Raw genomic sequence first — 57,671 nt, 5'->3', positions numbered from 1 at the left:
GCCCGCCGAGGACACCGTCGACCGGGTCTTCAAGCGCTCCGAGGGCAATGCCTTCTTCGTCGAGGAGCTGGTCCGCAGCCTCGTCGACGGCTGCCTCTACGGCCTCAGCGACCCGCTGCGCGACCTGCTGCTGGTGCGCGTCGAGGCGCTCCCCGAGGACACCCAGCGGGTGGTGCGGGTCGCCGCCGAGGGCGGCTCCACCGTCGAGCACGAACTCCTCGCCGCGGTCTGCCGGATGCCCGAGGACGACCTCATCGCGGCGCTCCGCTCCGCCGTCGGCAGCAACACCCTCGTGCCCACCTCGGACGGCACCGGCTACGGCTTCCGGCACGCCCTGGTCCGCGAGGCCGTCGTCGACGACCTGCTGCCCGGCGAGCGCACCCGCCTCAACCGCCGCTACGCCGAGGCCCTGGAGGCCGCCCCCGCGCTCGTCCGCTCCGAGGTCTGCGCCACCCGGCTCGCCAGCTACTGGTACAAGGCCCATGACGCCGCCAAGGCGCTGCCCGCCGTCCTCGCCGCCTCCGTGCAGGCCCGCCGCCGGCACGCCTACGCCGAGCAACTGCGGCTGCTGGACCGCGCGTTGGAGCTGTGGGACGACGCGCCGGTCGAGGTCCGCCAGGGCGTGCGCCCGGTCGACGACGCCGAGGCGTACCCGGCCCGCGGCGACGGCTGCGGCGACGCGCTCCGCTTCATCGACCTGCTCGCCGAGATCGCGGTGGCCGCCCGGCTGTCCGGCGACGGCGAGCGGGCCTTCACGATCACCAAGCGCGCCCTGCGCTCGCTGCGCACCGAGAACGACCCCCTGCGCACCGCCTGGTTCCTGGTGCAGCGCTCCCGGCTCTGCCAGGGCACCGGCCGCGGCGACGGCTGGGAGGACCTGGGCAAGGCCCAGGAGCTGATGCGCGGGCTGCCGCCGTCGTCCGTGCACGCCACCGTCACGGCCGCCGTCGCCAGCTGGCAGATGCTCCACGAACCGGGCCCGGGCGCCTTCAGCACCGCCGAACGGGCCGTGGAACTGGCCCGGTCGGTCGGCGACGAGGAGGCCGAGCTCAACTCCCGCGTGACGCTGGCCGGGCTGCGGGTGGACGCCGGGGACGTCGAGGAGGGCCTGGCCGAGTTCCGCACCGTCCTCGACCGGGCCGTCGACCGCGGCTACTTCGCCGTCATCGGCCGCGGCCACGTCAACCTCCCGGGCACCCTCGAAGGCGTCGGCCGCTCCCGTGAGGCCGTGGCCGTCACCGACCAGGGCACCGAGCTCACCACCCGCTACGGCCTCACCAACACCACCAGTTGGGTGCTGAGCAACCGCGCCGAGGCGCTGGCCTCACTCGGCCGGTGGGAGGAGTCCGCCCAGGTCACCGCCGAGGCCCGGCGCCTCGCCCAGGACCCGCGCGCCATCGCCCTGGCCGCCAGCCGCCGCACCGCCCTGGCCCTGGACACCGGCGACCTCGCCGCCGCCGAGCGCGAACTGGCCGTCGCCCGGGAGCACTACGGCACCCACGACCCCCAGCCGCAGCACGCCCTGCCCATCGCCCAGCACGCGCTGCGGCTCGCCGCCCGCCAGGGCCGCTTCCTCGACGCCCGCGCCGTCCTCCTCCAGACCGTGCCGAGCACCGGCTTCGCCCCCGGCCTGCACCGCTACGCCTGGCCGCTGCTGTGGTCGGCCACCGCCGCCGAGTCCGACGCCCGCGGGCTGCCCGCCGCCGAGGCCGACCGGCCGACGGCCCTGGCCCGCATCCGGGAGGCCGTCAAGCGGCTGCCCCGGCTCTCGCCGGTGTGGGACGCCTTCGGCGCCGCGGTCGAGGCCGAACTCCGCCGCGCCGAGGGCCGCGAGTCCCCCGACGCCTGGGCGCGGGCGGTGGCCGCCTTCGAACGGCTGGAGCGGCCGCACGAGTTGGCCTGGTGCTGCTGCCGCTGGGCCGAGTCGCTGCTGCACGGCACCGAGCGGGCCACCGTCGGCCTCGACGGCCGCACCCCGCGCGAGGCCGCGGTGCTGGTGCTCGGCCAGGCGCACACCGCCGCCGTGGAGATGGGCGCCCGCCCGCTGATCGGCGAGCTCGAACTCCTCGCCCAGCGTGCCCGGATACCCCTCCCCGGCCGGTCGTCCGGCCCGGCCCGCCCGGCCGCCGGCTCACCGCCGCCCGCCGCCCCCGCCGAGTCCCTGGGCCTGACGCCCCGCGAGCGGGACGTGCTCCGGCTCGTCGCCGACGGCCGCAGCAACCGCCAGATCGCCGACGCGCTGTTCATCTCGCCGAAGACCGCCAGCGTCCATGTCTCCAACATCCTCGCCAAGCTGGGCGTCTCGGGCCGCGGGGAGGCGGGCGCGGTCGCCCACCGGCTACGGTTGTTCGCCGAGCCGGCTCCCACCAAGTAGGGCCTGCCGGCCGCCAGTTGCCCGTGCCCGGACCTCCCGGCGCGGGCCGGCCCGGGCTCCCGGCACCGGGTCCGAGCACCCCACCGGCACACGGGATCAGCTCACCACCAGACGGAGAATCCGGTCGTCTCCCGCCCGCGGCCTGCCCCGGCCGTCGGTGTTGCCGGTGACCAGCCACAACGCCCCGTCGCCGGCCGCGACCACGGTCCGCAGCCGCCCGTACGCCCCCTTGAGGAACGCCTGCGGCGCGGCCACCGGCCTCGTCCCGTTCAACGGGATCCGCCACAGCCGCTCCCCGCGCAGCGAGGCCATCCACAGCGAGCCCTTGGCGTACGCCAGCCCGCTCGGCGAGGCGTCCGCGGGCCGCCACACCTCCACCGGATCGACGTACCCCGGCGGCACCGGCCGGCCGTTGCGCTTGCCCTCGACCAGCGGCCACCCGTAGTTCCGCCCCGGCTCGATGAGATTGAGCTCGTCCCAGGCGTCCTGCCCCAACTCCGAGGCCCACAGCCGGTCGCCGGCATCCCAGGCGAGCCCCTCCACGTTCCGGTGCCCGTAGTCGTACACCACCGAGTCCGGCTCCGGATTGCCGTGCACCGGCTCGCCGTCGGGCGTCATCCGCAGGATCTTCCCGGCCGGGGACTTCTTGTCCTGGGCCAGCCCCTTGTCGCCGGTCTCGCCGGTGCTCGCGTACAGCATCCGGTCCGGGCCGAAGGCCAGCCGCCCGCCGTTGTGGAACTTCCCCTTGGGGATGCCCTTGAAGATGGTGTTGGGCGCGCCCAGTCGGTTGCCCGGATCGCGCCGCTCGTCGTAGACCATGCGCGCGATGCGGTTGTCGGACGCGGTGGTGAAGTACGCGTACACCTGGTGATCGGTCCCGAACGACGGGGCCACCGCGAGCCCCAGCAGTCCGCCCTCACCCCCCGGCGCCACGCCCGGCACCGACCCCACTTCCGTGACCTTGCCCCCCTGCGTGGCGACCCGGACGATCCGCCCGGTATCCCGCTCGCCCACCAGCAGGTCCCCACCCGGCAGCGCGGCGACCCCCCACGGCGTCTTCAATCCGGTGGCCACCGTCCCCGTGACCTCGACCGACCCCTTGGCCCCCGGCACCACAACCGACGCCGACGCACTCGGGGCGGCCGCCCCGGGCCGTTTGCCCGGCCCGCCCCCGGGCCCGGCCCCACCCCCGGCCGAACACCCCGCCACCACCAACAGCGAAACAGCGGCCAACACGGCAGTCCGGGAACGGCGTTGCACAGCGGAATCCTCTCGTCGGCAGGCGCGACAAGAACACCACACCCCCGCCCCGACCACGTGCACCCTCCCGCCCGCCTCAGCCCCCACCCACCGGATTTCCACCCACTCGCGGGAGGTGACGCACCCGAAAAGCCCCGCGCAGCGGCAACGCGCCGCAGGCGCAAAAAACCACGGCGGGAGAGCCGACAACGTGGGAAGCAAGCCCCGCGCGGCGGCTCAATACCAGGACTCCCGAGCCGGCGGCAACGACGCGATCTCCCGCAGATCCTCGGGCGTCAGCACCAGCTCCGCCGCCTCGGCGTTCTGCGTCGCCCAGCGCTCCTTCTTCGTGCCGGGCACCGGGACCACATGGCGCCCCTGGGCCAGCGCCCAGGCCAGCGCCACCTGCCCGGGGGTGGCCCCGTAGCGGGCGCCGACCCGGCGCAGCCCGGCGATCACCGGCTGGTTCGCGGCCATCATCTCGGCGGTGAACCGGGGATGCCGGGCCCGTATGTCCTCCGGTTCGAAGCCCTGCCCCGGGGTGAGGGTGCCGGTCAGGAAGCCGTTGCCCAGCGGCATCGCCGCCAGGAACCCCACCCCGCGCGACTCGCACCACGGCAGCAGCTCGGTCAGCGCCTGCGCCGACCACACCGACAGCTCCGCCTGCACACTGCTCACCGGGAACACCTGCTGGATACGCTCCAGTTGGCGCAGCGTGCCGTCGTGCAGCCCCGGGCGGCGGAGCGCCCCGCCGCCGACGCGCGCCCGTCCCGCCCGCAGCACGCGCGGCGCCCGCGCGGCCCGCGCGCCGACCGCACACAGCCCCAGCGCCCGCACCTTTCCGGCCGCCACCAGCTCCGCCATCGCCCCCCAGGTCTCCTCGACGGGCACCTCGGGGTCCGCCCGGTGGAGCTGGTAGAGGTCGATGTGGTCGGTCTGGAGCCGCCGCAGCGAGGCGTCGCAGGCCCGCTTGATGTAGCCGGGCCGCCCGTTGGCGACGATGTGCTGGTCCCCGGCCAGCAGCCCGCACTTGGTCGAGACGAAGGCGTCCGCGCGCCGCTCCTTGAGCACCCGCCCCACCAACAGCTCGTTGGTGAACGGGCCGTACATGTCCGCGGTGTCCAGCAGGCTGCACCCCCGGTCGAGCGCGGCGTGCAGCGTCCGCAGCGCCCCCTCGCCGCTGCGCTGCGACTCGCTGTACCCCCAGCTCATCGGCATGCAGCCGAGGCCGATCGCGCCCACCTCCAGGGCCGCCGCGCCGATTGTCCTGCGCTCCACCTGGTCGTGCCTCCGTCCCCTCGCCCCCGATCAAGGGCCAGACCAAACTAACGTCTGAACCAAACGCCTCTTCGCATAGCCTCGGCCCATGGCAACCGCAGACCCGCACACCGGCCCCGGCGACGTATGGCTCCCGATCCCGCCCGACGAGATCGACGGCCTGCCCGACGGCCTCGACTACGTCCACTGGGACGCCGGCCCCGAGTACCCGGCCGACCCCGCGCGGTGCGTCTTCTACGCCGTCCCGTACATGAAGCCGGTCGACGTCTGCCTGCGTCCGCTGTCGCGGATGAGCCGGGTGCGGGTGGTGCAGGCCCTCACGGCCGGAGTCGAGCTCCTGCTCCCCGGGCTGGACCGGATGCCGCCCGGTGCCCAGTTGTGCAACGCCCGCGGACTGCACGACGCCAGCACCGCCGAGCTGGCGCTCACCCTGACCCTGGCCGCGCTGCGCGGTGTTCCCGGCTTCGTCCGGGCCCAGGACGCGGGCGTATGGCGGCCGGAGTTCCGGCCGGCGCTCGCCGACAAGTCGGTCCTCATTGTGGGCTATGGTTCGATCGGCCGTGCCATCGAGGACCGGCTCACACCTTTTGAATGCGCGCGGGTCATGCGCATCGCGCGCACCGCCCGTGACGCTGTGCGCGGTCCGGTGCATCCGCTGGCCGAGCTGACCGCCCTCCTGCCCGCCGCGGACGTCGTCATCCTCGCCACTCCGCTCACCGACGAGACGCGTGGCCTGGTCGGACGCGATTTCCTGGCCCGGATGAAGGACGGCGCACTCCTGGTGAACGTCGCCCGGGGCGCGGTCGTCGACACCGCGGCGCTGCTCGCCGAACTGGAATCGGGACGGCTTCGCGCCGCCCTCGACGTCACGGATCCGGAACCCCTGCCTACCGATCACCCGCTGTGGCAGGCTCCCGGCGTACTCGTCACTCCACACGTCGGGGGTCCCAGCTCTGCCTTCCTGCCCCGTGCGAAGCGGCTGCTGCAAGCCCAGTTGGCACATTTCGCGGCCGGTGAGCCCGTTCGGCACGTCGTCGCCACCGCACCGGAATCCGAAGCGGATCGCTCTACGAGGCCGTAGCGCTGCTCTCCGTGTCTACAAATCCCTTCATTGTCACGCTCCGTAGAGGTGCTATGTCCCTGAGTGACGGATCTGGTGTATCGTCCGAGCGGGGAAGCGCCGGGATCGTCACGGCGCGACACGAAAGATCCGGAACCGAGGGGGGCGACGGGCGATGCACTGCCGATGGACGATCCGCGAGACACGCGATCCACGACCGCCCGCACATATGCCGCAGGGACCCCGCACGCACCGTTCCCGACGCGGCCCGGCCCGGGTGAACGGGAGAGTCCGGTGACCGCCCCGGGGGCGATGCTCTCCAGGCCCCCCGCGCAGACCGGCGGCACCCTGAGCACGGTCCCCCAGGTCGTGCTGGCCGTCCTCTGCGGCGGCTATGCCGTCGGCTCCGTGATGGGCTGGGGATCACCGCGACTCGCCGGTGTCATGGGGGACTTCGGGCTCAGCCTGGCCGCCCTGGTCGCCGCCGTCTCCTGCGGGCTGTACGCCCGCAAGTTCGCCACCCCCTTCCGCCCGGCGTGGGTCCTGTTCGCCATCTCCTCCGGGATGGCCGGGCTCGGCAACGCCGTCTGGGGCTGGTACGAGGTCGTCGAGGGCGCCGCCGTTCCCAGCCCCTCGCCGGCCGACTTCTGCTTCCTGCTGTTCGCGCCGCCGGCCATCGTCGGCCTGCTGGTGCTCGCCAAACGGCCGGTGACCAGGGCCGGTTGGGTCTGCCTCGGGCTCGACGCCTGGCTGATCGCCGGCTCGCTGCTCACCCTCTCCTGGAGCCTCGCGCTCGCGCACACCGCGCACTTCCGCGGCCGCTCGGTCGCCGAGGGCGCCCTCTCGCTCGCCTATCCGCTGCTGGACATCGTCCTGGTCAGCATGGTCCTGGCGCTGCACTTCCGGCGCTCGTCCGTGCACCGCTCCGCGATCAACACCGCCATCGCCGCACTGGCGTTGACGGTGCTGTGCGACGCGCTGTTCAGCTCCCCGCTGCTGCACGACCACTACCACTCCGGGCAGATCCTGGACGCCGGCTGGTTCGCCGGCTCGCTGCTCTTCGCCTACGCCCCGTGGGTGGGCCGCCGCACCGGCGCGGAGGCCACCGGGCCCGTGGCGCGGGCGGCGAGCCACCCGCAGCCGCCGCCCGGCAGCCGTCCGATCGCCGGCTCGCTGGCCGCCCTGACGCCCTATCTGGCCGCCGCCGTCTGCACGTTGGGCATCCTCACCAACGTCCTCGACGGCCGCCGCATCGACCGCGTGGTGCTCTTCACCGGCTGTGCGGTCGTGCTGGCCCTGGTCGTCCGGCAGGGCATCATGCTGCTGGACAACATCACCCTCACCCAGGAACTGGCCCAGAAGGAGAACCACTTCCGCTCCCTGGTCCAGGGCTCCAGCGACGTCATCATGATTGCCGCGCCCACCGGCGTGCTGCGGTACGTCAGCCCGGCCGCCGCCGGGGTCTACGGCCGCGACGCCGAGGAACTGGTCGGCTCCGAACTGGCCTCGCTGATCCACCCCGAGGACCTGGGCCGCGTGGTCCACGCGGTCCGCCGGTTCCTCGCCGCCTCGCCCGAGGTCGAGCCGACCACCCGGATCGAGTGCCGCTTCCGGGCCGGCGGGCAGCGCGCCGGCGGCGACGGCTGGCTGAACGTGGAGTCCACGGTCAACCGCCACCACGGCGGCCTGATCTTCAACTCCCGCGACGTCACCGAGCGCGTCCGGCTCCAGGCCCAGCTCCAGCACAACGCCTCGCACGACGCGCTCACCGACCTGCCCAACCGCGCCCTGTTCACCGAGCGCGTCACCAAGGCCGTCACCGGCCGCCGGGCCACCGACCACGACACCGCCGTGCTCTACATCGACCTCGACGGCTTCAAGCAGGTCAACGACACCATCGGCCACCAGGCCGGCGACGAGCTGCTGATCCAGGCGGCCCGGCGGCTGGCCGAGTCGGTGCGGGCCGGCGACATAGCGGCCCGGCTCGGCGGCGACGAGTTCGCCGCACTCATCACCGGCGACGGCACCCGCGATCCGGCGGCCCGGGAGTTCCGCATCCTGGAGATCGCCGACCGGCTGCGCCTCCGGCTGTCCGAGCCGTACCGCATCGACGGCCGGGACGTCCGGGTCGCGGCCAGCATCGGCGTCGCCTTCGCCGAACCGGGCATCAGCCCCTCCGGCCTGCTGCGCAACGCCGACCTGGCGATGTATCGCGCCAAGCAGGCCGGCAAGGGCCGGGTCGAGCTCTACGCCCCGCAGATGCAGGACGAGGTCGCACACCGCGCCGAGCTCGCCAGCAAGCTCCGCACCGCCCTCCAGGACGGCGAGTTCGCGCTGCAGCACCAGCCGGTGGTCGAGCTGGCCGGCGGCCGGATCACCGCGGTCGCCGCGCACGCCCGCTGGCGCTCCGCCGAGGGCATCCTCTTCACCCCCGCCGAGTTCCTCCGGGTCGGCGACCGCGGCCGGCTCACCGACGAGGGCGGCGAGCGCGCCGCCGAACTGGGCCGCTGGCAGCTGGAGGAGGCGGTGGCGCAGGCCGCCGCCCGGCACCGCGCCGGCCACCCGGTCCCGGTAGCGGTCCGGCTCTCCGCCCGCCGGCTGCTGGACCGCACCCTGACCCCCAAGGCCATCGAGGCGCTGCTCGCCCGGCACGGCCTGCCCTCGGGCGCTCTCGTACTGGAGCTGTCCGAGAGCGACCCCCGGATCCCGCTCGACGACCTGGAGCGCCGGCTGGTCGCGCTGCGCCGTCTCGGCGTACGGACCGCACTGGACGGCTTCGGCAGCGGGTACGCCGCGATCAGCGCCCTGCGCCGGCTCCCCATCGACGTCCTGCGGCTGGACCGCGGGCTGATCGACGGGGTGGTGGAGTCCGCCCGGCTGCACAAGATCACCGCCGGGCTGCTGCGGATCACCTCCGACCTCGGCATGCACTCCGTCGCGGAGGGCGTCGACCTGCCCGAACAGGTGCTGGCGCTGCGCTCCATGGGCTGCACCCACGGCATGGGCCTGGCCTTCTCCGGGCCGCTGGACGAGTCCCGGCTGCGCCGGGCGCTGACCCGCGGCAGCTATCCGGTGCCGGACCTGACTGGCCAGGGCCGCGCGGTGGTGCTCAGCGGCAGCCGCCCGGTCCGGAGCGGTGCGGTGGCGGGGCCGGATGCGCTGGCGCATCCGCCATTGCGCCCAAATAGTGAGACCTCCGTCCCACCCACTTGACACTCGGTGCGCCAGAGGGGGAGGGTCAGTGCCATGCGCACCCGAATTCTCGTACTCGGAAAGCGCGTCGGCTGACGCTGGGACCGGACGAACCCAGCTGACCACACCGACGCGCTCCCCTCGCTTGCCTCACGGCACGAGGGGTTTTTTGTTGCACAGCAACCTCACAAATCCCGTCAAAACCCTCAGCTTCGAGAAGAGACGCAGATGACCGAGCAGGCCACCGGGGCCCACCATCCGCAGCCGCGGGCCCGTCACTCCGGCGGATCGCAGCAGCCCGCGATCGTCGAGCACGTGACGGGCGCGCAGGCCCTCATCCGTGCGCTGGAGGAGGTCGGGGCCGACACCGTGTTCGGCATTCCCGGTGGTGCGATCCTGCCGGCGTACGACCCGATGATGGACTCCTCGAAGGTCCGGCACGTGCTGGTGCGGCACGAGCAGGGCGCGGGACACGCCGCCACCGGATACGCCCAGGCCACCGGCAAGGTCGGGGTCTGCATGGCGACCTCGGGGCCGGGCGCCACCAACCTGGTCACCCCGATCGCCGACGCGCACATGGACTCCGTCCCGCTGGTCGCGATCACCGGTCAGGTCTCGTCCAAGGCGATCGGCACGGACGCCTTCCAGGAGGCGGACATCTGCGGCATCACCATGCCGATCACCAAGCACAACTGGCTGGTGACCGACCCGGCCGACATCGCCAAGACGATCGCCGAGGCGTTCCACGTCGCCTCCACCGGCCGCCCCGGCCCGGTCCTGGTCGACATCGCCAAGGACGCCCTCCAGGCGCAGACCACCTTCGTCTGGCCGCCGCAGACCGACCTGCCCGGCTACCGCCCCGTCACCAAGCCGCACGCCAAGCAGATCCGCGAGGCCGCCCGGCTGATCGCCGAGTCCAACCGCCCGGTCCTCTACGTCGGCGGCGGTGTCCTCAAGGCCGGCGCCACCGCCGAGTTGAAGGTGCTCGCCGAGCTGACCGGCGCCCCGGTCACCACCACCCTGATGGCGCTGGGCGCCTTCCCCGACACCCACCCCCAGCACCTGGGCATGCCCGGGATGCACGGCTCGGTCACCGCTGTCGCCGCGCTCCAGAAGGCGGACCTGCTGATCACCCTCGGCGCCCGCTTCGACGACCGGGTCACCGGCAAGCTGGACTCCTTCGCCCCGCACGCCAAGGTCGTGCACGCCGACATCGACCCGGCCGAGATCGGCAAGAACCGCGCCGCGGACGTGCCGATCGTCGGGGACGCCCGCGAGGTCATCGCCGACCTGATCGTCGCGGTCCAGGCCGAGCACGAGGCCGGCCACAAGGGCGACTACGAGGCCTGGTGGAAGGCGCTCAACCGCTGGCGCGAGACCTACCCGCTGGGCTACCACCTGCCGGACGACGGCAGCCTCTCCCCGCAGCAGGTCATCGAGCGGATCGGCAAACTCGCCCCGGCCGGCACGGTCTTCGCCGCCGGCGTCGGCCAACACCAGATGTGGGCCGCCCACTTCATCGACTACGACCAGCCCAAGACCTGGCTGAACTCCGGTGGCGCCGGCACGATGGGCTACGCCGTGCCCGCGGCGATGGGCGCCAAGGCCGGTGTGCCGGACCGCACGGTCTGGGCGATCGACGGCGACGGCTGCTTCCAGATGACCAATCAGGAACTGGTCACCTGCGCGCTCAACAACATCCCGATCAAGGTCGCGATCATCAACAACGGCGCGCTGGGCATGGTCCGCCAGTGGCAGACCCTCTTCTACAACCAGCGCTACTCCAACACCGTGCTGCACAGCGGCCCCGAGGACATCAACCCCGAGGCCCGCGGCACCCGCGTCCCGGACTTCGTCAAGCTGGCCGAGGCGATGGGCTGTGTCGCGCTGCGCTGCGAGGACCCGGACGAGCTGGACAAGGTCATCGAAGAGGCCAACGCCATCAACGACCGCCCGGTCGTCGTCGACTTCATCGTCCACGAGGACGCCCAGGTGTGGCCGATGGTCGCCGCCGGCACCTCCAACGACGAGGTCATGGCCGCCCGGGGCGTGCGTCCCGACTTCGGCGACAACGAAGACGACTGACGCCAGGACGTCACGGAAGAAGAGAGAAGACCTCATGTCCAAGCACACGCTCTCCGTCCTGGTGGAGAACACCCCCGGCATCCTCGCCCGGATCGCCGCACTGTTCTCCCGCCGCGGCTTCAACATCGACTCGCTGGCGGTCGGTGTCACCGAGCACCCCGACATCTCCCGCATCACCATCGTGGTCAGCGTCGAGTCGCTGCCGCTGGAGCAGGTCACCAAGCAGCTCAACAAGCTCGTCAACGTGCTGAAGATCGTCGAGCTGGAGCCGGGTTCGGCCATCCAGCGCGAGCTGGTCCTGGTGAAGGTGCGCGCCGACAACGAGACCCGCTCGCAGATCGTCGAGATCGTCCAGCTCTTCCGCGCCAAGACCGTGGACGTCTCGCCGGAGGCCGTCACGATCGAGGCCACCGGGTCCAGCGACAAGCTGGAGGCGATGCTCCGGATGCTGGAGCCGTTCGGCATCAAGGAGCTGGTGCAGTCCGGCACCATCGCCATAGGGCGGGGCGCCCGGTCCATCACCGACCGCTCGCTGCGCGCGCTGGACCGCACGGCCTGAACCACCCGCCCGCCGCGCCCGACCCGGACCGCATGGCGAGACCCACCGACCTTTCCCACCCCGCCCGACGTACTGTGTGGGCACCCGCGAGAACCAAGGAGATACCCGAAGTGGCCGAGCTGTTCTACGACAATGACGCCGACCTGTCCCTCATTCAGAACCGCAAGGTCGCGGTCATCGGCTACGGAAGCCAGGGCCACGCCCACGCGCTCTCGCTGCGCGACTCCGGCGTCGACGTGCGCGTCGGTCTGCACGAGGGCTCCAAGTCGAAGGCGAAGGCCGAGGAGCAGGGCCTGCGCGTGGTGACCCCCGCGGAGGCGGCCGCCGAGGCCGACGTCATCATGATCCTGGTGCCGGACCCGATCCAGGCCAAGGTCTACGAGGAGTCCATCAAGGACCACCTCAAGGACGGCGACGCGCTGTTCTTCGGCCACGGTCTGAACATCCGCTACGGCTTCATCAAGGCCCCGGCCGGCGTGGACGTCTGCATGGTCGCCCCCAAGGGCCCGGGCCACCTGGTCCGCCGGCAGTACGAGGAGGGCCGCGGCGTGCCGTGCATCGCCGCCGTCGAGCAGGACGCCACCGGCACGGCGTTCGACCTGGCGCTCTCCTACGCCAAGGCCATCGGCGGCACCCGCGCCGGCGTCATCAAGACGACCTTCACCGAGGAGACCGAGACCGACCTGTTCGGTGAGCAGGCCGTGCTCTGCGGCGGCACCGCCGCCCTGGTCAAGGCCGGCTTCGAGACCCTGGTCGAGGCGGGGTACCAGCCCGAGATCGCCTACTTCGAGTGCCTCCACGAGCTGAAGCTGATCGTGGACCTCATGTACGAGGGCGGCCTGGAGAAGATGCGCTGGTCGATCTCCGAGACCGCCGAGTGGGGCGACTACGTCACCGGCCCGCGGATCATCACCGACGCCACCAAGGCCGAGATGAAGAAGGTCCTCACCGAGATCCAGGACGGCACCTTCGCCAACAACTGGATGGCGGAGTACAACGCCGGCCTGCCGAAGTACAACGAGTACAAGAAGGCCGACGAGGACCACGTGCTGGAGACCACCGGCAAGAAGCTGCGCAAGCTGATGAGCTGGGTGGACGACGAGGCGTGAGCCCCGGGACGAGGGGGGCGCGGCACTGCTCGCGGCCCCCTCGTCCGTCTGTCCCCCTCCCGCCTTGTCCACCGCGTAGAACCACGCATGGGTGATCCTTACGCTTCGGCACTGACGGTGCCGTCCCCCACCACTACACTGCTCGTCACAAGCGCGTCAGGCTCACAGCGTCGTGTGTCTTCCACGCGGCTTTCCCCCCTTCACCGCCTTCGGCCGTCGGGACGGCCGTCTGCGAAGGACCAGTGAGGACTGAAGACCACGTGAGCACTGCCAACCCGGGTAAACCCGTTGTACTGATCGCCGAGGAACTCTCCCCGGCCACCGTCGACGCCCTCGGACCGGACTTCGAGATCCGGCACTGCAACGGCGCCGACCGCGCCGAACTGCTGCCCGCCATCACCGACGTCGACGCCATCCTCGTGCGCAGTGCGACCAAGGTCGACGCCGAGGCGATCGCCGCCGCGAAGAAGCTGAAGGTCGTCGCCCGGGCCGGTGTGGGTCTGGACAACGTCGACGTCTCCGCCGCCACCAAGGCCGGCGTGATGGTCGTCAACGCCCCGACCTCCAACATCGTCACCGCCGCCGAGCTGGCCTGCGGTCTGCTGCTGGCCACCGCCCGCAACATCCCGCAGGCCAACACCGCGCTGAAGAACGGCGAGTGGAAGCGCAGCAAGTACACCGGCGTCGAGCTCAGTGAGAAGACCCTCGGCGTGGTCGGCCTGGGCCGGATCGGCGTCCTGGTCGCGCAGCGGATGTCCGCCTTCGGCATGAAGGTCGCGGCCTACGACCCCTACGTCCAGCCGGCCCGCGCCGCGCAGATGGGCGTCAAGCTGCTGTCCTTGGACGAGCTGCTGGAGGTCTCGGACTTCATCACCGTCCACCTCCCCAAGACCCCCGAGACCCTCGGCCTGATCGGCGACGAGGCGCTGCGCAAGGTCAAGCCGAGCGTCCGGATCGTCAACGCCGCGCGCGGCGGGATCGTCGACGAGGCGGCACTGGCCGACGCGCTCAAGGAGGGCCGGGTCGCCGGCGCGGGCCTGGACGTGTACACCGTCGAGCCCTGCACCGACTCGCCGCTCTTCGCCTTCGACCAGGTCGTGTGCACCCCGCACCTGGGCGCCTCGACGGGCGAGGCGCAGGAGAAGGCCGGTATCGCGGTTGCCAAGTCGGTGCGGCTGGCGCTCGCCGGCGAGCTGGTGCCGGACGCGGTCAACGTCCAGGGCGGTGTCATCGCCGAGGACGTCAAGCCGGGCCTGCCGCTCGCCGAGCGGCTGGGCCGGATCTTCACCGCGCTGGCCGGCGAGGTCGCCCTGCGGCTCGACGTCGAGGTGTACGGCGAGATCACCCAGCACGACGTCAAGGTGCTCGAACTCTCCGCGCTCAAGGGCGTGTTCGAGGACGTCGTGGACGAAACGGTGTCCTACGTCAACGCCCCGCTGTTCGCGCAGGAGCGCGGCGTCGAGGTGCGGCTGACCACCAGCAGCGAGTCGCCCGAGCACCGCAACGTGGTCACCGTGCGCGGCACCCTCGCGGGCGGCGAGGAGGTGTCGATCTCCGGCACGCTCGCCGGCCACAAGAACGTCCAGAAGGTCGTCGCGGTGGGTGACCACTCCATCGACCTCGCGCTCGCCGACCACATGGCGTTCCTGCGCTACACCGACCGCCCCGGCGTCGTCGGCACCGTCGGCCGGATCCTGGGCGAGGCGGGCATCAACATCGGCGGGATGCAGGTCTCCCGGGCCGATGTCGGCGGCGAGGCGCTGGTGGTGCTGACCGTCGACGACACCATTCCGGCGAATGTGCTGGCCGAGATCGCCGAGGAGATCGGCGCGACCTCGGTGCGCGCGGTGAACCTCACCCACTGAGCCACCGGTCGTTCTCCCAGGTCAACGGGCCCGGCTCCGCGCTTCGGCGGGGGCCGGGCCCGCGGCCGTCCGGGCATCGTACGGACGGACCGGCCGATGCGCCCGCGGTGGCTGACCCCTCAACCATTCACCCGAATGGGCTAACGGGTCCATGGGGCGGGCACCCCCTCACCAGCATCGACGGGGCCCGGGAGCCGGTGTCCGCCAGCTCTCCCGAGTCGCTGCAGCGGCGTTCGCGGCGCGCAATGGGAACTGCGCGTGCCTCCTGAGCCGGCGCGCGCGGAAGGAGGCAGGACGCCATGAACACACCCCTGGGTGGCACTCCGCAGAGTCTGACCGGACTGCACGTGGTGGACGCGGAGGGCGCGAAGGTGGGCGTCGTCCAGCAGGTGTACCGCGACGATGCCACCAACGAGCCGGAGTGGATCACCGTGCGGACCGGGCTGTTCGGGATGAAGGAGACCTTCGTGCCGCTGGCCGGGGCCCGCCGGGTCGGCGACGAACTGCACGTCCCGCACGCCAAGGAGACGATCAAGGACGCGCCGAGGATCGACGCCGAAGGGCACCTCGACCCGTCCGAGGAGGAGCGGCTCTACCGCCACTACGGGCTGATCAGGCCGGGGACGGCCGCGGCCCCGGGCCCGGCGCGGGTCACCGAGACCCGCGGGTCGGGCGCCGCCTCGTCCCGGCCGACCGTGACCGGTGGGGCCGGCGGCGCGGCCGGCATCCGGGGCCGGGCGGAGGCGGACGCGCCCGTCCAGCACCGCACCCGCGCCGGCGCCGACGCCGAACGCAACAAGCTGACCGACGCCCGGACCCAGGACACCGGCCGGCCGATGGCGGTGTCGCGCGGCCGCGGGGAGCAGGACATCGCCCGCGGCGCGGAGGGCACCACCGAGATCGTGCTGTCCGAGGAGCGGTTGGAGATCGGCACCGAGGAGCGCGAGGCCGGCCGGGCCCACCTGCGTAAACATGTGGTGACCGAGGATGTGCACCAGACCGTTCCGGTCAGCCACGAGGAGGTCCGGGTGATCCGGGAGAAGATCACCGAGGACGATCGCCGGGCGGGCCGCGGTGCGCCGAAGCTCGGCGAGGGCCAGGTCGAGGTCGTGCTCCACGAGGAGCAGCCGGTGGTCAGCAAGCGGACCGTGGCGGTCGAGCGGGTGCGGCTGGAGACCGAGCGGGTCACCGAGCAGCGCGAGGTCACGGCCGAAGTCCGCAAGGAGACGCTGGAGTTCGACGACGGCCGGCAGAGCGGCCGGGGCGAGCGCGGCGGACCGGGGACCGGCCGGATTCGCTGACCGGGAGGGTTCGCGCGGCGCCGCGGTGGCGCCCTCCGGCCCGCCCGACCGGTCCCGGCGCCCGTCCCGTACGGGCGTACGGCCGGGGGTAGGGTGCCCGCATGGGACACCGCGAAGATCTGCTGGAGGGCGCCAAGCGGTGCCTGGTGGAGAAGGGCTACGCGCGCACCACCGCCCGCGACATCGTGGCCGCCTCCGGTGCCAACCTCGCCTCCATCGGCTACCACTACGGCTCCAAGGACGCCCTGATGCGCCAGGCGCTCATCGCGTCCATCGAGGAGTGGGGAGCCGGGACCGCCGCACCGCCGGCGGCCGACCGCGAAGGGGCCGCCGCGGACGCCGGTCCGCTGGACCGCTTCGCCGCCACCTGGGACGCGGTGCTCCACCGCATCGCCACCGAGCGGGAGTTCATCGCCGCGCAGGTCGAGGTGCTGGGGCTGCTGCCGCGCGACGCCGGGCTGCGGGAGGCGCTCGGCGAGGTGCTGCCCGAGGGCGGCGAGGGCCTGGTCGCGGTCTTCGAGGGGGTGCCGGACACCGAGGTGGATCCGGCGGCCGCCCGCATCGTCGGCTCCTTCTACCAGGCCCTGCTCACGGGGCTGATGGTCCAGTCGCTGGTCCGGCCGGACGCGATGCCGTCCGGCGCCGACCTGGCGGAGGCGCTCCGCCGGGTGACGACGGGCGAGGTGCTCGGGCCCGCCGGCCCGGAGCCGGTGCCGGCGGCGGAGCGGACCGGGCGGGACGGGTAGGGCCGGGAGGAGCGGGCCGGAGGTGTGAACCGGCCCAACTCCCGTAGCGGACGGCCCACTTGCTTCGGGCCGCTCACTTCCCCGGGCGGGTCAGCAGCAGCTCGGTGTTGTGGTCGGCGGAGGTGCCGAGCCGGACGTCGGGGGTGCCGTTGGGGTCGTTGTAGGACAGCTCGCGGTACAGGGCGGCAAGCCCGGCGTCGGAGGTGTCGGTGACCGAGGAGACGTACGGGGCGGCGGACTCGATCAGGGTGGTGAACAGGGACAGCGTCCCGTCGCCGTTGTCGGCCAGCTCGATGATCCGGGCGTGCTGCGGATAGTCCACGTGCGAGGCGGTGTTGATCTCCCAGAAGGCGCGCTCGGGGACGGCGTGGCCGTGCGGGGTGATGCGGTTCTCGTGGGTGTGGCCGTTCACCCAGGCGACCACGTTGGGGAAGCGCTGGGCCAGCTCCACCACGGCCTTGCCGTCGTGCCGGGCCTCGAACGGGCGGTAGGGGTCGGGCAGCAGATTGCCCATGCTGGTGCTGGTGTGGTGGCTGAAGAGGACGATCGGGCAGTCGCCCGCGCCGCCGCGCACCGTGCGGCCGTCGGTGTCGTACCAGCGGCTGCTGTGGTCTTTGAGGACCGACTCCAGCCAGTGCAGCTGCTCGGTGCCCAGGGAACCGTCCGCCCAGCCGGCGCGGTTGGTGGTGTCCAGGCTGACGCCCAGGACGCCCTCGGCGAGCGGGAAGGTGTAGTAGAGCCGGCCGCTGGACGCCGCGTCGGAGGTGAAGCCGTGGCCCACCGGGCCGGCGCCGGTGTACGCCGGGTCCAGATGGGCCTTGGCGAACTCGGCCGGGGTGAACGGGCGGCGCCGCTCGTCCGGGGTGACCTTGCGGATCGCGCCGCCGCCGGCCAGCAGCGAGCCGAGCAGCGTCGCGGCGTGGCCCGGGTCGTTGCGGAGGGCGTCGGCGAGCCGGGCCGCGGTGGCGTCGTCGCAGCCCTCCAGCTTGCGGTCGCCGGTGTAGAGCGCGTTCAGCAGGCCGAGGTCGGGCAGGGTGCCCTGGATGCTGTCGTCGTGGTTGCCGACCGTGGTGTACCAGGGGACGGACAGGCCGGGCGCGCTGAACGGGCGGGCCGCGCCGGACAGGAAGCCCGGTATCTCGGGCAGCCCCTTGGCCTTGTAGGCGTCCTGGAGCGGGGACTCGGGGTTCCAGTACGCCGCGTTGCCGGAGTTCTGCACGCCCTCGTAGCGCCGGGGGTCGCCGCTGCTGGGGGTGATCCGGCCGCCGCTCATCACCGTCAGGTACCAGTCGAGCTCGATGTGCTCGTGGTTGTCGGTGTTGTCGCCGGTGGCCATCACCAGGCCGAACGGCAGGCCGGTGTACGGGCCTTGGCGCACCGCGTTGACCCGCTCGATGAGCGAGGAGGCGCCGCGCACCGTCAGCGCCTCCTGCGGGCGGTGCGCACTGCCGTTGAACCGCGCCAGGTACTCGAACCGCACCGGCGACTCGACGTCCGCCAGATGCATGTCGGTGAACTGCACGAACGAGGCGAGCCCGGTGCGGCGGTCGTCCCGCCCCGCGCTCCCGGAGGCCAGCTCGCCGCGCACCACCAGCGGCCAACCGGGCCCGGCCACCAGCCTCTTGTACGCCCCGGCGCCGGTCGGCCGGGCGGCCTGCTCCAGTGTGGTGCCCCTGGTCCGCACGGCCCGCGCCGCGGTGACCGCCAGCGCCTGGTCGTAGGAGGCCGCCGACCACAGTGCGGCGCCCGCCATCGCGGCGGACATCCTCGATACGAACTGGCGGCGGTTCATCCCGTGCATCAAATCCCCCTGGGACGGCTGCGCGTGGCGGCGGGTGACGGGGCCCGCGGTCCGGTCCGGCAGCCGGGCTCCCCTGGTCGGCCGACACGCTACTTGCCGGTAGCGGCCGGCAACAGGGCCTGTGGACAAAGGGTTTGCGACCGTCAGGTGGCCAACCGGTGGTATCCCGGGGCACTCCAGGCATCCGGCGGCTCAGCGGTGGGCCGCCCCGGCCTCCGTCACAGCCGGGACGCCTTCAGCGCCATGTGGAGCAGCAGCCGGTCCGCGCCCTCGTCCAGGTCGAGGCCGGTCAGCTTCTCGACCCGGCCCAGGCGGTAGTAGAGGGTCTGGCGGTGGATGCCCAGGTGCTGGGCGGTGCGGCCGGCCTGGCCGGCGCAGTCGAGGAACGCCTCGGCGGTACGGGCGAGTTCGGCGTGCGCGGGGGCGAGCAGCGGGCCGACGGACGGGTCCGGCGCGGCGGCCGGGAGGGCGGTCAGCAGGCGGTAGGCGCCGAGGTCGATCCACTCGGCGACGGGGCTCAGCCGGGGCTCGGCGCGGGCCGCGCGGGCCGCGTCCAGGGCCTGCCGCCAGGAGCCGGGGAGTCCGGTCAGCTCCCGGGTGGGGACGCCGATCCCGGCGGCGACCGGGGCGGGGCGGATGCCCGCCCGGCCGGACGGGGCGGGGGCGCCGCCCGCCCGCGGGGAGCGCAGCAGGTGGTCGGCGGCGGTGTGGGCCGGGGCGAGCGAACCGGTCTGGCGCAGCCGGACCAGTGCGGCCAGTGCGGGTTCGGCGGCGCCGGGCCCCGGCCGGTCCGGGGTGTCGGCGTCCGCGGCGGGCAGCGGGCAGGCCGCGAGCAGTCCGGGCAGGCTCGGCAGCCGGGCCGGATCGGCGGTGTCCCAGGGAAGGATGGCGACCAGGGTGAGCGGGGTGCCGGGGGTGAAGCGGAGGGTGTCCCTCAGGGCGTCCCGCAGCGCGGCCGCCGCGGCGGCCCTGGCCCCCGTCGGCGAGGCGAGCAACTCCCGCAGCACCTCAGTCAGTTCGGAGCCGGCCCGGGACTCCTCGGCCAGCAGGGCGCCGATCCGCGCGGCGCTCTCCATCGCCTGGGCGATCCGGGGGTCCGGCGGGCTGTCGGGGCCGCCCAGTTCCAGATCGGTCAGATGGCCGTCGTCCAGGAGCCAGACGTAGCCGTGCACCACCCCGCGGTGCCGTACGGGCAGACAGATCCGGCCTTTGAACACCCCGGCCGCCGGGTCCGGGGGAATCCGCAGCGGGGACGTGGCGCGGGCGATGCCGAACGCCTCGAACCAGGCGCGCACCGCCGCCGAGGACCGCCGCTGGAGGATCGAGCGGGTCCGCACCGGGTCCATGACCTCGTCGTCCTCGCCCTCGTGCGCCCCGAACGCGATCAGCCCGAAGTCCCGGTCCTCCAGGGTCGCCGGCGCGCCGAGCGCCGCCGAGATCTCGTCCACCAGATGCTGGTAGTCGCTGCGCACCGCCGCCCGACCCCTCTCCTGTCGCTGCCGTCACCTCCCTCCCATTCTCATACATCTGTCTGAGATGCCGGCCACGAAGGCGTGACAGCTGTCGATGGCCGGAAAGTGGCGAGATCCTTAAATTTCAGGTGGCTCATCTTGCCGCCGCGTGCCGCCCGCTCGGCGCCCGCCCCGGCATTTGTCATCCTGGATCATGGAGGTGCCCCATGCTGGGTCCCGTGCTTCTCGCCGCCGCGCGCAGCGACGGCATCCGCCGCGTCGTCGCGGCCGCTCCGGTCACCCGACCCGTGGTCGACCGGTTCGTCGCCGGTGAGCATCTGGACGAGTCGATGGCGTCGGTGCGCCAGCTCGCCGCACGCGGCATGGAGGTCACCCTCGACTTCCTCGGCGAGGACATCACCGACCCGGCCGAGGCGCTCCGCAACCGCGACGCCTACCTCCAGCTGGCCGCCGCGCTCAAGGAGTTGGGCCTCGGCGCCAAGGCCGAGATGTCGGTGAAGCTCTCCGCCTTCGGGCAGGCGCTGTCCGGCGGGCACGACCTCGCGCTGCGCAACGTCACCCCGGTGGTGGAGGCCGCCGCCGAGGCCGGCACCACCGTGACGCTGGACATGGAGGACCACACCACGGTCGACTCCACCCTGGCGATCCTCGGCGCGCTGCGCGAGCGCTTCCCGCAGACCGGCGCGGTGCTCCAGTCCTACCTCTTCCGCACCGAGGACGACTGCCGGGCGCTGGCCGGGGAAGGGTCCCGGGTGCGGCTGGTCAAGGGCGCGTACAAGGAGCCCGCGACGGTCGCGTTCCAGGACAAGCGGGAGGTCGACCGGGCCTATGTGCGCTGCCTGAAGATCCTGATGGCCGGCGAGGGCTACCCGATGGTCGGCTCGCACGACCCGCGGATGGTCGCCATCGCCCAGGAGCTGGCGCACCGCACCGGCCGCAAGCCCGGCGACTACGAGTTCCAGATGCTGTTCGGCATCCGCGAGGCGGAGCAGCGGCGCCTGGTGGAGGAGGGGCACCGGATGCGCGTCTACGTCCCCTACGGGACGGACTGGTACGGCTACTTCATGCGACGGCTCGCCGAGCGCCCGGCCAACCTGACCTTCTTCCTCCGGTCCCTGGCCACCCGGGGCTGACCCGACCGACCGGCTCTTTTGGGACGGCGTTTACCATCCCTTTTAGAAGCCGATGGGTGGATTCTGGAGGGGGAGGGGGATGCTCCCGGCGGCGCCCCGCGCCGCCGCCCCACCAGGGCCACCCGCCGTGGCAGCGACCTCGGCACGACCGACGTACACCGACGTACGACAACGAAACGATCGCGAACGACGATCGCAAGCGTAAGGAGACACGGCCACCATGGACGCTGTGACCCAGGTCCCCGTGCCGGTGAACGAGCCGGTGCACAGCTACGCCCCCGGCAGCCCGGAGCGATTCCGCCTGGAGGCCAAGCTCAAGGAGCTGGCCGGCAACCCCATCGAGCTGCCGATGACCATCGGCGGCACGCGACGGATGGGCGGTGGCGAGCGCTTCGACGTCGTGCAGCCGCACCACCACTCCGCCCGCCTGGGCACGTACGCCAACGCCACCGTCCAGGACGCCCAGGACGCGGTGGACGCGGCCCTGGCCGCCGCCCCCGCCTGGCGCGCGATGCCCTTCGACGACCGCGCCGCGATCATCCTCAAGGCCGCCGACCTGCTGGCCGGCCCCTGGCGCGAGACGATGGCCGCCGCCACCATGCTCGGCCAGTCCAAGACCGCCCAGCAGGCCGAGATCGACACCCCCTGCGAGCTGGTCGACTTCTGGCGCTTCAACGTCCACTTCGCGCGCCAGATCCTGGCCGAGCAGCCCCCGGTGAACGCCCCCGGCGTCTGGAACCGCTCGGACCACCGCCCCCTTGAGGGCTTCGTCTACGCGATCACGCCCTTCAACTTCACCGCGATCGCCGGCAACCTCCCCACCGCCCCCGCCCTGATGGGCAACGTGGTGGTCTGGAAGCCGTCCCCGACGCAGACCTTCGCCGCGGTGCTGCTGATGCGCCTGCTGGAGGAGGCCGGCCTGCCGCCCGGCGTCATCAACCTCGTCACCGGCGACGGCAAGGACGTCTCCGAGGTGGCCCTGAACCACCCCGAGCTGGCCGGTATCCACTTCACCGGTTCCACCAAGACCTTCCAGTACCTCTGGAAGACGGTCGGCACCAACATCGAGAAGTACCGGACCTACCCGCGGCTGGTCGGCGAGACCGGCGGCAAGGACTTCATCGTCGCCCACCCCTCGGCCGACCGCGCCGTCCTGAAGACCGCCATGACCCGCGGCGCCTTCGAGTTCCAGGGCCAGAAGTGCTCCGCGGCCTCCCGCGCCTACGTCCCGGCCTCGCTGTGGAACGCGGGCCTGAAGGAGGAGTTCGCCGCCGAGGTCGACGCCCTGACCATGGGCGACGTCACCGAGCTGGCGAACTTCATGGGCGCCGTCATCGACGAGCGCTCCTTCGCCAAGAACAAGGCGGCGATCGACCGCGCCAAGGCCGACCCGACCGTCGAGGTCGTGGCCGGCGGCACCTACGACGACAGCGTGGGCTACTTCGTCCGCCCGACGGTCCTGGTCTCCACCGACCCGGAGAACGAGATCTTCAAGGACGAGTACTTCGGCCCGATCCTCGGCGTCTACGTCTACGACGACGCCGTCGAGGGCGGCTACGAGGCCATGCTGGACCAGATGGAGTCCGCCTCGGCCTACGGCCTGACCGGCGCCGTCATCGCCCAGGACCGCGCCGCGGCCGTCGCCACCTGCGAGAAGCTGCGGTTCGCCGCGGGCAACTTCTACATCAACGACAAGCCCACCGGCGCCGTGGTCGGCCAGCAGCCGTTCGGCGGCGGCCGGGCCTCGGGCACCAACGACAAGGCCGGCGCCAAGCAGAACCTCATGCGCTGGACCTCCACCCGCTCCATCAAGGAGACCCTGGTCCCGCCGACCGACTACCGCTACCCGCACATGGGCTGACGCCCGCCCGCGAACGGCCGACGGCCCGGCACCCCGCAACGGGTGCCGGGCCGTCGGCCGTTTCGTGATCGCCGTCTCAAATAGTAGGAAGCCCAAGTAATTGTGCAGACAGCACGGCCGAGCTGTCCTAGCGTTGTAGGAGCCGAACGCTTCGCTGCATCCAGCGAACGCGGATGCGGCCCGGTGCGCCGAGCGCAGGTGACCCCTGCGGTGCCGCGGCCCCCGCCCCTTCGGCCCTCCCCGCACCACCCACCCTTCTTCTTCGACGCACCCCTGTCCGCTCGGGGCTTCGGCATTGGAGACGCGCATCATGGCCGAGACCATCCTCCGCAGGACCCGTCACTCCTCCCGTCAGACCGGCGACGCCGACCGCCGCAACGCCGCGGCCGCCCTCCAGCGCGCGCTCGACCGCCGCGACAACGGCGGCGCCACCGGTCACTGAGCACCCCGACCCCGCACCAGCGCCGAGGCGCCCGGGACGTGATCCCGGGCGCCTCGGCGCGGTGCGGGCAGGCGGTCAGCCCCGGCGACGGGACCGGGTGACCGCGAAGTGGTCGATCCGCTCACCGGACTCGGCGAGGGCGGTGACCGCCATCCGGGGCCGGGCGCCCGGGGTGACCTCGACGGCGATGAACGAGTACCCGGTGTACCGGACCCGGGACCACTCGACGCTCTCCTCGACCTTCGCCTGCCCCTTGGCCCAGTGGTAAGTGTCCACGTGGTCAAGGTCCTTGACGTGCCCCTCGTAGCTGTCGGGCACCGGGAAGTCGTACAGGGACCTGCCGGCGCCGCCGGCCGTCACATAGACGATGCCCTCGTGCGCGGCGTCGACGGTCTCCCCGATCGGGACCTTCTTGGCGACCTTGCCGCCCTTGAGGGCGTCGGTGCGCTCGTAGACGTGGTTGTGGCCGTTGACCACCAGGTCCACCTGGTGCTTCTCGAAGAGCGGCAGCCAGGCGTCCCGGACACCGCCCTCCGAGGCGTGCGAGGTGGTGGTGGAGAAGGCGCAGTGATGGAAGAAGACCACCAGGAAGTCGATGCCGGCGGTGGCGCGGAGTTCGCCGAGCCGGCGGTCCAGCCAGCGGGTCTGCCGGCCCTGGGTGTAGCCGGCGTTGGCCGGGATCTCGTAGGAGACGTCGTTGGCGTCCAGGGCGACCACGGCCACGTTGCCGTAGGTGAACGAGTAGACGCCGGGGGCGTGTTCGGGGTCCGGGCCGTTGGCCGGCAGCGACCAGCGGGCCGACTGGCCGCCGTAGCCGTTGGGGGAGTACCACGCCTCCATGTCGTGGTTGCCGGTGGTCACCATCCACGGCACCGACTTGGCCACCGTCTCGGTCTGGGCGAGGAACTGGTCCCAGGTGCGGGCGTCGTAGGTGTCGTGCTCGGAGCCCTGGCCGTCCGGGTCGGCGTAGCAGATGTCGCCCGCGTGCAGATGGAAGGACGGGTTCTGGCCCAGGATCAACTGGTCGTTGGCGAGCGCGTGGTAGCTGACGCCCTGGTCGCCGAAGGCGGTGAAGACGAACCGCTCGGCGCGTGCCGGCGCGGTGCGGAAGGTGCCGACGGTGGAGAAGTGGCGCGGGTCGGCCGGGTCGAAGCCGTCATGGCCGACGCCGTAGTAGTAGGTGGTGCCCGGGCGCAGGCCGTCCAGCGCCGCGTGCAGATAGAACTGCTCGACCGCCGGGAGCTTGCCGGACAGCGCCGGGGTGTGCAGGTGGCGCACCTCCGCCGGGACCTTGCGGCCCAGGTCCCAGGGCTTCAGGCCGACCCGCAGATACGGCCGCCGGACCGCGAACGGCACCTGCCAGCCGACCCGCATCTGGGTGCGCGGATCGGCGCCGAAGGCGAGGTGGCGGCCGAACGGGGCGACCAGGTGGCCGTCGACGGCGGCGGTGGCGGGCGCGGAGAGCAGCGTCGGACCGGCGGCCTGTGCGGCCGGAGCGGCCAACAGGCCGCCGCCGGCGACCATTCCGGCGGTGACCGCGGAGCTGCGCAGCAGCCCTCGGCGGGTCAGCTTGGTGCGGAGGTACTCGTGCTGCTCGGGCATGGTCATCCGGGCCGCGAGCTGCTCCGGTATACCGACGCGGGGGGTGTGCGAGGGCAGGGGGCGCTCCCCCCGGGGGTGTGCAGTCATATGGCCGAATCTCACAGGTCCGGCCGACGACCGCGGAGCGCGCGGATGAACGGAGGATGTCCGCCGGCCGTGCAGTTCGGCGGCTCTGTCCGCATGCCGGACATCACATGTCAATCACTGGGACGAAGAGTAGGGTCCAGGCATGTCTCGCACCATTCGCCTCGCAGTGATCCCCGGCGACGGAATCGGCCAGGAAGTCGTGGCCCAGGGTCTGAAGGTCCTGACCGCGGTCCTCCCGCAGGACGTCACGCTGGAAACCAAGGAGTACGACCTCGGGGCCAGGCGCTGGCACCGGACCGGCGAGACCCTTCCGGACGCCGAGCTGGCGTCCCTCAAGGAGCACGACGCGATCCTGCTCGGCGCGATCGGCGACCCCACGGTGCCGTCCGGCGTCCTGGAGCGCGGGCTGCTGCTCACACTCCGGTTCGCCTTCGACCACTTCGTCAACCTGCGCCCCTCGAAGCTGTTCCCGAACACCGCGACCCCGCTCGCCGGCCGCCCCGACATCGACTTCGTCGTCGTCCGCGAGGGCACCGAGGGCCCGTACACCGGCAACGGCGGCAGCCTGCGCACCGGCACCCCGGCCGAGGTCGCCACCGAGGTCAGCGTCAACACCGCCTACGGCGTGGAGCGGGTGGTCCGGGACGCCTACGAGCGGGCGGCCTCCCGCCCCCGCAAGAAGCTGACGCTGGTCCACAAGAACAACGTCCTGGTCTACGCCGGCCACATGTGGAAGAACATCTTCGACCGGGTCGGCCAGGAATACCCCGAGGTCACCACCGACTACCTGCACGTCGACGCGGCGACGATCTTCCTCGTCACCCAGCCCGAGCGGTTCGACGTGATCGTCACCGACAACCTCTTCGGCGACATCCTCACCGACCTCGCCGCGGCCGTCACCGGCGGCATCGGCCTGGCCGCCTCCGGGAACATCAACCCCACCGGGGAGTTCCCCTCGATGTTCGAGCCGGTGCACGGCTCCGCGCCGGACATCGCCGGCACCGGCAAGGCCGACCCGACCGCCACGATCCTCTCCGTCGCCCTGCTGCTGCGCCACCTCGGCTACGAGAAGCAGGCCGCCCGCATCGAGGTGGAGGTCGCCGGCGACCTGGAGGCCAGGGACGGCGCGGAGCGCACCACCGACCAGATCGGTGACGCGATCACCGCACGCGTAGCGGGCTGACGCCTGACGCGGCAGTTCCCACAGCGCCGGGCCGGCCCACGGTCCGGCGCTGTCCGCATCCGCCCCCGCTGTGCTACAGACGGGGCGGATGCCCTCATCCCACGCGGGCCGCGCACACCGGTTCCAGTGGCGTACGCCCGCGCGCGATAATCGGACGCGGGGCCGCCGTCCGGCCGGAAACTCGGATGTCCCGGGACGCCGGTACGACCGAGCCGACGACGGTGCGCGGCCGCTCCCCACCGCACCGGTGCCGTGAGTGGGGAAACGCCCCCGGCCGGAGGGCCGGGCCGGTGATCCTCCCCAGCGGACGCTGGGTGGGAGTACCCCCAGGTATCGGACCACGCAGCGAAGGACACGCATACATGACGACGCCCACGATCGAGCTCAAGCCCTCCTCGCACCCGCTGCCCGCCGCGGAGCGGGAGCAGATCCTGGCCGCCCCCGGCTTCGGCCGGTACTTCACCGACCACATGGTGACGATCAAGTGGACCGAGGGACGCGGCTGGCACGACGGGCAGCTCGTGCCCTACGGTCCGCTCTCCCTCGACCCGGCGACCAACGTCCTGCACTACGCGCAGGAGGTCTTCGAGGGCCTCAAGGCGTACCGCCAGGCCGACGGCAGCGTCGCCACCTTCCGCCCGGACGCCAACGCCCGGCGCTTCCAGACGTCCGCCCGCCGGCTGGCGATGCCGGAGCTGCCCGTCGAGACCTTCATCGAGGCGTGCGACGCGCTGGTCCGGCAGGACCAGGACTGGGTGCCGGCACACGGCGGCGAGGAGTCGCTCTACCTGCGCCCGTTCATGATCGCCACGGAGGCGGCGCTCGGCGTCCGGCCCGCCAACGAGTACCTCTTCGTCGTCATCGCCTCGCCCGCCGGCGCGTACTTCCCCGGTGGCGTCAAGCCGGTCTCCATCTGGCTCTCCGAGGACCGGGTGCGGGCCGTCCCCGGCGGCATGGGCGACGCCAAGACCGGCGGCAACTACGCCGCGTCGCTGCTCGCCCAGGCCGAGGCCGCGGCCCGCGGCTGCGACCAGGTCGCCTACCTCGACGCGGTGGAGCACACCTGGGTCGAGGAACTCGGCGGGATGAACCTCTACTTCGTCTACGGCAACAAGATCGTCACGCCCACGCTGACCGGCTCGCTGCTGGCCGGCGTCACCCGTGACTCCCTGCTCTCCGTCGCCCGCGACCTGGGCTACGAGGCGGAGGAGGGCCGGATCTCCGTCGACCAGTGGCAGAACGACTCCGCCAGCGGCGCGCTCACCGAGGTCTTCGCCTGCGGCACCGCCGCGGTGATCACCCCGGTCGGCACGGTCAAGCGCGAGGGCGCCGAGTGGACCCAGTCCGGCGGCGAGCCGGGCACCGTCACCATGAAGCTGCGCGAGGCGCTGCTGGACATCCAGCGCGGCGTGGTCGCCGACACCCACGGCTGGATGCACCGCCTCGGCTGACGACGCGTCCCCAGCCACCTCGAAGGCCGCCCCGGCTCCCCGCCGGGGCGGCCTTCGTCGTGCGCGGGGGAGAGGGGAGGGGGCGCAGGGCTTCGCCGCGGGGGCGGAGCGGAGAAGGGTTTTGAGTGGCGCTCTAGCGGGATTGCCCGTTCCCTGTGACGGCTGCCGCCGGACCGTCGTCGTATTTCCTGGACTCGGGGTTCCGGGTGAGAGAACCGCGGGTTAGAGTGACGCTCAAAACCGAACGGGAGGACGTGGCAGGATGCGGCTCACCCCCACGGAACGCGACCGGCTGCTGCTGTTCGGCGCGGCGGAACTGGCGCGGGCACGCCGGGCCCGCGGACGGAAGCTGAACGTGCCCGAGGCGACCGCGTTGATCGCGGACACAGTCTGCGAGGCGGCGCGTGACGGGCGCCGCCTCGCGCAGGCCATCGAGGCGGCCCGGAACGTGCTGGGGCACCAGGACGTGCTGCCGGGAGTGGCCGACATCGTCACCGAGGTGCACGTGGAGGCGGTCTTCGACGACGGCTCCCGGCTCGCGGTGGTCACCGACCCGTTCGGCGCCGCGCCCGCCCCGGACGCCGGAGAGGGGACGGCGCTCACGCCCGGCGCCGTACTGCCCGGCCCGGCCGACCCCGAGCCCGAACCGGCACGGGTGCTCACGGTGCGCAACACCGCGACCGTGCCGGTCAGCGTCACCTCGCACTTCCACTTCTTCGAGGCCAACCCCCGGCTGGAGTTCGACCGCGGCGCCGCGTACGGCATGCGGCTGTGCGTCCCGGCCGGCTCGTCGGTGCGGTTCGATCCGGGCGGGTCCTGCGAGGTCGGCCTGGTGCCGATCGGCGGCGACCGGATCGCGATCGGCTTCGCCGGCCTGGTCGACGGCCCGCTGGACGCCCCCGGCGCCCGGGCCGAAGCGCTGCGGCGGGCCGCCGCCTGCGGCTACCTGGGAGCTTAAGGAGCAGGCATGAGCCGGCACATCGACCCCCGTGAATACGCCTCGGTCCACGGTCCGCGGGCCGGCGACCGAGTCGTCCTCGGCGACTCCGGGCTGGTCGTCCGGGTCGAGGAGGACGCCCAGAAGCCCGGCGACGAGTTCCTCGCCGGCTTCGGCAAGACCGCCCGGGACGGACTGCACCTCAAGGCCGCCTCGCTGCGCGAGACCTGCGACGTGGTGATCAGCAACGTCCTGGTCATCGACGCGGTGCTGGGCATCCGCAAGGTCTCCGTCGGCATCCGCGAGGGCCGCATCCACGCCATCGGGCGGGCCGGCAACCCCGACACCCTAGACGGCGTCGACGTCGTCGTCGGCACCGGCACCTCCATCGTCTCCGGCGAGGGCCTGATCGCCACCGCCGGCGCCATCGACACCCACGTCCACCTGCTCTCCCCGCGGGTGATGGAAGCCTCGCTGGCCTCCGGCGTGACCACGATCATCGGCCAGGAGTTCGGCCCGGTCTGGGGCGTCGGCGTCAACTCCCCCTGGGCGCTGCGGCACGCCTTCGGCGCGTTCGACGCCTGGCCGGTCAACATCGGCTTCCTGGGCCGCGGTTCGTCCTCCGACCAGGCCCCGCTGGTCGAGGCGCTGGCCGAGGGCGGCGCACTGGGCTTCAAGGTCCACGAGGACATGGGCGCGCACACCCGCGCCCTGGACACCGCACTGCGGGTCGCCGAGGAGCACGACGTCCAAGTGGCCCTGCACTCGGACGGGTTGAACGAATGCCTGTCGGTGGAGGACACCCTCGCCGTCCTGGAGGGCCGGACCATCCACGCCTTCCACATCGAGGGCTGCGGCGGCGGGCACGTCCCCAACGTCCTGAAGATGGCCGGCGTCCCCCACGTCATCGGCTCCTCCACCAACCCCACCCTCCCCTTCGGGCGGGACGCGGTCGCCGAGCACTACGGCATGATCGTCTCGGTCCACGACCTCAAGACCGACCTGCCCGGCGACGCCGCCATGGCCCGGGACCGCATCCGGGCCGGCACGATGGGCGCCGAGGACGTACTGCACGACCTCGGGGCGATCGGCATCACCTCCTCCGACGCCCAGGGCATGGGCCGGGCCGGCGAGACCGTCCGCCGCACCTTCGCGATGGCCGGGAAGATGAAGGCCGAACTCGGCCCGCTGGAGGGCGACGGCGCCCACGACGACAACGCCCGCGTCCTGCGCTACATCGCCAAGCTCACCCTCAACCCCGCCATCGCGCACGGCCTCTCGCACGAGATCGGGTCGATCGAGGTCGGCAAGCTGGCCGACCTCGTGCTGTGGAAACCGCAGTTCTTCGGCGCCAAACCGCAACTGGTGCTCAAGTCCGGCTTCCCCGCCTACGGCGTCACCGGCGACCCCAACGCCGCCACCGACACCTGCGAACCCCTGGTCCTGGGCCCGCAGTTCGGGGCGCACGGCGCGACCCCGGCCGAGATCTCGGTGGCCTTCGTCGCCGGCGCCGCGGCCGAGCAGGGCGGCGACACCCTGCCCACCCGGCGGCGCCGGGTCGCCGTCCGCGGCACCCGCGGCATCGGCCCCCGCGACCTGATCCACAACGCCCGGATCGGCGACGTCCAGGTCGACCCGCGCACCGGACTGGTCACCCTCGACGGCGAACCGATGCGCTCCGAACCGGCCGAGGAGGTCGCGCTGTCCCGGCTCTACTTCCTCTGAACCCCCGGTGCCGCACCTCCCCCGGAACACCGGTGACGCCCCGACCGCCCCGCGCCCCCGCGCCCCAAGGACAGGACCCCGTATGCCCACCCCCGCCGCCGACGGCTTCCGCATGCCCCCCGAATGGGCCCCGCACGAGCGCACCTGGATGGCCTGGCCCGGCCCCAACGCCACCTTCGGCGCGGAGGGCGGCCAGGCGCTCACCGCGGCCCGCGCCGCCTGGGCCGCGGTCGCCCGCGCCGTCCGGCAGTACGAGCCGGTCACCGTGGTCGCCGGACCCGGCCAGCTGACGGGCGCCCGCGCCCTCCTCGGCGCCGGCATCGACCTGGTCGAACGCCCCCTCGACGACGCCTGGATGCGCGACATCGGCCCCACCTTCCTCACCGACGGCACCGGACGACTGGCCGCCGTGGACTGGCGGTTCAACGGCTGGGGCGCCCAGGAGTGGGCCACCTGGGACCACGACGCGAAGATCGCCGAACAGGTCGCCGACCTCGCCGGCGCCGGCCGCTACGCCACCCCCCTGGTCAACGAGGGCGGCGGCATCCACGTCGACGGCGAGGGCACCGTCCTGCTCACCGAGACCGTCCAGCTCGACCCGGGCCGCAACCCCGGCCGCACCAAGGAAGAGGTCGAGGCCGAGATCCACGCCCACCTCGGCACCACCAAGGCGATCTGGCTGCCCCGCGGCCTGTCCGCCGACTACGGCCGGTTCGGCACCCGCGGCCATGTCGACATCGTCGCCGCCTTCGCCCGCCCCGGTGTGGTGATGCTCCACACCCAGCCCGACCCCGCCCACCCCGACCACACGGTCTGCCGCGAGCTCGGTGCGCTGCTGCGCGCGTCCACCGACGCCCGCGGCCGGCGACTCGAGGTCGTGGAGGTCCCGGCGCCCACCGTCATCGAGGCGGACGGCGAACCGGTCGACTACTCCTACCTCAACCACCTCCAGTGCAACGGCGGCATCGTGCTGTGCGCCTTCGACGACCCGCGCGACGCGGAGGCCGCCGCGCTCTTTCGCCGGCTCTTCCCCGGACGCACCGTCACCCTCGTCGACGCCCGTACGATCTTCGCGGCGGGTGGCGGCATCCACTGCATCACCCAGCAGCAGCCGGCGGCCTGACCCGCCGCCGCCCGATCCGTCCCGACCCCGGAGGTCCCCGTGCCCGGTCCCGAACGCCGTCCCCGGCGGCTCGCCCCGCCGCGCGAGCAGGTGCTGGCCGCGGCGATGGCCGCCATCGCCGCCGAGGGGCTGGACCGGCTGACCATGGCGGGACTGGGCCGCGAGGTGGGGATGAGCAGCGGCCACCTCCTCTACTACTTCGGCACCAAGGACGCGTTGCTGCTCCAGACCCTCCAGTGGAGCGAGGAGCAGCTGGGCGCCGAGCGCCGGGCCGCCCTCGCCCGCCGGGTCCCGGCCCGCGAGCGGCTGGACGCCCTGATCGACCTCTACCTCCCCGAAGGCCACCGCGACCCGCGCTGGACACTCTGGCTGGAGGTCTGGGTCCGCTCCCAGAACGCCGACGACGAGAACCGCCGGCGCCAACTCGACCTGGAGCTGGCCTGGCACCGCGACCTGGTCGCCCTGCTGGTCGAGGGCGCCGCCAAGGGCGAGTTCCGGGCCGTCGACGCCGAGCGCCTCGCCACCCGCACCCGGGCCCTGCTCGACGGCTTCGCCACCCACCTCGTCGTCGGCCTCCCCGGCACCGACCGCGACCGGGTCCGCGACGAGGTCCGGCACTTCCTGGACGAGGCGCTCACCCCGCCCGCGGACTGAACCGCCACCGGACCGTTCCGTTCCGCCGGCACCGCGACCGCAACGCACGCAAGTACGCGCGATCGTTGCCACCACGCCCCTTGCCGACGGGCCCGCTCTGGGCGACCGTGATCCGCTATGGGACGAGAGCAATGGAAGAAGATCTGGGTCGGCTCGGCCGGCAACATGGTCGAGTGGTTCGACTGGTTCGTCTACGCCAGCTTCGCGGTGTACTTCGCCGACGCGTTCTTCCCCAAGGGGAATGACACCGCCAACCTCATGAACACCATGGGGATCTTCGCCGTCGGCTTCTTCATGCGCCCGGTCGGCGGCTGGCTGCTCGGCCGGGTCGGCGACCGCCGGGGCCGCAAGGCCGCGCTCACCCTGACCGTGACGCTGATGTCCGCCTCGGCCGTCCTGATCGCCGTCGCCCCCACCTACGCCGCCGCCGGCTACGGCGGCATCGCCGTCCTGCTGGTGGCCCGGATGCTCCAGGGGCTCTCGGTCGGCGGCGAGTACGCGGCCAGCGCCACCTACCTCACCGAGGCGTCCGCGCCCGGCCGCCGCGGCTTCGCCTCCAGCTTCCAGTACGTCTCGATGACCGCCGGCCAACTGCTGGGCCTGGCCCTCCAGATCGTCCTCCAGCGCAGCATGTCCGAACAGGCGCTGCACAGTTGGGCCTGGCGGATCCCGTTCATCGTCGGCGCACTCGGCGCGGGCATCGTCTTCTACCTGCGCCGCAGCATGCTGGAGACCGAGGTCTACGCCGAGGACGACGACGCCCAGAACGACCCCGACCGCGGCACCATGAAGGCGCTGTGGGCCCACAAGCGCGAGGCGTTCCTGGTCATCGCGCTCACCATGGGCGGCACCGTGGCGTACTACACGTACACCACCTACCTCACCAAGTACCTCTCCGGCACCGCCGGGCTGTCCAAGCCGACCGCCTCCCTGGTGAGCTTCTGCGCGCTGTTCCTCTTCATGTGCCTCCAGCCGCTGGCCGGCGCGCTGTCGGACCGGATCGGCCGCCGCCCGCTGCTGATCACCTTCGCCCTCGGCTCGACCTTCCTGACCGTGCCGATCATGACGCTGCTCAAGCACGCCGGGTCCTTCTGGCCGGCGCTGGGCCTGTCGCTGCTGGCCCTGGTCGTGGTCACCGGCTACACCTCGATCAACGCCTGTGTGAAGGCCGAGCTGTTCCCCACCGGCATCCGCGCCCTGGGCGTCGCCCTGCCGTACGCCATCGCCAACGCCCTCTTCGGCGGGACGGCCGAGTACGTCGCCCTGTGGTTCAAGAACGGCGGCATCGAGTCCGGCTTCTTCTGGTACGTCTCCGGCTGCGCGGCGGTCTCGCTGGTCGTCTACCTGACGATGCGGGAGACCCGGACCATCGACCTGAACCGCATGGGGAAGGCGCACAGCGACGGCGGCACGGACCCGGACCGGGTGCTCGCATCCTGAGACGGCGACGTGGCGGGGGCGGTCGTGTGCCAGACTGCCCCCGTGCTCTCGTTCGCCATGATTATTGGCAGCAGGCGCGCCGGTCCGCAGTGACCGCCCGTACGACCCGAGTACGGCGCGGCCACCGTCGTCCCAGACCCGCGCGCAGACCTCTCGCACCCGCGAGGGGTTTTTTCGTTTCCGGGGCCCACCCGTTCACCGGAGGCGGAGCGCGAGGGATCATGGAGGGACGGTGGAACCGGGCATTCCGGTAGACCGAGACCCGACAGGAGCTTGACCAGCATGACGGACGTACCTGAAGCCGCCGTCCCGGACGACTTCCACGTTTTCGACACCACGCTGCGCGACGGCGCACAGCGCGAAGGCATCAACCTCACCGTCGCCGACAAGCTGACCATCGCCCGGCACCTGGACGACTACGGCGTCGGCTTCATCGAGGGCGGCTGGCCCGGCGCCAACCCCCGGGACACCGAGTTCTTCCAGCGCGCCCGCGCCGAGATCGACTTCCGGCACGCCCAACTGGTCGCCTTCGGCGCCACCCGCAAGGCCGGCGTCCGGGTCGAGGACGATCCGCAGGTCGCCGCGCTGCTGGACTCGCAGGCCCCGGTCATCACGCTGGTCGCCAAGTCCCACGTCCGCCATGTCGAACTGGCGCTGCGCACCACGCCCGAGGAGAACCTCGCGATGGTCCGCGACACCGTCGGGTACCTGCGCTCCCACGGCCGCCGGGTCTTCCTCGACTGCGAGCACTTCTTCGACGGCTACGCGCTGGACCCGGCCTACGCCAAGGACGTCGTGCGCACCGCGTACGAGGCCGGCGCCGACGTCGTGGTGCTCTGCGACACCAACGGCGGGATGCTCCCGGCGCAGGTGACCGCGGTGGTCCGCACCGTCCGCACGGACACCGGCGCCCGGCTCGGCATCCACGCCCAGGACGACACCGGCTGCGCGGTCGCCAACACCCTGGCCGCGGTCGACGCCGGCGCCACCCACGTCCAGTGCACCGCCAACGGCTACGGCGAACGGGTCGGCAACGCCAACCTCTTCCCGGTCGCCGCCGCCCTGGAGCTGAAGTACGGGCGCCCGGTCCTGCCGCCGGGCAAGCTCGCCGAGACCACCCGGATCTCGCACGCCATCGCCGAGGTCGTCAACCTCACCCCCTCCACCCACCAGCCCTACGTCGGGGTCTCGGCGTTCGCCCACAAGGCCGGGCTGCACGCCTCCGCGATCAAGGTGGACCCGGACCTCTACCAGCACATCGACCCCGCCCTGGTCGGCAACACCATGCGGATGCTGGTCTCCGACATGGCCGGCCGGGCCTCGATCGAGCTCAAGGGCAAGGAGCTCGGCATCGACCTGAGCGGCGACCGGGAGCTGGTCGGCCGGGTCGTCGAGCGGGTCAAGGAACGCGAACTGGCCGGCTACACCTACGAGGCCGCGGACGCGTCGTTCGAGCTGCTGCTCCGCGACGAGCTGCGCCGGGCCGACGCCGGCGGCAAGCCGCTGCGCTACTTCACCGTGGAGTCCTGGCGCGCCATCGTCGAGGACCGCCCCGACGGCACCCACGCCAACGAGGCCACCGTGAAGCTCTGGGCCAAGGGCGAGCGGATCGTCTCCACCGCCGAGGGCAACGGCCCGGTCAACGCCCTGGACCGGGCGCTGCGGGTGGCCCTGGAACGGATCTACCCGCAGCTGGCCACGATGGAGCTGGTGGACTACAAGGTCCGCATCCTGGAGGGCGCGCTGGGCACCGCCTCGATCACCCGGGTCCTGGTCTCCACCAGCGACGGCCGCGGGGAGTGGTCCACGGTCGGCGTCGCCGAGAACGTCATCGCGGCGTCCTGGCAGGCGCTCGACGACGCGTACGCCTACGGGCTGCTGCGGGCCGGGGTCGAGCCGCAGGGATGAGGGGGCGGGGCGCAGGGCTGAGGGGGCGGGGCGCGTGCGCGCGCCACGGGTCCCGATCGTGCGGGGCCGGTTGAGAGGACCGGCCACCCGGTACTCGGCCGAGGCGTCCGGCCGGGGTTGTCCACAGGCATCGGCGGGGGCCGGTGCGGAGCGTTACCTTCGCCGCATGTGTGGTGGAGGTGGGGGAGGGGCCTCGCCACGGGGGTGGGGGGAGCGGGCGGGGCCCCTCCGTCTCCTCCCCGGGTTGTGGGGAGAGGGAGGGGCCCCTGCCAGGAGCGCGGCGGCGGTCAGCCCGCCTTGACCGCCGAAATGTCAAAGACCAGCTTCACCTTGTCGCTGACCATCACCCCGCCGGTCTCCAGCGCCGCGTTCCAGGTCAGGCCCCACTCGGAGCGCAGGATCTCGGCGCTGCCCTCGAAGCCGACCCGCTCGGCGCCGTAGACGTCGGTGGCCGCGCCGTGGAACTCCAGGTCGATGGTGAGCGGCTTGGTGACGTCCTTGATGGTCAGGTCGCCGGTGATCCGGTAGCCGTCGCCGCCGGTCGCCTGGGCGGCGGTCGAACGGAACGTCATCAGCGGGAAGTTCTCCGCGTCGAAGAAGTCCGCACCGCGCAGGTGGGCGTCGCGGTCGGCGATGCCGGTGTCGATGCTGGTGATCTTGATGTCGAGGCGGGCGGTGGAGCGGGCCGGGTCGGATCCGTCCAGGTGGAGGGTGCCCTCGTGCTCGCCGAAGCTGCCGCGGACGTTGGTGACCATGGCGTGCCGGACGGTGAAGCCGATGCTGCTGTGGGCCGGGTCGATGGCGTAGTCGCCGGTCAGGGCGGCCAGCGCGGGGTCGACGTCCAGGACGGCGGCGGTCGCGGCCGGGGCGGGGGCAGCGGCGGTGCGCTTGCGGAACAGGGACATGGCTCCTCCTCGGGAACGGGTTGCGGGCAGGGGGTGCGCGCCGCGTGGCGTTGAACCGGCCTTGTTTAACGTTCAACGAGATTCACCGTAGCGGCATCTCGTTCAATATTCAACCTTTGTGGTCCGTGACTCCTCCGGACGAGTGCCGTCACCCGCTTCCGACGCGGTCATTGCCGCGCCGTGCGACCCCGTGCTAGACCATCGGAAACTCCCAAGTGCGCAGCTCCACGCCCCAGTTGACGCCATGGAGAGGAGCGACCATGTCGCCCGCCGCCCCGCCCGCCTGGTCGCGCCGAGGACTGCTGACCGCTGCCACCGCAGGCGCGCTCGCCCTCGCCCTCGGCCCGGCCGCCGCCCCCGCGACCGCCGCCACGGACCCCGCCGACCCGTACGCCACCCTCCGCCGCCGCTGGTGCGACCTCGCCCTCGGCACCGGCTTCGACCCCACCGCCGCCCCCTACGCCGACGCCCTGCGCGAGACCGGCGACCTTGCCGCCGGCTTCCGGCGCACCATGCACCCGGCCGCCGGCTCCCTCTGGCCGGACTGCCCCTACGACCCGCCCTCCGGCCTCACCCGCAGCTACGACCGGCTCACCACCATGACCCTGGCCTGCGCCCAGCCCGGCACCGGCCACACCGGCGACCCCGACCTCGCCACCGCCGTCCGCACCGGCCTGGACCACCTCGACCGCACCGTCTACCACCCCGCCACCACCCCCTACGGCAACTGGTGGGAATGGCAGATCGGCAGCCCCAGACTCCTCCTCGACACCCTCGCCGTCCTCGACGAGCGCCTCCCCGGCGGCGCCGGCGACGACCTCCGCGCCCGCTGCCTCGCCGCCGTCGACCACTTCGTCCCCGACAGCGCGCTGGGCTCCTACACCGGCACCAGCACCGGCGCCAACCGCGTCGACCTCTGCCGCGTCGTCGCCCTCCGCGGCGTCCTCGGCCGCGCCCCCGCCAAGATCGCCCTCGCCCGCGACGCCCTCTCCCCGGTCTTCCCCTACGTCACCCGCGGCGACGGCCTCTACGCCGACGGCTCCTTCATCCAGCACACCTGGGTCGCCTACTCCGGCACCTACGGCGCGGTCCTCCTCGACGGCCTCGGCCGGCTCTTCACCCTGCTGCGCGGCTCCAGTTGGGAGGTCACCGACCCCAACCGGCAGATCATCCTCGACAGCGTCGAGCACGCCTACGCCCCGCTGCTCCACGACGGCCTGATGATGGACAGCGTCAACGGCCGCGCCGTCAGCCGCGGTTACCTGCGCAACGACGAACGGCACCTCCTGCACAGCGACCACCGCCACGGCCACGCCCTGATCGCCGCCATCGCCCTCCTCGCCGAGGGCGCCGGCACCGCCGAACGCGACCGCTGGCACGCCCTGGTCAAGGGCCAGATCGCCCGCGACCGCACCCTGCCGCTGCTCACCGACCGCCAGTTCCCGGTCGCCGACCTCGCCCGCCTCGCCGCCGTCGACGCCGGCCCCGCCCCCGCCGCCCCCGAGCCCGTCGGCCACCGGCTCTTCCCCGCCATGGACCGCGCCGTGCACCGCCGCCCCGGCTGGACCGCCGGCCTGGCCATGGCCTCCGACCGCATCACCTTCTACGAGAACGGCAACGGCGAGAACAAGCACGGCTGGCACACCGGCGCCGGAATGCTCTACTGGTGGCCCGCAGGCCGGGCCGGCGACCAGTACACCGACGCCTTCTGGCCCACCGTCGACCCCTACCGGCTCCCCGGCACCACCGTCTCCACCAAGCGCCTGGCCGACAACGAGGGCGGCGGCTGGGGCGAGCCCAAACCCGCCGCCCGCTGGGTCGGCGGCACCACCGACGGCACCTACGCCGCCTCGGCCAGGACCTCCGGGGCCTGGCCTCCACCCTCCGCGCCAGGAAGTCCTGGTTCGCCCTCGCCGACTGCGTGGTCTGCCTCGGCGCCGGCATCACCGCACAGGACGGCGTCCCGGCCGAGACCGTCGTCGACAACCGCAACCTCGGGGAGCGCGGCACCGCCGCCCTCACCGTCGACGGCGTGCCCCGGCCCACCGCCCCCGGCCGCACCACCGTCTTCCCCCGCGCCCACTGGGCCCACCTCGCCGGCCACGGCGGCTGGGTCTTTCCCGGCGGCGCCCCCCTGCACGCCCTGCGCGAGGACCGCACCGGCCACTGGTCCGACATCAACAGCACCTCCACCCCCGACCCCTACACCCGCCGCTACCTCACCCTCTGGCACGACCACGGCACCGACCCCGCCGGCGCCGCCTACGCCTACCTCCTCATGCCCGGCGCCGGCCGACGCGCCCTCGCCGCCCGCGCCGCCGACCGCCACTGGCTGACCGTCCTCGCCAACGACGCCGACCGGCAGGCCGTCGCCGTCGCCCCGCTCGGCGTCACCGCCGCCAACTTCTGGCGCGCCGGCACCGCCGGGCCGCTCACCGCCGACGGCCCGGCCAGCGTCCTGGTCCGCACCCGGCGCACCCCCGGCCGGGACGGGCGCACCGCCACCCTGTGCGCCGCGGCCCCCGAGCGCACCGGAGCCCCCCTGGAGCTCACCTGGTCCCGGCCGGTCCGCGCGGTGCTCGACCACGACGCCACGGTCGAGGTCCTGGCCGCCGGCGCCACCCTGCGCCTGCGCCTGACCCCCGGCACCGCCTGCGCCACCCACACCTGCACGGTCCTGCTGCGCTGAGTGCCGGGCACCGCTGCCAACCACCGACCGGCACAACACGACCCCGCTGTCATTTGTCGGCACCGCACAGACGCTGGACATCGCGTCCACCCCGCCACAGCCCAGTAGCCGGGCCGCGTGCAGCGGGGTTCTGTACCGCCTGCCCACGAAATCGCGCCCGACGTTGTACGAAACCGACATCGGTGTGGGGGGCCTCGCCCACGTACCGTCGATACATGACCACTGTCGAAGATGTGCCCGCCGGCGCCACCGACGCCCGCGGGCGCGTCGCCGAACTGCACGCGATCCGTGAGCAGGTCCGGCGAGGCCCCAGCGAGCGAGCCACCGAAGCGCAGCGTGCCAAGGGCAAGCTGACGGCCCGCGAGCGGATCGACCTGCTGCTGGACGAGGGCTCCTTCAACGAGGTCGAGCCGCTCCGCCGGCACCGCGCCACCGGCTTCGGCCTGGAGGCCAAGAAGCCGTACACGGACGGTGTGATCACCGGTTGGGGCACGGTCCACGGCCGGACCGTCTTCGTCTACGCGCACGACTTCCGGATCTTCGGCGGCGCCCTGGGCGAGGCCCACGCCACCAAGATCCACAAGATCATGGACATGGCCATCCAGGCCGGTGCGCCCCTGGTGTCGCTCAACGACGGCGCCGGCGCCCGCATCCAGGAGGGCGTCTCCGCGCTCGCCGGCTACGGCGGCATCTTCCAGCGGAACACCAAGGCGTCCGGCGTCATCCCGCAGATAAGCGTCATGCTGGGCCCGTGCGCCGGCGGCGCCGCCTACTCGCCGGCCCTCACGGACTTCGTCTTCATGGTCCGTGACACCTCGCAGATGTTCATCACCGGCCCCGACGTGGTCCGCGCCGTCACCGGCGAGGAGATCACCCAGAACGGCCTGGGCGGCGCCGACGTGCACGCCGAGACCTCCGGCGTCGCGCACTTCGCCTACGACGACGAGGTCACCTGCCTCGAAGAGGTCCGCTACCTGCTGTCGCTCCTCCCGGCCAACAACCGGGAGAACCCGCCGGCGGTCACCTGCGAGGACCCCGTCGACCGCAGCTGCGACACCCTGCTGGACCTGGTCCCGGCGGACGGCAACCGGCCGTACGACATGCGCAAGGTCATCGAGGAGATCGTCGACGACGGCGAGTACCTGGAGGTCCACGAGCGCTGGGCCACCAACATCCTCTGCGCGCTGACCCGCTTCGACGGCCGGGTGGTCGGCATCATCGCCAACCAGCCGCAGTCGCTGGCCGGCGTCCTGGACATCGAGGCGTCCGAGAAGGCCGCCCGCTTCGTCCAGATGTGTGACGCCTTCAACATCCCGATCGTCACGCTGCTGGACGTCCCCGGCTTCCTGCCCGGCGTCGACCAGGAGCACGGCGGCATCATCCGCCACGGCGCCAAGCTGCTCTACGCCTACTGCAACGCGACCGTCCCGCGGATCTCCATCGTCCTGCGCAAGGCGTACGGCGGCGCCTACATCGTCATGGACTCGCAGTCCATCGGCGCCGACCTGACCTACGCCTGGCCCACCAACGAGATCGCGGTGATGGGCGCCGAGGGCGCGGCCAACGTCATCTTCCGCAAGCAGATCGCCGAGGCGGACGACTCCGAGGCCATGCGGACCCGCATGGTCAAGGAGTACAAGTCCGAGCTGATGCACCCGTACTACGCGGCCGAGCGCGGCCTGGTCGACGACGTCATCGACCCGGCCGAGACCCGTCGCACGCTCGTCCGGGCGCTGGAGATGCTGCGCACCAAGCACGCGGACCTGCCGGCCCGCAAGCACGGCAACCCGCCGCAGTAGCGGCTGCCGCGGCCGTCGCACGACGCGGCGGCCGCTGCGCCCGCCGCGTGCCGTTCTTTCTGCCTTTCACCCCGCAACGGAGAATCGAGACTGTCGTGAATCCTGCCCACCGCAGTGCTGTTGCCGCGGCTCCCATCCGCGTCGAGAAGGGCCAGGCCAGCGAGGAGGAGCTCGCTGCCCTGACCGCCGTCCTGCTGGCCCGCGCCGCGCACCAGCCGGCGGCGCCGGCCCGCCCGCGCGCCACGGCCGCCCGCTGGCGCCGTCTGGAGCGGCAGATCGGCTTCCACGGGGCGACGAGCTGGCAGCGGTGACGTTGCGGCACCAGCGGTTGCCCGGCGGCGGCCCCTGCACCTTCGGGTGTGGGGGCCGCCGCCGTGTCGTGGGGCGTTCCCCCGCGGGTGGTTGCGCTGGGATAGCCGAAGGCCAGGGCTTTCGGGATGCCGATCCGGCCGGGGAGAGGTGATGCTGCCATTGCACGCCTTCGGCGAGTGAGGGCGGACCGGGTGCGATGGGAGCGTGGCGCTGATGACGACCGAAACCGCCGGTCTCGGACACCACCCCGAGACCTTCCGTGAGGACTGGCTGGAAGGACTGGCCGACGCCTACGCCCGCACGCTCCGCCGGGTCCCGGGCGCCTACGGCGTGGTCGGCCGCCAGGTGCCCCGCCCCGGCAAGGTCGCGGTCGTCATCGGCGGCGGCTCCGGCCACTACCCGGCCTTCGCCGGACTGGTGGGCCCCGGGCTCGCGGACGCCGCCGCGGTCGGCGACGTCTTCGCCAGCCCCAGCGCCGAGCAGGTCTACCGCACCGCCCGGGCCGCGGACGGCGGCGCGGGCGTGCTGCTCGCCTACGGCAACTACGCGGGCGACGCCATGCACTTCGGCCTGGCCGCCCGCCGGCTCGTCGCCGAGGGCGTCGCGACCCGTACGGTGCTGGTCACCGACGACGTGGCCAGCGGGCCGCCGCCGGAGGAGGGCCGGCCGGTCGACCCGTCCAGGGACCGGCGCGGGGTGGCCGGCGACTTCTTCGTCTTCAAGGCCGCCGGCGCCGCCGCCGAGCGCGGCGACGACCTGGACACCGTCGCCCGGATCGCGGCCCGCGCCAACGCCCACACCCGCACCTTCGGCGCCGCGTTCGCCGGCTGCACGCTCCCGGGCGCGGCAAAGCCGCTGTTCACCGTCCACGCCGGCACCACCGAGCTGGGCATGGGCATCCACGGCGAACCGGGCCTGCGCACCACCCGCCACCTGACCGCCGCCGAACTCGCCGACGAACTCGTCGGCAACCTGCTGCCGGAGCTCCCCGAGCCCCCGGCCGGCAACAACGGCCGGGTCGCGGTCCTCCTCAACGGCCTGGGCCGCACCAAGTGCGAGGAGATGTTCGTGGTCTACCGGCAGGTCAACCGGCGGCTGCGGGCGGCCGGTCTGCACCCGTTCCGGCCGGAGGTGGGGGAGTTCGTCACCTCCTTCGACATGGCCGGCGTCTCCCTGTCGCTGATGCTCCTCGACGACGAACTGGCCGAGCTCCACGACGCCCCCTGCGACACCCCGGCCTTCCGCAGCCTGCCGGTGTCCCTCGCGGACGGGGCGGACGAGCGGACGGACCGGGCGGGGGCGGGCGGCACGGCCGCGGGGGCGGCGACGGCGGCGCTCGTGACGGCGACCGCGGCGGCGGAGACCGCGGCGACCGCGGCCACGGCGGCGGCGGCCGCGGCGACCGAGGCCGCAGCGGCGGCGGCCACGGCGGCTGGCGCGGCCAAGGGCACCGGCCGACCCGTACGGGGCGGCGGCCGGCGACCCCTAAGGGGCCCGCTTCCCCCCGGTGGGGGTCTGCCCGTGGCGGTGGCGCTGCATGCCGCGCTGGAGCTCGTCACGGCCAACGAGGAGGAACTGGGGCGGCTGGACGCGGTCGCCGGGGACGGCGACCACGGGATCGGCATCGTCCGGGGGCTGCGGGCGGCCGTCGCGGCGGCGCGGGCGGCCGAACCGGGGCCGGCCGGCGACCCCCGGTCGGCCGGCGCCGCACTGCTCGCCGCGGGGCTGGCGCTGGCCGACGCCTCCGGCGGCGCGTCCGGCGCGCTCTACGGCGCCCTGCTCACCGAGGCCGGCGCCGTCCTGGTCCGGGCCCCCGAGGACGCCGGCCTGAGCACCGCGGTGCTGGCGGAGGCGGTGGACGCCGCGCAGCGGGCCGTCTGCGAACTGGGTGGCGCCGCCGTGGGGGAGAAGACCATGCTGGACGCCCTGGACCCGTTCCGGCGCGAGCTGCGCGGGCACGCGGTGGAGGGCCTGGCCAAGGCATGGCGGGCCGCCGCCGAGGCCGCCACCCGGGCCGCCACGGACACCGCCCGCCTCACCCCGGCCCGCGGCCGCGCCGCCCGCATGGGCACGCTCGGCTACGGCCACCCGGACGCCGGCGCGGTCTCCCTGGCCCTGATCCTCACCGCGATCGGCACGACCCTGCGCTGACCGCGGGTGCATCGGCAACGGCGAAGGCCCCCGCACCAGGCAGCTGTGCGGGGGCCTTTCGGCGTGCGGGCGGTCGGGGACCGCGCCGTCGGACGCTAGCGCAGGCGGGCCATCAGCGCGTGCTCCACGAGCGTGATGAGGGCGCTCTTGGCCTCGCTGCGGTGCCGCGCGTCGGTGGTGATGATCGGCGCGTCCGGGCCGATCTGCAGCGCCTCACGGACCTCGTCGGGCGTGTAGGGCTGGTGTCCGTCGAAGCCGTTGAGGGCGATGACGAACGGCAGGCCGCTGTTTTCGAAGTAGTCGACGGCGGGGAAGCAGTCGGCCAGGCGGCGGGTGTCGACCAGGACCACCGCGCCGATGGCGCCGCGGACCAGGTCGTCCCACATGAACCAGAAGCGGTCCTGACCCGGCGTACCGAAGAGGTACAGGATCAGGTCCTGGTCCAAGGTGATGCGGCCGAAGTCCATGGCCACGGTCGTGGTCGTCTTGTCCGGTGCGTGCGTGAGGTCGTCGATGCCCGCCGAGGCGGAGGTCATCACGGCTTCGGTGCGCAGCGGGTTGATCTCTGAGACGGCCCCGACGAACGTGGTCTTGCCCACGCCGAAGCCGCCCGCCACCACGATCTTCGCCGAGGTGGTGGAGCGGGCTGCACCGCTAGAGCTTGCGAAGTCCACTGAGCACCCTTTCGAGCAGTGTCACATCTGGCTGTCCGCCGGCGGTCTCGTCCCCGCCGGGCTGATGGATGGCGACGAGTCCGGCCTCCGCCAGGTCGGCGACGAGGATCCGGGCGACGCCGAGGGGGATGGAGAGGAGGGCCGAGATCTCGGCGACGGATTTGATTTCGCGGCAGAGGTGGCAGATGCGCTGGTGCTCCGGCAACTGGCCCTGCAGCTTCGCGGGATCCGCGGTCGTGCTGACCAGCGCCTCGATGGCGAGCTGGTAGCGCGGCCGGGTCCGGCCCCCGGTCATCGCGTACGGGCGCACGAGGGGGTTGTTCATCCCGCCGGTGGGGGCGGGCTCGGGCGCCGGCCGCGGCGGCTGCACCGGCTGGATGCGCGGTGCCTGCGGCTGGTGGTACGGCGAGGGCTCGCTCGGCGGGGGTCCGTAGGGCTGGGGGCTGTACGGACCCTGCTGCGGAGCGGAGTGCTGCTGCGGCCTGCGGCTGGGCGCAGACGGGAAGTTGAAGCGGTTGTGATGGGTGTCGCCCTGCGGACCGGACTGCTGTCCGGATCCATACGGGTAGCCGCTCGGGGGCGTTGCCACGTCTCCTCCTCCAACTTGCCTGTCTGACGTCGGTCGCGCCACCGAACCTTATGGCGCGGTGGCGAGAAACGCACTGCCTGTCTGCTAGTTGAGAAGGCTGCCCTGCAGTTCTGCACGGAGATCGGGGGTCAGGACGGTGCCTGCCCGGTCGACCAGCAGGGCCATTTCGTAACCGACGAGGCCGATGTCGCACTCGGGGTGCGCCAGCACGGCCAGCGACGATCCGTCGGAGACGGACATGATGAAGAGGAAGCCGCGCTCCATCTCCACCACGGTCTGGTTGACGCTCCCGCCCTCGAAGATGCGGGACGCGCCGGAGGTCAGCGACGTCAGACCGGAGGCCACCGCCGCCAGTTGATCGGCTCTGTCGCGGGGGAACCCCTCGGACATCGCGAGGAGCAGCCCGTCTGCGGAGACCACGACCGTGTGGGACACCCCGGGGGTGTTCTCCACGAAGTTGGTGATCAACCAGTTCAGATTCTGCGCCGCCTGGCTCATCGGGCTCACACTAACGCTCCTGATCGTAGGTGCTGCCGGGGCCGAAGCCCTGTTGGTCATTCTGGGGGACCCCCGAGGAGGGGTCCGTGCCGGTGCCGGCGCTGCGCCCCTGCTGGACACCGCGGCGCAGATTGCTCAGCCTGCCGCGGACGGCCTCCGGGGCGCGGGAGACCTGGGGGCCGCCCTGCGTGGTCTGCTCCGCGGTGCCCTCGACCAGGTTGGCCTTGGGCACCCGCCGGGGAAGGCCGGAGGAGGTGACCCCACCGGCCGTCGGCTGGCGCAGTCGCCCCGCCCGCTGCCAGCGATCGTCGTTCTCGCTGTGCCAGTCGGAGCCGTCGCCCTGACCGGCCTCCGGTGCGCTGGACTGCTCACCGTGCGACAAGTCGGTTCCGCGGCGCGGAAGACCGGCGTCGGTCAGCGAGTCGGTCACGCTCGCGAAGGGGCCGGGACGCTCGAATGTTACGCGCTCCGACGCATCCGCGGGAGCGGCACCGGGATTCCGGTCAGATTCCGCTTCGGTTCCGAAGTGGCTCTGGTACGGGGTGGGTTCGGCCCACCCGTCCGCCCGGCCCGCGTCCTGGGGGGTGTAAGGGTACTGGCCGGTGGTCTCGTTGGGGGCCGGCTCGGTGAACGCCTCGGCTCCGTAGGAGCGGTCGTCGTAGAGCGGCTGTCCGGGCTCCGCATACGGCGCGGGCGGCATCTGCCGGGCGGCGCCCGGCAGTTCGTCGCGGAACAGCGGCCGGTTGTCGATCTGCTCGGGCGCGGTCTGCCCGGCGGCCAGTGCCTCCAGGGCCGCCCGGCGCTCCTCGCGCAGCCGCGAACGGCCGACCGGGTCCAGCCCCGCCGCGCCGCCGGCCGGCCCCTGGAGGGCGTCGTCGAAGCCGAGCTCCGCGGCGGTGCGGGCGCCGCCCTCGTACGCCGCCTGCTGGTGCTCGGGGACGATCCGGGAGACGGTGAAGTCGTCGTCGAACTGCTCGCCGCCGCCACCGCCGTGGGTGATCGCCTCCGGCAGCATGACCAGCGAGGTGGTGCCGGCCTGCTCGCCCGAGGGGCGCAGCTGGACGCGGATGCCGTGCCGGTCGGCCAGCCGGCCGACCACGAACAGGCCCATCCGCTGGGAGATCGCGGCGTCCACGCTCGGCGGGTTGGCCAGCTTGTGGTTGATGTCCGCGAAGTCCTCGGGGGTCAGCCCGATGCCCTTGTCGTGGATCTCGATCATGACGCGGCCGTCGGGCAGCCGGGTCGCGGCCACCTTCACCTTGGTCTGCGGGGAGGAGAACGTGGTGGCGTTCTCCAGCAGCTCGGACAGCAGGTGCACCAGGTCGGTCACCGCGGTGCCGTGGATCTCGCTCTCCGGGACCCCGCTGAGCTCGATCCGCTCGTAGGACTCGACCTCGGACGTCGCCGCCCGCAGCACGTCGACCAGCGGCACCGGCTGGTTCCAGCGGCGGCCGGGCTCCTCGCCCGCGAGGATGAGGAGGTTCTCGCCGTTGCGGCGCATGCGCGTGGCGAGGTGGTCGAGCCGGAAGAGGTTCTCCAGCTGGTCCGGGTCGGCCTCGTTGTTCTCCAGGCCGGTGATCAGCTCCAGTTGACGCTCGATCAGGCCCTGGTTGCGCTGCGACAGGTTGGTGAAGATCGCGTTGACGTTGCCCCGGAGCAGTGCCTGCTCGGCGGCGAGCCGGACCGCCTCGCGGTGCACCTGGTCGAAGGCGCGGGCGACCTCGCCGATCTCGTCGGTGGTGGCGATCGGGATCGGGGTCACCCGGGTGTCGACCCGGCCCGGGTCGGTGCGGGAGAGCTGGTCGACCAGCATCGGCAGCCGCTGCTCGGCGACGCCGAAGGCCGCGTTGCGCAGCTCGCGCATGTTCCGGCTCATCCGGCGGGCCATCAGCCCGGCCACCACGAACGCCACGGACAGCGCGGCCACCGCGATGCTGGAGTCCACGAAGGCGGACCGCATGGCGTCCGAGGAGATCTGCGCGGCCTCGTTCACCGCCTTGTCCGCCAGGTCCTTCTCGATGGACCGGTACATGTCGAACTTGCCGGTGGCGGCCGTGAAGTACGCGTCCGGGGTGATGCCCTTGGCGGCCAGCTCGGCCGGTGCCGCGCCGGAGGCGATCAGAGTGGACATCTGGTCGATCGACGGCGGGGTGCGGAAGGTCTGTCCCGCGGCCTCCGCCTGCGCCTTCGCCCGTTCGATCTGGGCCTGCGCCGCGGTGCGGAGCCTGGCCGCGTCCTTGTGCAGCCGCGCCACGTCGCCGGGCGTACCGCCGGAGGTGTACTCGCCGATGGCGATGCCCTCCAGGTAGCGGTACGACGCGAAGGCGGTCAGCTGCGCCTTGTGCTCCTTGCCGCCCTGCGGGGACGCCGGGTCGACCAGGAGGTGGGTGCCGATGGAGCGCTCCAGCGACTCGGCGGCCTTCGCCAGTGCGACGGCGTAGACGGTGCGCCCGTAGGAGGTGATGTTGCCGGTGCCCAGGCCGAGTTCGTTGGCGAACTCCATCAGCGGGTGCTGGATCTCGACGTAGCCCTCTTCGGTCTTCACGCCGGTGAGCTTGGCGGTGTACGCGTTCTGGCGCAGCTGCGCCAGCTGGGGCTCGGTCTTCTGGAACAGCGCCAGGCGGCGGTTGAGGCCGGGCTTGTCCGGCATGCTCTTGGCGGCCTCGCGGAACGCCTTGCCGGCGGCGTCGGTGGCGTCCCGGGCCTCCTGGACCACCGGGTCGCTCTGCCGGCCCTTCAGTAGCGGCGCCGCGGTGCGGTCCCGCTCGTCGATGAGGGCGTTGCTGTAGGAAAGCGCGGCGCGAACGAGCTTGGCGGTGTTCTCGGCGTCCTTGGCGTCCTGCCAGGTGCTGATGGAGTTGTTGACCCGCAGGCCGCCGAAGAGCAGGCCGACCAGGACCGGGATCAGCAGGATCGCGTTCAGCCGGGTGGCCACCCGCCAGTTGCGCGGCGAGTGCTTGCCGCCGCTGACCGGGGGATTGGCGGCCGGGTGTTCGGGCGCATCGGCGGCCGGTGCGTCACCACCACGGGGCGGCGGCGTGAAGTTGCCCCGCCGCGGTTCCTGCGGCTCGGGGCTCGTCGTGCTTCGCCTCACTCGACCAACAACCTCTCGGCGCCGGCACGGTTGCGCAGTGCCGTTTCTTCTGGGCGTTTCTACTCCGGAGTTCAGCGAATTTCAGCACGTCAGGGCTGTGCGTTCCAAACACTGAGAAGACCCCTAAAGGCCCTTGAAGAACGCAAGATAAAAGGGGCGTTAAGGGCGAGGCGCGGCAAAAGGCGGGAGAAATGTGAGCGCAGCGGAGCCGGGCGTGCGCGTCCCGTGGTCGGCGCGGGCCGATTCACTGTCGAAACGTTATGAAGCCCCTTGACGGGCGTGTCGAAGGACACAGCGCACCGCAGGGGCACAAGCGGAGGCACTCCCGGGCAGTTCCGCCCCGAGGGCACCCCGGGGGCACAACTGCCGTACGGCCCATGCCGGATGACGGGATGGGCCGTACGGAGCGGCTAGCGCAGGCGGGCCATCAGCGCGTGCTCCACGAGCGTGATGAGCGCGCTCTTGGCCTCCGTGCGATGCCGCGCGTCGGTGGTGATGATCGGCGTCCCCGGCCCGATCTGGAGCGCCTCGCGCACCTCGTCGGGCGTGTAGGGCTGCGCCCCGTCGAAGCCGTTGAGGGCGATGACGAACGGCAGGCCGCTGTTCTCGAAGTAGTCGACGGCCGGGAAGCAGTCCGACAGCCGGCGGGTGTCGACCAGGACCACCGCGCCGATGGCGCCGCGGACCAGGTCGTCCCACATGAACCAGAAGCGGTCCTGACCCGGCGTACCGAAGAGGTACAGGATCAGGTCCTCGTCCAGCGTGATCCGGCCGAAGTCCATCGCCACGGTCGTGGTCGTCTTGTCCTGGACGTGGCTGAGGTCGTCGATGCCCGCCGAGGCTGAGGTCATCACGGCCTCCGTACGCAGCGGGTTGATCTCCGAGACCGCGCCGACGAACGTGGTCTTGCCCACGCCGAAGCCGCCCGCCACCACGATCTTCGCCGAGGTGGTGGAGCGGGACGGGGCGGCCGCCTGGCCGGCGTCAGAGCTTGCGAAGTCCACTGAGCACCCTCTCCAGCAGGGTCACGTCCGGCGTGCCGCCCGCCTCGCCGCTGCCGCCGGGCTGGTGGATCGCCACCATGCCGGCCTCCGCCAGGTCGGCCACGAGGATCCGGGCCACGCCGAGCGGGATGTGCAGCAGCGCGGAGACCTCCGCCACCGACTTCACCTCGCGGCACAGATGGCAGATCCGCTGGTGCTCGGGGAGCAGACCGGGCAGTTGGGACGGGTCGGCCGTGGTGCTGACCAGGGCCTCTATGGCGAGCTGGTAGCGCGGCCGGGTCCGGCCTCCGGTCATCGCGTACGGGCGCACCAGCGGCTGGTCACCTTCGCCCCCGTACGGCGCGGGGCTGTAGGCGCCGTACGGGCCGGAAGTATGGGGTGGCGGGGTCATGGGTCCTCCGGACGGGACGACCTGGGTCGTCGGGTTGGGCCGGTGAGGATGGCGGCTCGGATAGGTGAGTTGTACCGGGTGCGTGCGGCGCTGCGGACGCCGCGGGCACTCAGTTCAGCAGGCTTCCTTGGAGTTCGGCGCGGAGATCGGGCGTCAGGACGGTGCCCGCGCGGTCGACCAGCAGGGCCATTTCGTAACCGACGAGGCCGATGTCGCACTCGGGGTGCGCCAGCACGGCCAGCGACGATCCGTCGGAGACGGACATGATGAAGAGGAAGCCGCGCTCCATCTCCACCACGGTCTGGTTGACGACCCCGCCCTCGAAGATGCGGGACGCGCCGGAGGTCAGCGACGTCAGACCGGAGGCCACCGCCGCCAGTTGATCGGCTCTGTCGCGGGGGAAGCCCTCGGACATGGCGAGGAGCAGTCCGTCCGCGGAGACCACCACCGTGTGGGACACCCCGGGGGTGTTGTCCACGAAGTTGGTGATCAACCAGTTCAGATTCTGCGCCGCCTGGCTCATCGGACTCAACTAACGCTCCTGCTGGTGAGTGGGATCGACAATGCCGTGGTTGCCGGTGGACGACGTCCCGGCCTGCCGGCCCTGCTGGATGCCCCGGCGCAGATTGGTCAGTCGGCCGCGCACGTCACTGGGTGCGCGGGAGACCTGCGGACCGCCCTGCGGGGGTTGCTGCTGCGCGGTGCCGGCGACCAGGTTGGCGCGCGGCACCCGACGGGGCAGCCCGGACGTGGTGACCCCGCCCGAGGCCGGCTGGCGGATCTGCTCCGCCTGCCGCCACACCTCGTCGTTGGGCGAGGTCCGCCACTGCCCGGTGGATTCGGCCGGGGCGCCCGCACGGGCACCGCCCGCCGGAGCCTCCTCGGCCGGAACGTTCCCGGCCGGCGCCTCCTTCGGCGCCCCGCCGGTCCGGGGGGCGTCCTGGTGCGGCTGCGGCGGCACACCCGCGGCCGCCGAGGCCGGGGTGTTGAACCAGTCGGACTCGATGGTGTCGAAGATCGGGGTGCGGAAGTCACCGGCGCCGGTGTCGGCACCGCCGAGCGGATCGCTCAACGGGTCGGCGCCGAGCGGGTTCTGGCCCGCCGGGGCCCGGCCGGCGTCCGGCTGCGGGACCTGACCGGCCGGCCGCGCCTGCGCGCCCTCGGGGTGCGGGAACTGCCCGGTGGTCTCCGGCCGTCCGGCCTCGAACTGGCCGGTGTCGAACTGCCCGGTCGTGAACTGCCCGGTGTCGGAGTCGGGACGCGGGTGCTGCCCGGTGTCCGGCTCCGGCCGCGCGAACTGGCCGGTGCGGCTGTCGGGCTGCGCGAACTGGCCGGTGTGGCTGTCGGGTTGTGCGAACTGGCCGGTGTGGCCGTCCGGCCGCGGGTGCTGGCCGGTGTGCGCCTCCACCTGCGGGAACTGGCCCGTGTGCAGGTCCGGCTGCGCGAACTGCCCGGTGTGCGCTTCGGCTTGGGGGAACCGGCCGGTGTCGGCGGGGCCGGCGGCCGGCGCGGGCTGCTCGAAGGTGCCGGTGGTCTCCGGCTCCTCGTGGCCGCGCGGCCGGTCCTGCGCCTCACGGGGCGCCACCGGCCAGTCGTCGTCGGTGCCGCGGTCCCGGCGCACGCCCAGGGGCGCGTCGCCCGGCTGCCCGGCGTCCGCGGGGCCCTGCTGCCCGGCTCCGCCGTCCGGCAGCGCGGCCGCGGCCCCCGTCTGCCGCGAGGGCAGCTGCGGGCGCTCCTCGCGCGGGGGCAGACCGGCCGGCGGGGCCACGGTCGGGGTACGGCCGTCCTCGGCACCGCGGTTGGCGTCCGCGCCGCGCACCGGCAGCGCCGGCCGCGCACCGTCGCCGACCGGGCGGGCGTCGCCGCGCCCCGGGGCGTTCTGGGCGTTCGGGGCGGACGGGGCCTGCGGAGCGGACGGCGCGCCGGGACCGGCGGGCGCCGGTACACCGAAGGCGTTCGGGGCGCCGCCGGGGCCGCCGCGGCCGGGCAGCGCGGGCCGCCCGCCGGGGCCGGAGCCGACCTGGCCGCGCGGCTGGAGCCCGGCCAGTCGGCTGGTGGGCGCGCCACCGCCCTCCGACGGGCTCTTGGCGGTGCTCGGCGCCGGCTTCTTGCCGCCCTGGGCGACGTCGACCGGCAGCATGACCAGGGCGGTGGTGCCGCCGGAGTCGGACGGCCGCAGCTGGATGCGGATACCGTGCCGCAGCGACAGCCGGCCGACCACGAACAGACCCATCCGCCGGGACACCGAGACGTCCACGGTCGGCGGGCTGGCCAGCCGCTCGTTGATCGCCGCGAGGTCCTCGGGGGAGAGGCCGATGCCGGTGTCGTGGATCTCCACCAGCACCCGGCCGTCGGGCAGCGCGTGACCGGTCACCTTGACCTTGGTCTGCGGCGAGGAGAACGAGGTGGCGTTCTCCAGCAGCTCGGCGAGCAGGTGCACCAGGTCGTTGACGACCCGGCCGGCGACCTCGGTCTGCGGGACCGCGCTCAGCTCGATCCGCTCGTACTGCTCCACCTCGGACGCGGCGGCGCGGAGCACGTCGACCAGCGGCACCGGGCGGGTCCACCGGCGGCCCGGCTCCTCACCGGCGAGGACCAGGAGGTTCTCGCCGTTACGGCGCATGCGGGTGGCGAGGTGGTCGAGCTTGAAGAGCGAGGAGAGCTGGTCCGGGTCGGCCTCACGGGACTCCAGTTCGGAGATCAGCGAGAGCTGACGCTGGATCAGGCCCTGGGAGCGGCGCGAGAGGTTGGTGAACATCGCGTTGACGTTGCCCCGCAGCAGCGCCTGCTCGGACGCCAGCCGGACCGCCTCGCGGTGCACCTCGTCGAACGCCGCGGCCACCCGGCCGATCTCGTCCCGGCTGTGCACACCGACCGACTCGACGGAGGTGTCGACGTCCTGCGGGTCCGCCTCCGAGAGCTGCTTGACCAGCTCGGGCAGCCGGTCCTGGGCGACCTTCTGGGCGGTGTCCTGGAGGCGGCGCAGCGAGCGGACCATGGACCGGGCCACGACGAAGGCGCCGACCAGCGAGACGCCGAGGACCAGCAGGATCACGGCACCGTTGAGGATCGCGTCCTGGGTCGCGGCGTTCCGCAGCTCGCGGGACTTCTGGTCCATCTCCGAGAGCAGCGCGGTCTCGATCCGCGACATCTCGTCGATCTTGACGGTGTCGGAGTCGTACCAGTCGAGGTACTTGTACTCCTGGGTGCGGATGCCGCCGGCGCTGGCGAAGGCGCGGTGCGCGAACGCGTAGGCGGCCTTGATCTCGTCGTTGTTGCCGTCCAGGCCGCGGGTGAGCGCACCGGCGTTGCCGCTGTAGATCTGCGAGAAGCGGTCCCGGGCCGCCTTCTCGTCGTCCTCGGCGGTGCGGCCGGACAGCCGGTCGTTGGCGGAGAGCTGCGGGCCGCCCGAGCGCGCCAGACCGGCACTGACCAGAGCGCGCTGGATCGACGCGTACTCCTTGGCGGCCGAGAACGCCGCCAGCGCACGGGTGGAGCGGATCATCTCCGGGTTGCTGGTGGCCTGCGCCATGTCCTGCGAGAGGTCCAGCAGGGAGGTGATCAGCTGGTTGTAGGAGGTGACGGTCCGCGTGACGTTGTTGTCGTCCTTGTAGGCGTTGCTGCGGATCTCGTTGAGGGTGTTGAGCTGGCGGCCGATCTCCAGGATGGTCGCGCGGACGCCCGCCATGGCGGCGTCGTCGGTCTTGATGGTCGCGGTGGCCTGGTTGAACGACACCCGGGCGCGGTCGGTCGCCTGGCGCGGGGCGACCACGTTGGCGTCGTCCTTGACGTTGCCGGTGCCGGCCAGCGGGCCGGCTGACTTGTCCCGCTCGGCCTGCAGCGCGTCGGCCAGCTCGGTGGCGTACCGCGTCATCTGCGTCAGCAGCTGCATGTTGTCGAGCTGGTCCATGTTCTCCAGCTCGGTGTTGACGCGCAGGGCGCCCAGGGTCGTCGCGGCGACGACGGGGAGAGCGAGCAGGGAGACCAGACGGGTGCTGATGCGCCAGTTGCGCAGCGCTATTCGACTGCCGGGCCCGCTGGGGCCGTTCTTGGGCTTGCCGCCGCCCGCGGCGTCATCCCCCGGTGACTGGCCGCGGTCTGTCCCGCCGCGCAGCTCCGGGTCCGCCGCAGCGTTGCCATCCCTCTTGAAACGTCCCTGCACTAGCGTCGCAACCTCTGGACCAGGCGTCCCACCGCGCCAACGGCGGGACGGTGTCGATCGGAGGGGACCGCGAAAGCCCCCATGGCGGTCGTGAGTGACCGGCGGGCCACCCCCTCTGGCCGAGAGAGCGGCGCCACCGCGCGGCGCTCCTTCACGCCCTGCGCGCCGGCGGAAACGTGCGGCGGTCCGTGGAATTCCAGCACAGTGCCGGATCTCCAACAAGGGCGGAGCGGTTTGGTGTGACATGTGTGACGCAATGTATGGAATGTGTGACGACCGGTAGAAGAAGGCGCCCCCGATTTCGGACTTTTGCCCGCGAGTCGCCTCTCTTTGCGTCCTGCCCCAGGTGCGGTGATCGGGATCGGAACGTGGGGTTCAATCCGTCAATGTCCGTTTCGACCACGGATGTTGATCATGGGAAATGCGGCATATGTCACACCCTTCGTGAGGAAACTCACAGGATGATCGCCGAGTTTCCCGCCGATCCACAGGGAATAGCGCGCTTAGCCTGACGCTTTACATGGCTGCGCAGAACGACAACGCGCAGAAATGCACCGTTCGGCACCCCTTCCCCACCAGACGCGAGGCATACCGCAGTGAAGACGACGATGTTCCGCAACATAGCCAACCCGCGGCGCACCACCCTGGCCCACCTTGAGGACGCCGAGGACCTCGGCACCCTGGAGGCCCAGGAGCACCCCGTCGACCTGCCCCGCCACACCGCCAACCCCCGCCGCACTGTCCTGAACGAACTCCCGAAACAGGACGTCACGGCCTAAAAGAACGACGGTCCGCCCAGGCCTCCGCGTTAGCCTGGAGTGTCAACTCCGGCCAATGATCATGAGGGGCAGCGGCAACCCGTGCGCATCGCCAGATTCTCCATCGACGGCAACGTCGGCTTCGGCGTCCTCGAAGGAGACGAACTCGACGTCATCAAGGGACATCCGTTCGCGGAATTCGAGCGCTCGGGCCAGAAGGTCCCCCTCGACAAGGTGCGGCTGCTTCCCCCGGTTCTCCCCAACAAGGTCGTGGGCGTGGGCCGCAACTACGCCGAGCACGCCGCCGAACTGGGCAACGAGGTCCCGGAGACCCCGGTCACCTTCTTCAAGCCGTCGACCTCGGTGATCGGTCCCGGCGACCCCCTCGCCTACCCCTCCTTCTCCCAGGAGGTGCACCACGAAGCGGAACTGGCCGTCGTCATCGGCCGGATGTGCCGCGAGGTGCCCCGCGAGCGGGTCAAGGACGTCATCCTCGGCTTCACCTGCGCCAACGACGTCACCGCGCGCGACGTCCAGCGCCAGGAGAAGCAGTGGGCCCGGGCCAAGGGCTTCGACGGCTCCTGCCCCCTCGGCCCCTGGATCGAGACGGACCTGGACCCGGCGGCGGTCGCCGCGGGCCTGACCATCCAGTGCACGGTCAACGGCGAACAGCGCCAACTCGGCCGCACCAGCGACATGGTCCGCCCGATCGAGGACCTGATCGTCCACATCACCGAGGCGATGACGCTGCTCCCCGGCGACGTCGTCCTCACGGGCACCCCGGCCGGGGTCGGCCCGCTCAACGTCGGCGACACGGTCGCCGTCACCATCGAAGGCATCGGCACTCTCACCAACAAGGTGATCAAGCGTGGCTAACGCGACCCCCGTCCGCGTCCGTTTCTGTCCCTCCCCGACCGGCAACCCGCACGTCGGCCTGGTCCGCACCGCCCTGTTCAACTGGGCCTACGCGCGCCACACCGGCGGCCAGTTGGTCTTCCGCATCGAGGACACCGACGCGGCCCGCGACTCCGAGGAGTCCTACAACCAGCTGCTGGACTCGTTCCACTGGCTCGGCTTCGACTGGGACGAGGGCCCCGAGGTCGGCGGCCCGCACGAGCCCTACCGCCAGTCGCAGCGGATGGACCTCTACAAGGACGTCGCGCAGAAGCTGCTCGCCGCCGGCCACGCCTACCCGTGCTACTGCACCACCGAAGAGCTCGACGCCCGCCGCGAGGCCGCCCGCAAGGAGGGCCGGCCCTCCGGTTACGACGGCGCCTGCCGCGATCTGACCGCCGAGCAGAAGGCCGCCTACGAGGCCGAGGGCCGCACCTCGATCGTCCGCTTCCGGATGCCCGACGAGCCGATCACCTTCACCGACCTGGTCCGCGGCGAGCTGACCTTCACCCCGGAGAACGTCCCGGACTACGGCATCGTCCGCGCCAACGGGGCACCGCTCTACACCCTCGTCAACCCGGTCGACGACGCCCTGATGGGGATCACCCACGTCCTGCGCGGCGAGGACCTGCTCTCCTCCACCCCCCGCCAGATCGCCCTGTACCGGGCCCTGATGGAGCTGGACGTCGCCACCGCGATCCCGGAGTTCGGCCACCTGCCCTACGTCATGGGCGAGGGCAACAAGAAGCTCTCCAAGCGCGACCCCCAGGCCAACCTCAACCTCTACCGGGAGCGCGGCTTCCTGCCCGAGGGCCTGCTGAACTACCTGTCCCTGCTGGGCTGGTCGTTCTCCGCCGACCAGGACATCTTCACCATCCCCGAGATGGTCGAGAAGTTCGACATCGCGGACGTCAACGCCAACCCGGCCCGCTTCGACCTCAAGAAGGCCGAGGCGATCAACGCCGAGCACATCCGCCGGCTGGAGCTCAAGGACTTCACCGCGGCCTGCGAGCCCTGGCTGAAGGCCCCGTTCGCCAACTGGGAGCCGTCGGACTTCGACCAGGCGGCCTGGGAGGCGATCGCCCCGCACGCCCAGACCCGCGTCACCGTCCTCTCGGACATCACCGCCAACGTCGACTTCCTCTTCCGCAAGGAGCCGGTCGAGGACGAGGCGTCCTGGACGAAGGCGATGAAGGGCGACCCGGTGGCCCTGCTCACCACCGCCCGCGCCAACCTGGCAGCCGCCGACTGGACCGCCGGCCCCGAGCCGCTCAAGCAGGCCGTCCTCGCCGCCGGCGAGGAGCACGGCCTCAAGCTCGGCAAGGCGCAGGCCCCGGTCCGCGTCGCCGTCACCGGCCGCACCGTCGGCCTGCCGCTCTTCGAGTCCCTGGAGATCCTCGGCAAGGAGCGCACCCTCGCCCGGATCGACGCGGCCCTGGCCAAGCTGGCCGCCTGATCCCACCGCACCCCACGGGACCCACGGGCCCGGAAGCCACCGCGCTTCCGGGCCCGTTCCCTTCTTCCTCCCGCCGTCCCCTTGCCGCACCCCGCCCCTCGGCCGTTAGATTCCCGCCATGGCCCTCCGCGCCGTCCTCTGGGACCTCGACGACACCCTCTTCGACTACGACGGCTCCGACCGCACCGGCGTGCTGCGGCACCTGCGCGCCGAGGGCCTGCTGGCCGCCTACGGCGGCGAGGAGGCCGCGGTGGCCCGCTGGCGGGAGGTCATGGAGACCGAGTTCGCCCGGTTCCTCGCCGGCGAGCGGGGCTTTCGGGAGCACCGCAGGGCCCGCGCCCGCAGCTTCCTGGACGCCCCGCTGAGCGACGCGGAGGCGGACGCCTGGTTCGGCCGCTACCTCGCCCACTACGAGGCCGCCTGGCGGCTCTTCCCGGACGCCGTGCCGGCCCTGGAGGCGCTGGCGCCCCTGGTCCGCCAGGCGGTGCTCTCGAACGCCTCCACCGCCAACCAGGAGCGCAAGCTCACCGTCCTGGGCATCCGCGCGCACTTCGAGGCCGTCCTGTGCGCCGACGTCCTCGGGCACGCCAAGCCGGCCCCGGAGGCGTTCCGCGGTGCCTGCGCGGCCCTCGGGCTGCCGCCGGCCGACGTGCTCTACGTCGGCGACC

The 57,671-nt window shown here is 72.6% G+C and carries 41 protein-coding genes and 1 pseudogene (2 of these 42 running past the window's edge); 28 read left to right on the top strand and 14 right to left on the bottom strand.

Features of this window, described 5'->3' with window-relative positions; all coding sequences use genetic code 11:
• Window positions 1–2,374, top strand: partial view of an AAA family ATPase gene (locus ACIQE0_RS18185; protein ID WP_402333118.1) — the 3' portion only. Its footprint begins 710 nt before the window's first position; the window shows 2,374 of its 3,084 coding nt (coding positions 711–3,084); its start codon lies off the left edge, out of view; its stop codon occupies window positions 2,372–2,374.
• 96 nt (window positions 2,375–2,470) lie between these two features.
• Here the strand turns inward: ACIQE0_RS18185 and ACIQE0_RS18180 are convergent, their stop codons facing one another.
• Both ACIQE0_RS18180 and ACIQE0_RS18175 read right to left on the bottom strand, forming a co-directional pair.
• Window positions 2,471–3,634: a PQQ-dependent sugar dehydrogenase gene (locus ACIQE0_RS18180; protein WP_366330697.1), complete on the bottom strand. Its 1,164-nt coding sequence runs from the start codon at window positions 3,632–3,634 to the stop codon at window positions 2,471–2,473.
• A 216-nt stretch (window positions 3,635–3,850) separates the two neighbouring features.
• A complete protein-coding gene (locus tag ACIQE0_RS18175) occupies window positions 3,851–4,891 on the bottom strand; it encodes an aldo/keto reductase (protein WP_366330696.1) in 1,041 nt (346 codons plus the stop codon).
• Between the two features lie 88 nt (window positions 4,892–4,979).
• Here ACIQE0_RS18175 and ACIQE0_RS18170 point away from each other — a divergent pair, with 88 nt between their 5' ends.
• From ACIQE0_RS18170 to ACIQE0_RS18135, 8 genes are all read left to right on the top strand, one after another.
• Window positions 4,980–5,972 carry a 2-hydroxyacid dehydrogenase gene (locus ACIQE0_RS18170; RefSeq protein ID WP_402333115.1) on the top strand — a complete coding sequence of 331 codons (993 nt, stop codon included), beginning with the start codon at window positions 4,980–4,982 and terminating at the stop codon, window positions 5,970–5,972.
• Between the two features lie 273 nt (window positions 5,973–6,245).
• Window positions 6,246–9,164: a putative bifunctional diguanylate cyclase/phosphodiesterase gene (locus tag ACIQE0_RS18165; protein ID WP_402333112.1), complete on the top strand. Its 2,919-nt coding sequence runs from the start codon at window positions 6,246–6,248 to the stop codon at window positions 9,162–9,164.
• 207 nt (window positions 9,165–9,371) lie between these two features.
• Entirely contained in the window at window positions 9,372–11,228 is a 1,857-nt protein-coding gene (locus ACIQE0_RS18160; protein ID WP_402333109.1) for an acetolactate synthase large subunit, read from the top strand.
• 34 nt (window positions 11,229–11,262) lie between these two features.
• Entirely contained in the window at window positions 11,263–11,787 is a 525-nt protein-coding gene (gene ilvN, locus ACIQE0_RS18155) for an acetolactate synthase small subunit (RefSeq protein ID WP_274913099.1), read from the top strand.
• 110 nt (window positions 11,788–11,897) lie between these two features.
• Window positions 11,898–12,896, top strand: coding sequence for a ketol-acid reductoisomerase (ilvC, locus tag ACIQE0_RS18150; protein WP_384098346.1), 999 nt, complete (start codon window positions 11,898–11,900; stop codon window positions 12,894–12,896).
• Between the two features lie 260 nt (window positions 12,897–13,156).
• Window positions 13,157–14,761 carry a phosphoglycerate dehydrogenase gene (serA, locus tag ACIQE0_RS18145; protein ID WP_366330692.1) on the top strand — a complete coding sequence of 535 codons (1,605 nt, stop codon included), beginning with the start codon at window positions 13,157–13,159 and terminating at the stop codon, window positions 14,759–14,761.
• 299 nt (window positions 14,762–15,060) lie between these two features.
• A complete protein-coding gene (locus ACIQE0_RS18140; RefSeq protein ID WP_366330691.1) occupies window positions 15,061–16,062 on the top strand; it encodes a PRC and DUF2382 domain-containing protein in 1,002 nt (333 codons plus the stop codon).
• 101 nt (window positions 16,063–16,163) lie between these two features.
• Window positions 16,164–16,808, top strand: coding sequence for a TetR/AcrR family transcriptional regulator (locus tag ACIQE0_RS18135; protein ID WP_402333103.1), 645 nt, complete (start codon window positions 16,164–16,166; stop codon window positions 16,806–16,808).
• A gap of 73 nt (window positions 16,809–16,881) precedes the next feature.
• Here ACIQE0_RS18135 and ACIQE0_RS18130 read toward each other — a convergent pair whose 3' ends face one another.
• Together ACIQE0_RS18130 and ACIQE0_RS18125 are read right to left on the bottom strand one after the other, a co-directional pair.
• Entirely contained in the window at window positions 16,882–18,609 is a 1,728-nt protein-coding gene (locus ACIQE0_RS18130; RefSeq protein WP_402333100.1) for a TIGR03767 family metallophosphoesterase, read from the bottom strand.
• 218 nt (window positions 18,610–18,827) lie between these two features.
• Entirely contained in the window at window positions 18,828–20,081 is a 1,254-nt protein-coding gene (locus tag ACIQE0_RS18125; protein ID WP_402333097.1) for a PucR family transcriptional regulator, read from the bottom strand.
• A 206-nt stretch (window positions 20,082–20,287) separates the two neighbouring features.
• Here ACIQE0_RS18125 and ACIQE0_RS18120 point away from each other — a divergent pair, with 206 nt between their 5' ends.
• From ACIQE0_RS18120 to ACIQE0_RS18110, 3 genes are all read left to right on the top strand, one after another.
• A complete protein-coding gene (locus ACIQE0_RS18120; RefSeq protein ID WP_366330687.1) occupies window positions 20,288–21,214 on the top strand; it encodes a proline dehydrogenase family protein in 927 nt (308 codons plus the stop codon).
• Window positions 21,215–21,434: 220 nt separating this feature from the next.
• The gene (gene pruA / locus ACIQE0_RS18115) at window positions 21,435–23,075 is read left to right on the top strand and encodes an L-glutamate gamma-semialdehyde dehydrogenase (protein ID WP_366330686.1); all 1,641 of its coding nucleotides are present in this window, start codon (window positions 21,435–21,437) and stop codon (window positions 23,073–23,075) included.
• A gap of 310 nt (window positions 23,076–23,385) precedes the next feature.
• The gene (locus ACIQE0_RS18110; RefSeq protein WP_366330685.1) at window positions 23,386–23,517 is read left to right on the top strand and encodes a hypothetical protein; all 132 of its coding nucleotides are present in this window, start codon (window positions 23,386–23,388) and stop codon (window positions 23,515–23,517) included.
• A gap of 75 nt (window positions 23,518–23,592) precedes the next feature.
• On the opposite strand, the gene ACIQE0_RS18105 is transcribed toward ACIQE0_RS18110, so the two are convergent.
• Complete coding sequence (locus ACIQE0_RS18105; protein WP_402333092.1) at window positions 23,593–25,206, bottom strand: purple acid phosphatase family protein; 1,614 nt, start codon at window positions 25,204–25,206, stop codon at window positions 23,593–23,595.
• A 142-nt stretch (window positions 25,207–25,348) separates the two neighbouring features.
• Here ACIQE0_RS18105 and ACIQE0_RS18100 point away from each other — a divergent pair, with 142 nt between their 5' ends.
• The 8 genes from ACIQE0_RS18100 to cimA all read left to right on the top strand — a co-directional run bounded on the left by ACIQE0_RS18100 (window position 25,349) and on the right by cimA (window position 35,627).
• Entirely contained in the window at window positions 25,349–26,389 is a 1,041-nt protein-coding gene (locus tag ACIQE0_RS18100) for a 3-isopropylmalate dehydrogenase (protein WP_366330683.1), read from the top strand.
• Window positions 26,390–26,751: 362 nt separating this feature from the next.
• Window positions 26,752–27,840: a branched-chain amino acid aminotransferase gene (locus ACIQE0_RS18095; protein ID WP_384098832.1), complete on the top strand. Its 1,089-nt coding sequence runs from the start codon at window positions 26,752–26,754 to the stop codon at window positions 27,838–27,840.
• 262 nt (window positions 27,841–28,102) lie between these two features.
• The gene (gene ureA / locus ACIQE0_RS18090; protein ID WP_402333087.1) at window positions 28,103–28,798 is read left to right on the top strand and encodes an urease subunit gamma; all 696 of its coding nucleotides are present in this window, start codon (window positions 28,103–28,105) and stop codon (window positions 28,796–28,798) included.
• A gap of 9 nt (window positions 28,799–28,807) precedes the next feature.
• Window positions 28,808–30,502 carry an urease subunit alpha gene (locus tag ACIQE0_RS18085; RefSeq protein WP_402333082.1) on the top strand — a complete coding sequence of 565 codons (1,695 nt, stop codon included), beginning with the start codon at window positions 28,808–28,810 and terminating at the stop codon, window positions 30,500–30,502.
• A gap of 82 nt (window positions 30,503–30,584) precedes the next feature.
• Entirely contained in the window at window positions 30,585–31,625 is a 1,041-nt protein-coding gene (locus tag ACIQE0_RS18080; protein WP_402333079.1) for an agmatine/peptidylarginine deiminase, read from the top strand.
• A gap of 39 nt (window positions 31,626–31,664) precedes the next feature.
• Window positions 31,665–32,279 (top strand): TetR/AcrR family transcriptional regulator, encoded by a 615-nt coding sequence (locus ACIQE0_RS18075; RefSeq protein WP_366330678.1) that lies wholly within the window; start codon window positions 31,665–31,667, stop codon window positions 32,277–32,279.
• 117 nt (window positions 32,280–32,396) lie between these two features.
• Entirely contained in the window at window positions 32,397–33,719 is a 1,323-nt protein-coding gene (locus ACIQE0_RS18070; protein ID WP_402333075.1) for an MFS transporter, read from the top strand.
• A gap of 282 nt (window positions 33,720–34,001) precedes the next feature.
• Window positions 34,002–35,627 carry a citramalate synthase gene (cimA, locus tag ACIQE0_RS18065; protein WP_366330676.1) on the top strand — a complete coding sequence of 542 codons (1,626 nt, stop codon included), beginning with the start codon at window positions 34,002–34,004 and terminating at the stop codon, window positions 35,625–35,627.
• A gap of 287 nt (window positions 35,628–35,914) precedes the next feature.
• Here the strand turns inward: cimA and ACIQE0_RS18060 are convergent, their stop codons facing one another.
• The gene (locus ACIQE0_RS18060; protein WP_366330675.1) at window positions 35,915–36,532 is read right to left on the bottom strand and encodes a YceI family protein; all 618 of its coding nucleotides are present in this window, start codon (window positions 36,530–36,532) and stop codon (window positions 35,915–35,917) included.
• A gap of 260 nt (window positions 36,533–36,792) precedes the next feature.
• Between ACIQE0_RS18060 and ACIQE0_RS18055 the strand changes: the two are divergent.
• From ACIQE0_RS18055 to ACIQE0_RS18040, 4 genes and pseudogenes are all read left to right on the top strand, one after another.
• A pseudogene (locus tag ACIQE0_RS18055) lies at window positions 36,793–39,221 on the top strand (polysaccharide lyase 8 family protein).
• A 215-nt stretch (window positions 39,222–39,436) separates the two neighbouring features.
• Complete coding sequence (locus tag ACIQE0_RS18050) at window positions 39,437–41,020, top strand: acyl-CoA carboxylase subunit beta (RefSeq protein WP_366330673.1); 1,584 nt, start codon at window positions 39,437–39,439, stop codon at window positions 41,018–41,020.
• A 95-nt stretch (window positions 41,021–41,115) separates the two neighbouring features.
• Complete coding sequence (locus tag ACIQE0_RS18045) at window positions 41,116–41,331, top strand: acyl-CoA carboxylase epsilon subunit (RefSeq protein ID WP_366330672.1); 216 nt, start codon at window positions 41,116–41,118, stop codon at window positions 41,329–41,331.
• A 214-nt stretch (window positions 41,332–41,545) separates the two neighbouring features.
• Window positions 41,546–43,483 (top strand): dihydroxyacetone kinase subunit DhaK, encoded by a 1,938-nt coding sequence (locus tag ACIQE0_RS18040; protein WP_402333070.1) that lies wholly within the window; start codon window positions 41,546–41,548, stop codon window positions 43,481–43,483.
• A 95-nt stretch (window positions 43,484–43,578) separates the two neighbouring features.
• On the opposite strand, the gene ACIQE0_RS18035 is transcribed toward ACIQE0_RS18040, so the two are convergent.
• From ACIQE0_RS18035 to ACIQE0_RS18000, 8 genes are all read right to left on the bottom strand, one after another.
• Window positions 43,579–44,157 (bottom strand): ATP/GTP-binding protein, encoded by a 579-nt coding sequence (locus ACIQE0_RS18035; protein WP_073447656.1) that lies wholly within the window; start codon window positions 44,155–44,157, stop codon window positions 43,579–43,581.
• Window positions 44,138–44,746, bottom strand: a complete 609-nt coding sequence (locus ACIQE0_RS18030; RefSeq protein WP_402333067.1) for a DUF742 domain-containing protein — start codon at window positions 44,744–44,746, stop codon at window positions 44,138–44,140. The genes ACIQE0_RS18035 and ACIQE0_RS18030 overlap by 20 nt, the downstream gene beginning before the upstream one ends.
• Window positions 44,747–44,830: 84 nt before the next feature.
• Window positions 44,831–45,244, bottom strand: a complete 414-nt coding sequence (locus ACIQE0_RS18025) for a roadblock/LC7 domain-containing protein (RefSeq protein WP_018542541.1) — start codon at window positions 45,242–45,244, stop codon at window positions 44,831–44,833.
• A gap of 10 nt (window positions 45,245–45,254) precedes the next feature.
• Complete coding sequence (locus ACIQE0_RS18020; protein ID WP_402333064.1) at window positions 45,255–48,338, bottom strand: nitrate- and nitrite sensing domain-containing protein; 3,084 nt, start codon at window positions 48,336–48,338, stop codon at window positions 45,255–45,257.
• Window positions 48,339–48,748: 410 nt separating this feature from the next.
• A complete protein-coding gene (locus tag ACIQE0_RS18015) occupies window positions 48,749–49,342 on the bottom strand; it encodes an ATP/GTP-binding protein (RefSeq protein ID WP_366330668.1) in 594 nt (197 codons plus the stop codon).
• Entirely contained in the window at window positions 49,323–49,733 is a 411-nt protein-coding gene (locus ACIQE0_RS18010; RefSeq protein ID WP_366330667.1) for a DUF742 domain-containing protein, read from the bottom strand. The genes ACIQE0_RS18015 and ACIQE0_RS18010 overlap by 20 nt, the downstream gene beginning before the upstream one ends.
• A gap of 109 nt (window positions 49,734–49,842) precedes the next feature.
• Window positions 49,843–50,256, bottom strand: coding sequence for a roadblock/LC7 domain-containing protein (locus ACIQE0_RS18005; protein WP_366330766.1), 414 nt, complete (start codon window positions 50,254–50,256; stop codon window positions 49,843–49,845).
• A gap of 9 nt (window positions 50,257–50,265) precedes the next feature.
• Window positions 50,266–53,895 carry a nitrate- and nitrite sensing domain-containing protein gene (locus ACIQE0_RS18000; RefSeq protein WP_402333059.1) on the bottom strand — a complete coding sequence of 1,210 codons (3,630 nt, stop codon included), beginning with the start codon at window positions 53,893–53,895 and terminating at the stop codon, window positions 50,266–50,268.
• A gap of 608 nt (window positions 53,896–54,503) precedes the next feature.
• On the opposite strand from ACIQE0_RS18000, the gene ACIQE0_RS17995 reads away from it, so the two are divergent.
• The 4 genes from ACIQE0_RS17995 to ACIQE0_RS17980 all read left to right on the top strand — a co-directional run.
• Entirely contained in the window at window positions 54,504–54,674 is a 171-nt protein-coding gene (locus ACIQE0_RS17995) for a hypothetical protein (RefSeq protein ID WP_402333056.1), read from the top strand.
• 81 nt (window positions 54,675–54,755) lie between these two features.
• Complete coding sequence (locus ACIQE0_RS17990; RefSeq protein ID WP_366330664.1) at window positions 54,756–55,529, top strand: fumarylacetoacetate hydrolase family protein; 774 nt, start codon at window positions 54,756–54,758, stop codon at window positions 55,527–55,529.
• A complete protein-coding gene (gene gltX / locus ACIQE0_RS17985; protein WP_402333053.1) occupies window positions 55,522–57,003 on the top strand; it encodes a glutamate--tRNA ligase in 1,482 nt (493 codons plus the stop codon). Before ACIQE0_RS17990 ends, gltX begins: the two co-directional genes overlap by 8 nt.
• Before the next feature lie 118 nt (window positions 57,004–57,121).
• Window positions 57,122–57,671, top strand: partial view of an HAD family hydrolase gene (locus ACIQE0_RS17980; RefSeq protein ID WP_402333050.1) — the 5' portion only. It continues 176 nt past the right edge of the window; 550 of the gene's 726 nt are visible here — the first part of the coding sequence; it begins with the start codon at window positions 57,122–57,124; its stop codon lies beyond the right edge, outside the window.

Origin of the sequence: Streptomyces sp. NPDC093097 (assembly GCF_044754325.1) — a bacterium.
In the GTDB taxonomy this organism is placed as follows: Bacteria; Actinomycetota; Actinomycetes; order Streptomycetales; family Streptomycetaceae; genus Streptomyces.
The sequence above is the reverse complement of the archived record's forward strand: the minus strand, read 5'-3'. Positions and strand labels throughout refer to the sequence as shown.

Excerpts from the sequence above, each read along its gene's own strand:
- ilvN (WP_274913099.1), top strand. The coding sequence starts at position 11,263 with ATGTCCAAGCACACGCTCTCCGTCCTGGTGGAGAACACCCCCGGCATC.
- ACIQE0_RS18105 (WP_402333092.1), bottom strand. The coding sequence starts at position 25,206 with ATGACTGCACACCCCCGGGGGGAGCGCCCCCTGCCCTCGCACACCCCC.
- pruA (WP_366330686.1), top strand. The coding sequence starts at position 21,435 with ATGGACGCTGTGACCCAGGTCCCCGTGCCGGTGAACGAGCCGGTGCAC.
- cimA (WP_366330676.1), top strand. The coding sequence starts at position 34,002 with ATGACGGACGTACCTGAAGCCGCCGTCCCGGACGACTTCCACGTTTTC.
- ACIQE0_RS18070 (WP_402333075.1), top strand. The coding sequence starts at position 32,397 with ATGGGACGAGAGCAATGGAAGAAGATCTGGGTCGGCTCGGCCGGCAAC.
- ACIQE0_RS18050 (WP_366330673.1), top strand. The coding sequence starts at position 39,437 with ATGACCACTGTCGAAGATGTGCCCGCCGGCGCCACCGACGCCCGCGGG.
- ACIQE0_RS18080 (WP_402333079.1), top strand. The coding sequence starts at position 30,585 with ATGCCCACCCCCGCCGCCGACGGCTTCCGCATGCCCCCCGAATGGGCC.
- ACIQE0_RS18160 (WP_402333109.1), top strand. The coding sequence starts at position 9,372 with ATGACCGAGCAGGCCACCGGGGCCCACCATCCGCAGCCGCGGGCCCGT.
- ACIQE0_RS18025 (WP_018542541.1), bottom strand. The coding sequence starts at position 45,244 with ATGAGCCAGGCGGCGCAGAATCTGAACTGGTTGATCACCAACTTCGTG.
- ACIQE0_RS18170 (WP_402333115.1), top strand. The coding sequence starts at position 4,980 with ATGGCAACCGCAGACCCGCACACCGGCCCCGGCGACGTATGGCTCCCG.
- ACIQE0_RS18100 (WP_366330683.1), top strand. The coding sequence starts at position 25,349 with ATGTCTCGCACCATTCGCCTCGCAGTGATCCCCGGCGACGGAATCGGC.
- ACIQE0_RS18010 (WP_366330667.1), bottom strand. The coding sequence starts at position 49,733 with ATGACCCCGCCACCCCATACTTCCGGCCCGTACGGCGCCTACAGCCCC.
- ACIQE0_RS18005 (WP_366330766.1), bottom strand. The coding sequence starts at position 50,256 with ATGAGCCAGGCGGCGCAGAATCTGAACTGGTTGATCACCAACTTCGTG.
- ureA (WP_402333087.1), top strand. The coding sequence starts at position 28,103 with ATGCGGCTCACCCCCACGGAACGCGACCGGCTGCTGCTGTTCGGCGCG.
- ACIQE0_RS18130 (WP_402333100.1), bottom strand. The coding sequence starts at position 18,609 with ATGCACGGGATGAACCGCCGCCAGTTCGTATCGAGGATGTCCGCCGCG.
- ACIQE0_RS18085 (WP_402333082.1), top strand. The coding sequence starts at position 28,808 with ATGAGCCGGCACATCGACCCCCGTGAATACGCCTCGGTCCACGGTCCG.
- ACIQE0_RS18040 (WP_402333070.1), top strand. The coding sequence starts at position 41,546 with ATGACGACCGAAACCGCCGGTCTCGGACACCACCCCGAGACCTTCCGT.
- ACIQE0_RS18095 (WP_384098832.1), top strand. The coding sequence starts at position 26,752 with ATGACGACGCCCACGATCGAGCTCAAGCCCTCCTCGCACCCGCTGCCC.
- ACIQE0_RS18120 (WP_366330687.1), top strand. The coding sequence starts at position 20,288 with ATGCTGGGTCCCGTGCTTCTCGCCGCCGCGCGCAGCGACGGCATCCGC.
- ACIQE0_RS18060 (WP_366330675.1), bottom strand. The coding sequence starts at position 36,532 with ATGTCCCTGTTCCGCAAGCGCACCGCCGCTGCCCCCGCCCCGGCCGCG.
- ACIQE0_RS18110 (WP_366330685.1), top strand. The coding sequence starts at position 23,386 with ATGGCCGAGACCATCCTCCGCAGGACCCGTCACTCCTCCCGTCAGACC.
- ACIQE0_RS17995 (WP_402333056.1), top strand. The coding sequence starts at position 54,504 with ATGTTCCGCAACATAGCCAACCCGCGGCGCACCACCCTGGCCCACCTT.
- ACIQE0_RS18135 (WP_402333103.1), top strand. The coding sequence starts at position 16,164 with ATGGGACACCGCGAAGATCTGCTGGAGGGCGCCAAGCGGTGCCTGGTG.
- ACIQE0_RS18140 (WP_366330691.1), top strand. The coding sequence starts at position 15,061 with ATGAACACACCCCTGGGTGGCACTCCGCAGAGTCTGACCGGACTGCAC.